Annotated in this window: 51 protein-coding genes and 5 pseudogenes (1 of these 56 cut by a window edge); 33 read left to right on the plus strand and 23 right to left on the minus strand. The window is 70.6% G+C overall.

The window, feature by feature from the left end; genetic code table 11:
* Positions 1 to 205: 205 nt before the first annotated feature.
* The 3 genes from ABD350_RS32720 to ABD350_RS32730 all read right to left on the minus strand — a co-directional run bounded on the left by ABD350_RS32720 (position 206) and on the right by ABD350_RS32730 (position 2870).
* Positions 206 to 484: a non-oxidative hydroxyarylic acid decarboxylases subunit D gene (locus ABD350_RS32720; RefSeq protein WP_344352572.1), complete on the minus strand. Its 279-nt coding sequence runs from the start codon at positions 482 to 484 to the stop codon at positions 206 to 208.
* 52 nt (positions 485 to 536) lie between these two features.
* Entirely contained in the window at positions 537 to 1967 is a 1431-nt protein-coding gene (locus ABD350_RS32725) for a non-oxidative hydroxyarylic acid decarboxylases subunit C (protein ID WP_344352574.1), read from the minus strand.
* A 312-nt stretch (positions 1968 to 2279) separates the two neighbouring features.
* Positions 2280 to 2870, minus strand: a complete 591-nt coding sequence (locus ABD350_RS32730; protein WP_344352576.1) for a non-oxidative hydroxyarylic acid decarboxylases subunit B — start codon at positions 2868 to 2870, stop codon at positions 2280 to 2282.
* A gap of 97 nt (positions 2871 to 2967) precedes the next feature.
* Here ABD350_RS32730 and ABD350_RS32735 point away from each other — a divergent pair, with 97 nt between their 5' ends.
* From ABD350_RS32735 to ABD350_RS32745, 3 genes are all read left to right on the plus strand, one after another.
* On the plus strand, positions 2968 to 3867 hold the full coding sequence (locus ABD350_RS32735; RefSeq protein WP_382466873.1) for a helix-turn-helix domain-containing protein: 900 nt from the start codon (positions 2968 to 2970) through the stop codon (positions 3865 to 3867).
* Positions 3868 to 4276: 409 nt separating this feature from the next.
* Positions 4277 to 5287 carry a methyltransferase gene (locus ABD350_RS32740; protein WP_344352580.1) on the plus strand — a complete coding sequence of 337 codons (1011 nt, stop codon included), beginning with the start codon at positions 4277 to 4279 and terminating at the stop codon, positions 5285 to 5287.
* 134 nt (positions 5288 to 5421) lie between these two features.
* Complete coding sequence (locus ABD350_RS32745) at positions 5422 to 6120, plus strand: hypothetical protein (protein ID WP_344352582.1); 699 nt, start codon at positions 5422 to 5424, stop codon at positions 6118 to 6120.
* 39 nt (positions 6121 to 6159) lie between these two features.
* Here the strand turns inward: ABD350_RS32745 and ABD350_RS32750 are convergent, their stop codons facing one another.
* Positions 6160 to 6498 (minus strand): SAV_915 family protein, encoded by a 339-nt coding sequence (locus ABD350_RS32750; RefSeq protein WP_344352584.1) that lies wholly within the window; start codon positions 6496 to 6498, stop codon positions 6160 to 6162.
* A gap of 276 nt (positions 6499 to 6774) precedes the next feature.
* On the opposite strand from ABD350_RS32750, the gene ABD350_RS32755 reads away from it, so the two are divergent.
* Positions 6775 to 7356 (plus strand): universal stress protein, encoded by a 582-nt coding sequence (locus ABD350_RS32755; RefSeq protein WP_344352586.1) that lies wholly within the window; start codon positions 6775 to 6777, stop codon positions 7354 to 7356.
* 31 nt (positions 7357 to 7387) lie between these two features.
* Here the strand turns inward: ABD350_RS32755 and ABD350_RS32760 are convergent, their stop codons facing one another.
* The 4 genes from ABD350_RS32760 to ABD350_RS32775 are packed head-to-tail and all read right to left on the minus strand — an operon-like array spanning position 7388 to position 11459.
* Positions 7388 to 8404 carry a DMT family transporter gene (locus ABD350_RS32760; RefSeq protein ID WP_344352587.1) on the minus strand — a complete coding sequence of 339 codons (1017 nt, stop codon included), beginning with the start codon at positions 8402 to 8404 and terminating at the stop codon, positions 7388 to 7390.
* Between the two features lie 36 nt (positions 8405 to 8440).
* Positions 8441 to 9580, minus strand: coding sequence for a hypothetical protein (locus ABD350_RS32765; protein WP_344352589.1), 1140 nt, complete (start codon positions 9578 to 9580; stop codon positions 8441 to 8443).
* Positions 9581 to 9624: 44 nt separating this feature from the next.
* Positions 9625 to 10377: an HAD family hydrolase gene (locus ABD350_RS32770; protein ID WP_344352591.1), complete on the minus strand. Its 753-nt coding sequence runs from the start codon at positions 10375 to 10377 to the stop codon at positions 9625 to 9627.
* Positions 10374 to 11459: a class I SAM-dependent methyltransferase gene (locus ABD350_RS32775; RefSeq protein WP_344352592.1), complete on the minus strand. Its 1086-nt coding sequence runs from the start codon at positions 11457 to 11459 to the stop codon at positions 10374 to 10376. Before ABD350_RS32775 ends, ABD350_RS32770 begins: the two co-directional genes overlap by 4 nt.
* Positions 11460 to 11896: 437 nt before the next feature.
* On the opposite strand from ABD350_RS32775, the gene ABD350_RS32780 reads away from it, so the two are divergent.
* Positions 11897 to 12706 carry a hypothetical protein gene (locus ABD350_RS32780; protein WP_344352593.1) on the plus strand — a complete coding sequence of 270 codons (810 nt, stop codon included), beginning with the start codon at positions 11897 to 11899 and terminating at the stop codon, positions 12704 to 12706.
* A 146-nt stretch (positions 12707 to 12852) separates the two neighbouring features.
* Here ABD350_RS32780 and ABD350_RS32785 read toward each other — a convergent pair whose 3' ends face one another.
* Complete coding sequence (locus ABD350_RS32785; protein WP_344352595.1) at positions 12853 to 13419, minus strand: hypothetical protein; 567 nt, start codon at positions 13417 to 13419, stop codon at positions 12853 to 12855.
* A gap of 361 nt (positions 13420 to 13780) precedes the next feature.
* Complete coding sequence (locus tag ABD350_RS32790) at positions 13781 to 14047, minus strand: hypothetical protein (RefSeq protein ID WP_344352597.1); 267 nt, start codon at positions 14045 to 14047, stop codon at positions 13781 to 13783.
* Positions 14048 to 14298: 251 nt separating this feature from the next.
* On the opposite strand from ABD350_RS32790, the pseudogene ABD350_RS32795 reads away from it, so the two are divergent.
* Together ABD350_RS32795 and ABD350_RS32800 are read left to right on the plus strand one after the other, a co-directional pair.
* Positions 14299 to 14511 (plus strand): annotated as a pseudogene (locus ABD350_RS32795) (IS630 family transposase); the annotation flags it as partial.
* An 80-nt stretch (positions 14512 to 14591) separates the two neighbouring features.
* On the plus strand, positions 14592 to 14894 hold the full coding sequence (locus tag ABD350_RS32800; protein ID WP_344352600.1) for a hypothetical protein: 303 nt from the start codon (positions 14592 to 14594) through the stop codon (positions 14892 to 14894).
* Positions 14895 to 15809: 915 nt separating this feature from the next.
* On the opposite strand, the gene ABD350_RS32805 is transcribed toward ABD350_RS32800, so the two are convergent.
* Positions 15810 to 16337: a hypothetical protein gene (locus ABD350_RS32805; protein ID WP_344352602.1), complete on the minus strand. Its 528-nt coding sequence runs from the start codon at positions 16335 to 16337 to the stop codon at positions 15810 to 15812.
* A gap of 409 nt (positions 16338 to 16746) precedes the next feature.
* Here ABD350_RS32805 and ABD350_RS32810 point away from each other — a divergent pair, with 409 nt between their 5' ends.
* The 3 genes and pseudogenes from ABD350_RS32810 to ABD350_RS32820 form a co-directional block, all read left to right on the plus strand.
* Positions 16747 to 17970, plus strand: coding sequence for a sensor histidine kinase (locus ABD350_RS32810; RefSeq protein ID WP_344352604.1), 1224 nt, complete (start codon positions 16747 to 16749; stop codon positions 17968 to 17970).
* A gap of 38 nt (positions 17971 to 18008) precedes the next feature.
* Positions 18009 to 18725 (plus strand): response regulator, encoded by a 717-nt coding sequence (locus tag ABD350_RS32815; RefSeq protein ID WP_344352605.1) that lies wholly within the window; start codon positions 18009 to 18011, stop codon positions 18723 to 18725.
* Positions 18726 to 18769: 44 nt separating this feature from the next.
* A pseudogene (locus ABD350_RS32820) lies at positions 18770 to 18877 on the plus strand (IS5/IS1182 family transposase); the annotation flags it as partial.
* Here ABD350_RS32820 and ABD350_RS32825 read toward each other — a convergent pair.
* Complete coding sequence (locus ABD350_RS32825; protein WP_344352607.1) at positions 18826 to 19383, minus strand: RICIN domain-containing protein; 558 nt, start codon at positions 19381 to 19383, stop codon at positions 18826 to 18828. The pseudogene ABD350_RS32820 and the gene ABD350_RS32825 sit on opposite strands and share 52 nt — an antisense overlap.
* A gap of 351 nt (positions 19384 to 19734) precedes the next feature.
* On the minus strand, positions 19735 to 21279 hold the full coding sequence (locus ABD350_RS32830) for a class I adenylate-forming enzyme family protein (protein WP_344352609.1): 1545 nt from the start codon (positions 21277 to 21279) through the stop codon (positions 19735 to 19737).
* A gap of 233 nt (positions 21280 to 21512) precedes the next feature.
* Between ABD350_RS32830 and ABD350_RS32835 the strand changes: the two genes are divergently transcribed.
* From ABD350_RS32835 to ABD350_RS32865, 7 genes are all read left to right on the plus strand, one after another.
* On the plus strand, positions 21513 to 23141 hold the full coding sequence (locus tag ABD350_RS32835) for an NAD(P)-binding domain-containing protein (RefSeq protein ID WP_344352610.1): 1629 nt from the start codon (positions 21513 to 21515) through the stop codon (positions 23139 to 23141).
* Positions 23138 to 24250 carry an alpha-hydroxy acid oxidase gene (locus ABD350_RS32840; protein ID WP_344352612.1) on the plus strand — a complete coding sequence of 371 codons (1113 nt, stop codon included), beginning with the start codon at positions 23138 to 23140 and terminating at the stop codon, positions 24248 to 24250. Before ABD350_RS32835 ends, ABD350_RS32840 begins: the two co-directional genes overlap by 4 nt.
* Entirely contained in the window at positions 24244 to 25704 is a 1461-nt protein-coding gene (locus ABD350_RS32845) for a cytochrome P450 (RefSeq protein ID WP_344352614.1), read from the plus strand. Before ABD350_RS32840 ends, ABD350_RS32845 begins: the two co-directional genes overlap by 7 nt.
* 46 nt (positions 25705 to 25750) lie before the next feature.
* Entirely contained in the window at positions 25751 to 27028 is a 1278-nt protein-coding gene (locus ABD350_RS32850) for a cation:proton antiporter (protein WP_344352615.1), read from the plus strand.
* A 142-nt stretch (positions 27029 to 27170) separates the two neighbouring features.
* Positions 27171 to 28043 carry a PaaX family transcriptional regulator gene (locus ABD350_RS32855; protein ID WP_344352617.1) on the plus strand — a complete coding sequence of 291 codons (873 nt, stop codon included), beginning with the start codon at positions 27171 to 27173 and terminating at the stop codon, positions 28041 to 28043.
* A gap of 410 nt (positions 28044 to 28453) precedes the next feature.
* Positions 28454 to 29836 carry an alpha/beta hydrolase gene (locus tag ABD350_RS32860; protein ID WP_344352619.1) on the plus strand — a complete coding sequence of 461 codons (1383 nt, stop codon included), beginning with the start codon at positions 28454 to 28456 and terminating at the stop codon, positions 29834 to 29836.
* A gap of 79 nt (positions 29837 to 29915) precedes the next feature.
* Positions 29916 to 31523 carry an MFS transporter gene (locus tag ABD350_RS32865; protein WP_344352621.1) on the plus strand — a complete coding sequence of 536 codons (1608 nt, stop codon included), beginning with the start codon at positions 29916 to 29918 and terminating at the stop codon, positions 31521 to 31523.
* A 126-nt stretch (positions 31524 to 31649) separates the two neighbouring features.
* Here ABD350_RS32865 and ABD350_RS38090 read toward each other — a convergent pair.
* Positions 31650 to 31838, minus strand: a pseudogene (locus ABD350_RS38090) (alkyl sulfatase C-terminal domain-containing protein); the annotation flags it as partial.
* 25 nt (positions 31839 to 31863) lie between these two features.
* Positions 31864 to 32343, minus strand: coding sequence for a hypothetical protein (locus ABD350_RS32870; protein WP_344352622.1), 480 nt, complete (start codon positions 32341 to 32343; stop codon positions 31864 to 31866).
* A 287-nt stretch (positions 32344 to 32630) separates the two neighbouring features.
* Between ABD350_RS32870 and ABD350_RS32875 the strand changes: the two genes are divergently transcribed.
* Positions 32631 to 33590: a D-2-hydroxyacid dehydrogenase family protein gene (locus ABD350_RS32875; protein WP_344352623.1), complete on the plus strand. Its 960-nt coding sequence runs from the start codon at positions 32631 to 32633 to the stop codon at positions 33588 to 33590.
* A 422-nt stretch (positions 33591 to 34012) separates the two neighbouring features.
* Here ABD350_RS32875 and ABD350_RS32880 read toward each other — a convergent pair whose 3' ends face one another.
* The gene (locus ABD350_RS32880; RefSeq protein WP_344352625.1) at positions 34013 to 35434 is read right to left on the minus strand and encodes an FAD/NAD(P)-binding protein; all 1422 of its coding nucleotides are present in this window, start codon (positions 35432 to 35434) and stop codon (positions 34013 to 34015) included.
* 16 nt (positions 35435 to 35450) lie between these two features.
* Entirely contained in the window at positions 35451 to 36674 is a 1224-nt protein-coding gene (locus ABD350_RS32885) for an ATP-grasp domain-containing protein (protein WP_344352626.1), read from the minus strand.
* A gap of 272 nt (positions 36675 to 36946) precedes the next feature.
* On the opposite strand from ABD350_RS32885, the gene ABD350_RS32890 reads away from it, so the two are divergent.
* Together ABD350_RS32890 and ABD350_RS32895 are read left to right on the plus strand one after the other, a co-directional pair.
* Positions 36947 to 37924: a phenylacetaldoxime dehydratase family protein gene (locus ABD350_RS32890; RefSeq protein WP_344352627.1), complete on the plus strand. Its 978-nt coding sequence runs from the start codon at positions 36947 to 36949 to the stop codon at positions 37922 to 37924.
* A complete protein-coding gene (locus ABD350_RS32895) occupies positions 37917 to 38789 on the plus strand; it encodes a class II aldolase/adducin family protein (RefSeq protein WP_344352629.1) in 873 nt (290 codons plus the stop codon). The genes ABD350_RS32890 and ABD350_RS32895 overlap by 8 nt, the downstream gene beginning before the upstream one ends.
* 96 nt (positions 38790 to 38885) lie before the next feature.
* Here the strand turns inward: ABD350_RS32895 and ABD350_RS32900 are convergent.
* Positions 38886 to 39055 (minus strand): annotated as a pseudogene (locus tag ABD350_RS32900) (transposase family protein); the annotation flags it as partial.
* 763 nt (positions 39056 to 39818) lie between these two features.
* On the opposite strand from ABD350_RS32900, the gene ABD350_RS32905 reads away from it, so the two are divergent.
* The 3 genes from ABD350_RS32905 (at position 39819) to ABD350_RS32915 (ending at position 43304) form a co-directional block, all read left to right on the plus strand.
* On the plus strand, positions 39819 to 41381 hold the full coding sequence (locus tag ABD350_RS32905; protein WP_344352631.1) for an MFS transporter: 1563 nt from the start codon (positions 39819 to 39821) through the stop codon (positions 41379 to 41381).
* 129 nt (positions 41382 to 41510) lie between these two features.
* Positions 41511 to 42335, plus strand: coding sequence for a phytanoyl-CoA dioxygenase family protein (locus tag ABD350_RS32910; protein ID WP_344352632.1), 825 nt, complete (start codon positions 41511 to 41513; stop codon positions 42333 to 42335).
* Positions 42336 to 42437: 102 nt separating this feature from the next.
* Complete coding sequence (locus tag ABD350_RS32915) at positions 42438 to 43304, plus strand: AraC family transcriptional regulator (protein WP_344352634.1); 867 nt, start codon at positions 42438 to 42440, stop codon at positions 43302 to 43304.
* Between the two features lie 253 nt (positions 43305 to 43557).
* On the opposite strand, the pseudogene ABD350_RS38095 reads toward ABD350_RS32915, so the two are convergent.
* The 3 genes and pseudogenes from ABD350_RS38095 to ABD350_RS32925 form a co-directional block, all read right to left on the minus strand.
* Positions 43558 to 43687 (minus strand): annotated as a pseudogene (locus tag ABD350_RS38095) (MFS transporter); the annotation flags it as partial.
* A 97-nt stretch (positions 43688 to 43784) separates the two neighbouring features.
* Positions 43785 to 43976 carry a cyclophilin-like fold protein gene (locus tag ABD350_RS32920; protein ID WP_344352636.1) on the minus strand — a complete coding sequence of 64 codons (192 nt, stop codon included), beginning with the start codon at positions 43974 to 43976 and terminating at the stop codon, positions 43785 to 43787.
* Positions 43977 to 43993: 17 nt separating this feature from the next.
* Complete coding sequence (locus ABD350_RS32925; RefSeq protein WP_344352638.1) at positions 43994 to 44707, minus strand: SDR family NAD(P)-dependent oxidoreductase; 714 nt, start codon at positions 44705 to 44707, stop codon at positions 43994 to 43996.
* A gap of 437 nt (positions 44708 to 45144) precedes the next feature.
* Between ABD350_RS32925 and ABD350_RS32930 the strand changes: the two genes are divergently transcribed.
* From ABD350_RS32930 to ABD350_RS32975, 10 genes are all read left to right on the plus strand, one after another.
* A complete protein-coding gene (locus ABD350_RS32930; protein WP_344352660.1) occupies positions 45145 to 45756 on the plus strand; it encodes a flavodoxin family protein in 612 nt (203 codons plus the stop codon).
* A 45-nt stretch (positions 45757 to 45801) separates the two neighbouring features.
* Positions 45802 to 47256, plus strand: coding sequence for an amidase (locus ABD350_RS32935; RefSeq protein ID WP_344352639.1), 1455 nt, complete (start codon positions 45802 to 45804; stop codon positions 47254 to 47256).
* Between the two features lie 291 nt (positions 47257 to 47547).
* On the plus strand, positions 47548 to 48552 hold the full coding sequence (locus ABD350_RS32940; protein ID WP_344352641.1) for a methyltransferase: 1005 nt from the start codon (positions 47548 to 47550) through the stop codon (positions 48550 to 48552).
* Between the two features lie 31 nt (positions 48553 to 48583).
* Positions 48584 to 49231 (plus strand): thermostable hemolysin, encoded by a 648-nt coding sequence (locus tag ABD350_RS32945; RefSeq protein ID WP_344352643.1) that lies wholly within the window; start codon positions 48584 to 48586, stop codon positions 49229 to 49231.
* Positions 49218 to 50813: an AMP-binding protein gene (locus ABD350_RS32950; protein WP_344352644.1), complete on the plus strand. Its 1596-nt coding sequence runs from the start codon at positions 49218 to 49220 to the stop codon at positions 50811 to 50813. Before ABD350_RS32945 ends, ABD350_RS32950 begins: the two co-directional genes overlap by 14 nt.
* Positions 50810 to 51748, plus strand: coding sequence for a TauD/TfdA family dioxygenase (locus ABD350_RS32955; RefSeq protein ID WP_344352645.1), 939 nt, complete (start codon positions 50810 to 50812; stop codon positions 51746 to 51748). The genes ABD350_RS32950 and ABD350_RS32955 overlap by 4 nt, the downstream gene beginning before the upstream one ends.
* The gene (locus ABD350_RS32960) at positions 51748 to 52440 is read left to right on the plus strand and encodes an O-methyltransferase (RefSeq protein WP_344352646.1); all 693 of its coding nucleotides are present in this window, start codon (positions 51748 to 51750) and stop codon (positions 52438 to 52440) included. The genes ABD350_RS32955 and ABD350_RS32960 overlap by 1 nt, the downstream gene beginning before the upstream one ends.
* A 4-nt stretch (positions 52441 to 52444) precedes the next feature.
* Positions 52445 to 52720, plus strand: a complete 276-nt coding sequence (locus tag ABD350_RS32965) for a hypothetical protein (protein WP_344352647.1) — start codon at positions 52445 to 52447, stop codon at positions 52718 to 52720.
* Positions 52717 to 53235, plus strand: coding sequence for a nuclear transport factor 2 family protein (locus ABD350_RS32970; protein ID WP_344352648.1), 519 nt, complete (start codon positions 52717 to 52719; stop codon positions 53233 to 53235). The genes ABD350_RS32965 and ABD350_RS32970 overlap by 4 nt, the downstream gene beginning before the upstream one ends.
* Positions 53232 to 54521, plus strand: a complete 1290-nt coding sequence (locus ABD350_RS32975) for an amidohydrolase family protein (RefSeq protein WP_344352649.1) — start codon at positions 53232 to 53234, stop codon at positions 54519 to 54521. The genes ABD350_RS32970 and ABD350_RS32975 overlap by 4 nt, the downstream gene beginning before the upstream one ends.
* A gap of 55 nt (positions 54522 to 54576) precedes the next feature.
* Here the strand turns inward: ABD350_RS32975 and ABD350_RS32980 are convergent, their stop codons facing one another.
* Together ABD350_RS32980 and ABD350_RS32985 are read right to left on the minus strand one after the other, a co-directional pair.
* Positions 54577 to 55086 (minus strand): MarR family winged helix-turn-helix transcriptional regulator, encoded by a 510-nt coding sequence (locus tag ABD350_RS32980; protein ID WP_344352650.1) that lies wholly within the window; start codon positions 55084 to 55086, stop codon positions 54577 to 54579.
* 635 nt (positions 55087 to 55721) lie between these two features.
* On the minus strand, positions 55722 to 56671 hold the 3' portion of the coding sequence (locus tag ABD350_RS32985) for an ABC transporter ATP-binding protein (RefSeq protein WP_344352651.1). It continues 1084 nt past the right edge of the window; 950 of the gene's 2034 nt are visible here — the last part of the coding sequence; the start codon falls outside the window, past its right edge; the stop codon is at positions 55722 to 55724.

The following is a 56671-nucleotide window of genomic DNA, read 5'->3' on the forward strand; positions in this document are numbered from 1 at the left end:
CTGGGCGTCAGTCAACGACACACCCAGACCAACGATCCGATGATCTGAAAGAAACGGCCTAGCCGGTAACTCGAAACGGCGGCCGGCGGGACGGGTGCGTCCGCGGAGCGACGCACGCTGCGGCATCGCGGAAGTCCGGCGGACGGTGCGGTCGCGGACGGACGGCGGACACTGGCCCGCGCCCGGTCTACCGCGGCCCGGCCGCCTACGCCTCCGACGGGCCGGACGCCTGTCCGGTCTGGTGGCGGGGGTCGTCGGTACGCAAGGGCGGGACGGTCGGTACCTCGGCGGCGTTCGCCAGGTCCTCTACGGTCAGCCGGAACGCCTGCGGGTAGGCGGCGCGCCGTGTGCGCCGGTCCGGTTCGCTGGTCCGCCACGTGTAGAGGCAGCGCGCGCACTGCACGACGTCCCAGACACCGGGGACGGGCGAGGAGTGCAGGACCCTGACGCTCTCGTGGGCACAGCGGGGGCAACAGTCGGTCATGGGGGGAGTGCCTTCCTTGGTACGGGGCCGGGTGGGCGTCTGAAGACGGGTGTCAGGCGCGGGCCTGGGACAGCAGGTGCTGGAGTTTTGCCGTCCAGTCCTTCGTCTCGGGGAGGTCCTTGGTCGGGGTCGAGAAGTTGCCGCGCGCGTCGGGATGCACGGGCGTGGTGGCGTCGATGATCATCTTGCTGGTCAGGCCCGCCGGCTGGGCGGCCGGTGCCAGCTCCACCACGGAGAGGTTGGGCAGGACCACGACATCGTCGGCCGGGTTGACCTTCGACGACATCGCCCACATGACCTGCGGCAGGTCGAAGGGGTCCACGTCCTCGTCGACGACGATGACGGTGGTGATGTAGCCGAGGCCGTGCGGGGTCGTCATGGCGCGCATGGCCACGGCCTTGGCGAATCCGCCGTACCGCTTCCTGGTGGAGATCACGGCCAGCAGCCCGTGCGTGTACATGGCGTTGACGGCCTGGACCTCGGGGAACTCGGCGCGCAGTTGCTTGAGCAGCGGGACACAGGTGTTGGGGCCCACGAGGTAGTCGCACTCGGTCCACGGCATGCCCAGGTACAGGGATTCGAAGACCGGGTTCGTGCGGTAGGAGATTCGGTCGATGCGGACGACGGGCATGCGGCGGCCGCCGGAGTAGTGCCCGGTGAACTCGCCGAAGGGGCCCTCGATCTGCCGCTTGCGGCCCTCGATGACGCCTTCGATGACGACCTCCGAGCCCCAGGGCACGTCGAAGCCGGTGAGAGGGGCGGTGGCGATCGGGGCGGGCGCGCCGCGCAGGGCGCCGGCCATCTCGTACTCGCTCTGGTCGTATCCCATGGGCATCCCGGCCACAATCGCCATCACCGGGTCGTTGCCGAGGGTGATGGCGATGGGGAGGTCCTCGCCGTTCTCCTCCGCCGTGCGCAGGTGGAGCGCGATGTCGTGCACGGGGACGGGCTGTATCGCGAGCCGGTTCTTGTCGACGACCTGCAGACGGTAGGTCCCGACGTTCTGCTTGCCGAAGTGGCCGGGGTCCGCCGGGTCGCGGGAGACGACGGCTGCCTTGTCGAGGTAGAAGCCGCCGTCGCCGTCGTTGAGACGGAACAGGGGAAGGATCGAGAACAGGTCGACGTCGTCGCCTTCCTGTGTGTTCTCCCGCCACGGGGCGTCCTCGCGCCGCTCGGGAGTGACGGGGAAGGCGTCCCAGCGCCGGGCGAACTCCTCCACCTGCTCCTTGACCGGGGTGTGCTTGGGCAGGCCGAGGGCGAGGGCGTGGTTGGCCCAGGAGCCGTGGACGTTCAGGGCGATGCGGGCGTCGGTGAAGCCCTTGACGTCGTCGAACCACAGGGCGGGTGCGCCTTCGCCGATACGGCCGGCGGCGTTGGCCGCCGCGGCCAGGTCCGGCTCGGGAAGGACTTCCTCGGTGATGCGCAGCAGCTGGCCTTCCTTCTCCAGCGTGCTGAGGAAACTGCGCAGGTCGTCATAAGCCATGGGTGCTCCGTGGAAACCGAAAAGGGGGTGGGTGGGGGGATGAAGGGCCGCCTGGGTGCAAGGGCCCCGGGACGAGGGGCAGGGAGCCGGCCGCGGTGGGCCGGGCCAGGAAGCCGACTGGAACCGGGGAGGGTCAGAGAGGCCGGCCACACCAGGCCAGGGGCAGGGAGCCCGACACAGCAGGCGGGGCCAGGGAGCCGTCGGCCGCGGCGACCGGTGGGTCAGGACGCCGTCGGCCGCGGCGACCGGGGTCGGGACGCCGTCAGCCGCAGCAGGCGGCGGTCAAGACGCCGTCAGCCGCAGCAGGCGGCGTCAGGAGGCCGGCCGTACCGTACGGGCGGCGCGCATGCCCTCCCATCTCTTGGCGGCGGGGGCGGGCAGGTCGAACTGGTCGAGGGTCCGGGCCACGATGTGGTCGACGATGTCGTCCACCGACTGCGGGTGGTTGTAGAAGGCGGGCATGGGCGGTACCAACCGCACCCCCATCCGGCAGAGCGCGAGCATGTTCTCCAGATGGATTTCGCTCAGCGGTGTCTCGCGCGGAACGAGGACGAGCCTGCGGCGCTCCTTGAGGATCACGTCGGCGGCGCGAGTGACCAGGCTGTCGGCGTATCCGGCGCGGATGGCGGCGAGGGTCTTCATCGAGCACGGCATGATCACCATGCCGTCGGTACGAAACGACCCGGAGGAGATGGCGGCGCCCTGGTCCTCCGGCCGGTGCACGACGTCGGCCAGGTCACCGACCTCGCTCACGGACAGGCCCGTCTCCAGCTCGATCGTCGTACGCGCCCACCGGCTGAGGACCAGATGCGTCTCCACGTCCGGCAGCCGGGCCAGCACCTGGAGGAACCGGACACCGAACACGGCTCCGGTGGCTCCGGTCATCCCCACGACCAGTCTCATACCGGCCTCCTTTCCGCACGTACCCGCGCTGATCTGCCCTTACGTCCTCACGCTAGGAGCCCGGTGACAGGTGCCGACGGTAGACTCGGGACTCACCATGGGGAAAAACGGACAGGATGCGCAGCGGTCGGTCATCCGGGACCTCACCCTGCGGCGTACGGCCGGTTCCCCGCCGGGACTGGAGCTGGTCGAGTTGGCGGGACTGGCCGAGCGCGCCCGCCGGCACGGCAACGATCCGTACGCGTCGCTGCGCCCGGCCTTCCACCAGCTCGTCGCCGTGCGGCCGGGCAGCCGCCTGACGGTCTCGGTGGACTTCACCCGCTACGAGCTGTCCGGCGGCGCCTGGCTGTGGATCCGCCCTGGGCAGGTACAGCGCTGGGGCACGGACCTCACACAGGCCGAGGGCTTGGTGATCGCCTTCCCCCCGGGTTTCCCTGACACCGAGACGGCCGCCGCCTCGGTCGCCGGCCTGGCGACGGCCCAAGCGCCCCTCCGACCGGACGCCCCACACGCGGAAGGCCTGCGCCGGGCACTGGAGCACCTACGATACGAGTACCAGGCCATGACGGAGCTGCCCCTGGAATCCCACCTGCAGGTCCTGCGTCATCTGCTGGCGGTCCTGCTGGTGCGCCTGGCCAGGGCGTACGGGCCCGAGCCCGGCAGGCCGGCCGCGAACGAGACGTTCCGCCGTTTCCACGCGGCCGTGGAACGCGACTTCGCGGTCACCCGCAGGGTGGAGGACTACGCGGCGGCACTGGGTTACAGTCGCCGCACGCTCACCCGGGCCACGCAAACCGCCATCGGCATGCCGGCCAAACGCTATATCGACGAACGCGTGGTACTGGAAGCCAAACGGGAACTCGCCCACGGCTCGCTGACCGTCAGCGCCCTCGCCACACGCCTCGGCTTCGCCGACGCCAGCGACTTCACCACGTTCTTCCGGCAGCGGACGGGCACCACACCGACAGCCTTCCGGGCAACAGCCCGCGGTACATAACGGCATGGCGCAATACGGCGGCTGCACTACGGCATGACCGCACGACCGCACGGCTGCGGCCGCATGACCCACGGCCCGCGGCGTCCCGGGCCGCGCCCCGACAGGGCGACAGGGCCGACAGGGCCGAGCGGGTAAGACCTGACCACGTCCGGGTGAAGACGGCCGGAAGCCCTCTGTCGGCGCCGCGCCCGAAGGGATGCACTGGTACCAGCAGCCTCACCCAACCCACCGCCCCGTCAACCCCCCACCGCCCACCGCACAACCCCCTGCCGGCGACCACCGCCCTGCGCCATCCTGGGCCACCCGCCCTCGCCCGTCCCCGCACTCGCGGTCCGGCCGCCACGGGGCTGCCGCCGCGGGGACCGGCCGCCGCGGGGACCAGGACCGGTCAAGAAGAGGTGACGCAGTAATGAACACGGCACGGCAATCCGCCGCCCGGTTGATCGACGAAAGTCTGGGCTTCCTGTTCCCCGCGGCGCTGCGCGCTGCCGCCGCCGTGAGGGTGGCCGACCACATGACGGACGGAGACGAGAGCGTCGAGCGGCTCGCCGAAGCGACCGGGACCGACGCCCGCAACCTCGGGCGAGTCCTGCGGCTGCTCGCCACGCGCGACGTGGTCGAGGAAACGACCACGGGACGTTTCCGGCTGACCGACACCGGTCAGGCGCTGCGCTCGGACGCCCCTCATTCCGCCCGTGCCGCGATCCTGATGCTCACCGACGCCACCATGTGGCGCCCCGCCGGGGAGATGCACCGCTGCCTGACCGACGGCGGATCCGCCTTCCCGGGCATCTTCGAAACGACGTTCTTCGACTACTTCGCGCGCGACGCGGAAACCGCCGCCGTCTTCCACGTCGGCATGGCCGCCATGTCGGATTACGAAAACGAACCCATCGCCCAGGCCTACGACTTTCCCCCCACGGGCACCGTCGTCGACGTCGGCGGCGGCCACGGCGGCCTGCTCCTCGAAGTGCTCCGCCGACAGCCCGGCCTGCACGGAGTCCTCCACGACCAGGCCCACGTCCTGGCCGACCACCGGCTGGGCGACCACGACGGCATCGCCGGCCGATGGTCCACGGCCGACGGCGACTTCTTCTCCGCCATCCCGCCGGGGGACGTCTACCTCATCAAGCGCATCCTCCACGACTGGAACGACGAGCAGTCCGCCGCCATCCTGCGCAACTGCCGGCAGGCCATGGCACCCGGCGGCCGCATCCTCGTCATCGACGCCGTCGTGCCGCCCGGCAACCTGCCCCACCAGTCCAAAACCCTCGACCTGATGATGATGTCCTCCCTCGTGGGACGCGAACGCACCGAAGGGGACTTCGTCCAGCTCTTCAAAGACGCAGGGCTGCGCCTACAGCGGATCGTGCCGACACCGACCGTGCTGTCCATCGTCGAGGCCGTAAGCGCTGACTAGGAGGAACGGAGAGCGGAGACGCCCCGTCGCACGAACGCCGGGGACTTGTCACCGTGCTGCCGACATCCGGCGGTGCTGTGCGTGACTGGGTAAATGACGGCGATGGTGGCTTGAAGTAGAGCATGATCTGCCGGGTGAAGAGGGACGCGGGTACGGACGTGAGCGTGGATGGCGCCGATGTGTGGCACGAGCGGCTGGGGTGGGCGTTCGGGCTGATAGCAAGCGATCCGGCGGAACGTGCTGCGGCGCTTGTCCGTCTGGCTGACGCCGAGAGGAACACCCAGGAGGCTCTGGAGCGGTACAACAGGGCATGGCGTCGCAGGTATTCGCTGGGGCGGCAGGCGGCGCACAGGAACTACCTGAAGGCCCTGAGGTGTTCGCTGCCAGGTGGGTTGTTGGACCGGCCGGCCGGTCCCGGCATCAGCACATGGCCGGGTCTTCCCTACGTGCTGTGCTTCCTGGAGTGGGAGGCGAGGTATCCGCAGGAGTGGACACGGTATGCCAAGTCATGGGGCACGAAGGAGCGCCTCATTCGGGACATGGCTGCCGCTCACCACGATGAGACGGTCAGAAGCAAGCTTGTGGAACTGGTCGAGACCGTCGTCCAGCGGCCCTACCGCTGCAAGGACCGCGAGTACGTGCGCGTGGCCCGGGCCGTGGACGGTGAGGACCTGCGCGGCAGGCTGGAAAGAGTCGCCTGTTCGGACAACCCATGGGCGCGGCGTCATGCCGGATACGTTCTCTGGCTCCTCGACCGCCCCGAGCTGCCCAACACGCGTCACGTCTGGCGGACCTGGCTGGACCGGTCACGGTGGGCGTCGCCTCCGCGGTGACGGCGGAGTCGTGAAGCGTGGTCATCGTTGCTGCCGCTCTCACGCGGTCCGCACTGCGCGGAAATCTGCGGTGACCGGTGTGGCCGGCAGGGGAACCGGTGCGGTGAACTGCGGGTCCACGGTGACGGTGGTGACGCCGAGCGGGGCGGTCAGCGCGCGCAGTGCGGGCTCGGCGAGGCGGATCCACGCCTGGCCGGGGCCGAGGGCGGCCGTCAGCCGGCGCTCGGCGGTGAAACCGACGGCGGTGCGGTCGCCGAGCGGGGTGCGGAAGAGGCGGGCCGCGTACCCGGAGGGTCCCGGCCGGACCGGAACGTACAGAGGTCCGGCCGGGGACCGATCGCAGGGTTCGGGGTCGTCGCCGTAGCGCGGGTGTGTCATGAGACCTCCCGAAGGACGGTGCGGGAAAGCGAGCCGGGGCGCCCCGGCGGCGGGGAGACGGGCCGGGGCTCGCTGTCGACGGTATGCCCCGGCTTCCCGACGCGTGGACGTGCCCTGACGGGACGCTGACGGTGATCCGCGCGATCTTGACGGCATGCTGACGCGCCTGCCCGAAGGGCATGGAGAGGGCCGTCAGGGGGCCGTCAGGAAAACGACCCGCACACTGTTCGGCGATCCGGGAAGGCGGTGTGATGGAGGCGTTCCCAGGAGGATCGGATGTCTGAGCACCAGAAGTCTTCGGCCGCTCGCGTCGTGGTGGGCGTGAGCGGCTCGCCGGGCAGTCTCACCGCCCTGGCACGCGCGGCCGAGGAGGCGCGGCGTCGCGGAGCGCAGCTCTGGCCGGTGCTGGCCTGGGAGCCGCCCGGCGGTGAGCTCGGCTCGCGCAGGGCGCCGGTCGCGGCCGACATGGTTCCGCAATGGGAGCTGCTGGCGCGGGAGCGGCTGCTCAAGGCGCTGCGTGACGTGTTCGGCAGCACCGACACCGGGGTGCCTGGTACCGCGCTCACGGTCCGGGGTGCCGCCGGACCGGCCCTGGTGCGGATCGCCGAGCGGGAGGACGACGTCATCGTGGTCGGCGCCGGACGGCGGAACCGGCTGCTGCGCGCGCTCTCACCATCGGTCGGCCGGTACTGCCTCGCTCACGCCGGCTGCCCCGTACTGGCGGTGCCGCCCTCTCCGCTACAGGACACGCTGGCCACGATGCGCCGCCGGAACATGCTCCGGCTACGCCTGGACACCGAGAGCCTGCTACGGGAATCAGAGCCCGCACCGACCGGTCGCGCTCGGCACGAACCCTGACATACAGAGCGGGCCAGCGGCGGAAAGCTGCCTAGGAGTCCTTCTTCCGTTCGCCGGAGGGTACGGTGCGGTGGCTTTGCCAGCCCGTGCCCGGAGGATCCTCCCCGGTGGAGGAGGCGACCGGGACGTCGGGTGTCCGTGGTGGGTCCGAGGCGGCGGCATCCGGTGGTTCGGCCCGGTTGACGAGCAGTACGGCGATCAGGCCCACGCCGAAGCCGGCCATGGCCAGGGGCCCCATCGGCTCGCCGAACATCAGGAACGCCCAGAACGCCGTGGTGGACGGGCAGAGGTAGATGAGGCTGTTGACCCGGGTCACCGTGTAGTGCTTGAGGTTGAGCCAGTAGAGGCCGTAGCCGCCGAAGGTCGCGAGGACCACCATCCACACCAGCGCCAGCCAGAAGTCACCGTCCCGCGGCGGCCGGGCGTGGCCGGTGGCGACGCCCAGGATCACGAACAGGACGGCGCTGGTGCAGCACTGGATGGTCAGCGAGTCCGTCAGCGCCACGGTCCTGGCCTTCCCCCGCTGCAGGAGCGTCGCGGCGGTCAGCGTGATCATGCCGACGAACGGTACGGCGTAGACCCATCCCGGCCGCCCGCTCGCCAGACTCAGCCCGTCACCGATGACCATGGCCACGCTGACGAGGCCGAGCACGAGCCCGGCCCACTGCAGGACGGACACCCGCTCCTTGAGCAGGGGGCCGACCAGGACGCCCGCGAACAGCGGCTGGAGAGATTCGATCAGGGCGGTCGTCCCCGTTGGAACGCCCAGTTCGATGGCCTTGACGGAACTGATCAGATAGATGCTCTGCGCGAGCAGGCCGACCAGCGCCTGGATCACGACATCACGGCCGGTGAGGCGGTGCCGACGGCGGCGTACGAGCAGCCACCACGGCACCACCAGCGCGGTCACCAGGAGGAACCGCCACATCAGGACGGTGAGCGTGTCTGCGGTGTCGGTGGCCAGCCGCGCCCCGATGAATCCCGAACTCCACATGACGATGAGCGCGACCGCGGGCAGCGGCCCGCTGGTCCAGGAGAGGGAACGCATCGAGGGCGGCTCCTTGCCGTGGGGAGGGATCGGCGGTCAGTGCGGGGCGACGAGCGGCGCGGCCCGTTCCGCCTCGGCGATCACGCGGGTGAGGTCGATGCCGGTGCGGGCGCAGTAGCCGAGGGGATCGCTCTGGGCCTTGCGGAGTTTGGCGAAGCCGGAGAGGGCTTCGACGATGCCGTCTTCGGCGGCCAGGTGCCAGAACGGGTTGCTGTCGTGCCGCTCCATGGGGGCGAAGAAGGAGAGGATGATGCTCAGCCGCGCGCCGGACGACACCGGCTGCACCGCGTGCCAGAGCGAGCTGCCCAGGGTGTAGACGGTGTCCCCGGCCCGCTCCAACGGCGGCTCGAAGACCTTCGGATGGCTGCTGCCCTGCTCGGCGACCGCCTCCCGGTCCCGGTCGAAGTCCGCCCGGGTACCGCGGTAGAGCATCAGCCTGCCGTTCGCGAACTCCGTCCGGTCGGCCAGCTGCATCACGAAGACGTAGGTCATGCCGTCGTAGTGCCAGCGGGCGGTCTGCGGCTCCTTGCGGTCGCCGACGCGCACCTCCTGGGTGTCGAAGTAGTTGGCACAGATCGCCGGCGTGGTCAGCGGGTGCGGGATGAGGGGCTGCCCCGCGATGGCGGACACCCGGCCCAGGAACGCGGGGTCGCTGACCATGGCGCGTACGAAGCGGGAGGCACCGAAGACGTTGCGCACCCGGCGGCTGACGATGTAGTCGTCGTCCGGCGCACGGTCGGCGAGGTTCTCGCAGACGCGGCGCAACCGGGCCACGCCCTCGTCGGTCAGCAGCCGGTGCGGTCCGGAGTACGCGGTCTGCTCCGGCGCGGGTGCGCTGCGGGCGGCCGGTCCGCGCCGGGCCCGTTGGTAGCCGAAGTCGGCCGCGGTCAGCCGCGTCACCGCCGGGTCGGGGTCGCGGCGGACGAGGGAGGTCTGCCAGGCCATGTCCCGGGCAGGGGGCAGCGGGCCCTTGTTCCACGCCGACCGGCGCATCGAGCGGCGTAACCGTCCCAGGCTGTCGTTGAAGGCGGTCACCTTGCCGCCGGCCGGCTTGTCGCCGGCAGACTTGTCGCCGGCCGGCTGGGTGGCCGCTCCCGCGAAGGCACCGTCAGCTTCCGTGACGCCCGTCGCCTCCGCAGAGGGGGCCGTTCGAGCGGTTCGTGCCGTGCCTGTCATGCCTGTCGCTCCTGTCGTGGGGGACGTGGGACGAGGTGCTGTACTCATCTCCGGTTTCCACCTCCGGTGGGGACGGGTCCCGAGAACCGCGGGGTTTTCTGTTTCCTGGCGTACGTCCGTGTGTCGGTGTCCTGGTCGAGCAGTTCCCAGATGCGCGTGAGGTCGTTCCGGGGCAGGAGGAGTTCGGCCGAGGCGAACGCGGAGGGGGCGTGGACCGTCGCGGGATCGGGTATGGCCACGCACCGCATTCCCGCCCGGGCCGCGGCCTCCACCCCGGGCACCGAGTCCTCGATGACGAGACAGCGCTCGGGGGCGACCCCCAGTGAACGGGCCGCGTGCAGGAAGAGATCCGGCGCGGGCTTTCCCGCGCCTGCGTCCTCGGCGGCCGCCCGGGCGTCGACGGCATGGCTCAGCCCGTGCCCTTCGAGCACCGCCGCGACGATCAGGGCGGGTGACCCCGAGGCGACGGCGGTGGGCACCCCGCCGGCGTGGGCCCGCAGCAGCAGTGCGGCGGCCACGGGAAAGAGCGGCACCTGGTCGGGCAGCCCCGCCCGGTACACCCGGACGATCTCATCCATGAGCGCGTCGACGGGAGCGCGCACACGATAGTGGCGACACAACAGAACGAGCATGTCGTGGGTGCTCAGCCCGGTGCAACGGTCATAGACGTCCCGCTCGACCCGTTGGACCCCGTATGCCGTGAAGACGGCCCGCACCGTCGCCAGGTAGTGCGCCCCGCTGTCGACGAGCGTGCCGTCGAGATCGGCGATCAGCGCGTCGGCGGCCCCACCGGTCATCGCGTGTTCCGGGCCGGTTCCCTGCCGTCGAGATGGACGAGCGCCGTCAGCGAATGCCCCACACCGAGCCCCGGGGCCATGCTGTGTTCGAGGCGGCGCAGCCCACAGGCCAGCATCGAAGCGGCTATCCCTTCGGGAAGCCGGCCGAAGTCGGTCTCCAGCAGTGCCTGCCACTGCTCCTGGAAGGCGTCGAAGAAGTTGAGGACGCGATCGGGAGCCGTCCCTGTCGGCAGATACGGGAAACGCAGGTCCATGGGCTCGACCGTGTCGTCCCCGCGCTCCAGGCGGTTGACCAGCAACCGGTAGGGCGGGATGTCGGGGTTGAACTCCCTGGTTTGCGTGTGCCGGCCGACCATGATCGAACGGTCGTGGAAGGACACCTCTTCGTAGGGCCGGCCGGCCTGCGCACAGGCCTCGTCGATGACCCTGCGCAACCCCCACGCGTCCCAGAACGTCATCGGTACCGTGGGCGCAGGCGCCTCCTCCTTCGGACCCCCCTGGAAGAAGCTCATCGTGTAGTCCCAGCGCTGCCGGTCCCACCGGTCGGCCCACTCGATCGAGTACCGGCCCAGCACGTCCACGACCACCACGGAGCGGGTGCGGTTGCGCCGCACCGCGGTGAAGATCCTGCTCAGGACGTCCGTCAGCTCACGGGGTGTCAGGTGCGAGTACGGCACCCCGCTGGAGAAGTAGAGGTCGTAGGGCTCATCGGGGATGTACTCCCGCATGTCGGCCTGGACGAAGCTCACTTCGGGGCGCCGGCGATGGAGCACCCGGGCGGTGTCCAGCAGCGACTCGTCCAGGTCGAGGCCGCAGTAGCGATACCGGCCCTCCACGCTGTGCCAGGACTGGTTCTCCTCCATCGCGAGCAGGAAGTTGACCCCCTCCCCCGCGCCGCTGCCCACGTCGAGGATCCTGATCGTCTCCAGCGGCCCCACGTAGCGTAACGCCTTGGACAGTAACCCCCGGGTGACGGGTTCCTCCCACAGACGCTTGACGGGGTCCCGCCGCTTCGACGAGGTGTAGTGGCCGACTGCTCCGCTGTACGGAGCCAGGGTGGCGTTCGGCGTACGACTGCTCATCCCGCGGTGTCCTTTCGGTCGGATCACCGCTGGGTGCCCTCGTGGTATCGGCGCACACAGCGCCGCCCGCCGTTTGCGCGGAACCGGCCATGCCGGGTACAGACCCGAACGAGGCGGGTCCGGGGGCCCCGCAGGGGGCCACCAGCGAGTCTGGCCGGGCGCGCTGCCCGCCCCCGGGCACGGAAACATGACCGGATACCGGCACCCCGAGAGTGGCCATGCCGTGTACTCCGGGTTACCCCCGTGGGCCGATCCACGCCTCGTACGGGCCGATCCGCCCTGTCGACACCATCCAAGCCGTTGGCCGCGCCCTGTGCCGACATCCCGGCGCCGGCGGAGAAGGGACCACTGCCGCGTCCACTGGGCCGGGCGTCGGTCCGATCCCGATTAGGCTGTGCCGACTTCGGGGTGGGCCTGTCGAGGGGGGAGACACGGAAATGCCGAACACGGCTGCCGAGTTGGTTCTGCGAGGAAAGAGACGTACGGCGCTCCGCCTGGAGGGTGAGGTGGTGGTGCTGCGCAGACCCGCCGAGGAGCTCCGGATACCGGTGGAAGCGATGGCGGAGGTACGGGCAGAGGGACGGTCCGTCGAGATCGAACTGCTGGGTGGGGCCGCGCCGGTGGTCTACCGCGTCGAGGGAGTCTCCGCGGCGGGCGCTGCCGCGTTCGCGCAGGCGGTCGATCAGCTGCTGCCGCCGTCCGACGGTGAGGCCGGTCCCGTGGACGGTCTGGCGCTGGTGGATGTGCGTCCGCTGTCCAGTCGGAACATGGGGTGGCTCTCCGGGCAGAGACCTGTCGCCGTGGCGGGCGCCCTGCTCTATGCCGGGCTGGCGGCAGTCGTGGGCGTGGCCGGGAGCTGGGGGCGGATGGCCGCACTGCTCGGCGGGTCGTTCGCCCTGTACGCCGGCGGTTTCCTCATCTACTCCGGGGTCCGGACGCAAGTGGAGCAGTGGCGGCTGAAACGGCGTGGCATCACCGTCATGGCCCAGTTCTCGCACTACACCAACAAGCGGCTGGTGTACACGTACACGACGGCCACCGGCCAGAGCTACACGTACCGGACAACCGGCACCGGCACGGACCCGATCGAGGTCACCTACGACCCCGCGCGGCCCGGCGACGCACGACAAGTCGACGGCCTCGTGGGCATGCTCGTCATCGCCCTCTTCCTGGCGATAGCGGGCTTCGTGGCAGCGCTGGGCACTGTCCTCATCGGACACGCGATCGCCGCGCTGTGGAGCGGCTGAGCAGCGGGCGGTAGCGCTCTGGGCCGATCATGCGCGTGGTCACCTCGCGGAACCAGGCCGACCGACATGCCGGGGCTGGGCATGGACGACGACCTCACGCCGAAGCCGGCCGCCAGGACATCCGTGACCCAGCGCGTGGTGGGGGTCTACGACACGGCGGAGCTCCAGGCGAGCATCTGCCTGTGCGCGGCGAAGGCCCCGGAGCGCTGCGTCGGCGGATCACCCTGCTGTACGCCACGAGCGTCCATCCGTGGCCGGGTGCACCAGCGCGGTGCCGGGACCGGCCGGGCGGGCGGCGGCCCTGCGGTGGGGTGCGGTGTCCCCGGGGCAGCTGGTCCACTCCTCCGCGTCACCGTCGACACCGTGCCGCAGTGTGAACGGACGGCCGTCGCCCGCTCCCGCCCGCACCCAGCGGGTACGGCCCGCATGGCGCTCGGCGTCCACCATGTGCCCGCCGGGGCGAGCAGCCCGGCGACGAGGAGGTCCGGCCAGTCGTCGGGCACCGCGGGGAACACCTCCACGGCGTCGCCGCCGGCACCGACGAGGAGTTCCACAAGCGCCTGTCCCACCGGGAAGGGGGCGGCTGCGCGCGGTGAGACGGCGTACCGGTAAAGGGAGTTCAGTGCCAGGACGTCCCTCCCGTCGCCGCTCGCGGTGGTCAGGTGGCGCAGCAGTTCCAGGGCGAGGGGCGCATCGCGCAGGGCTGCCGCCATGGCCGCCGGCCGTGGCGTACGAACCGGCGGACGGGGGTCCCACTCACGGAGCCTGCGCGTGGCCGTGACGAGGGTCGTGACCGCCCAGCGCAGGAGCGACAGAATCGTGGGCGCAGTCGCTGACGTCGGCCTGGCCGGGCGAGTGCGTGACGGGCAGGTGCACCCGTCCGTCGACGCCCTCCATGAGGAAGCCCGCTACGTCTGGGCCCGTTGGAACGGCTGCGGGGTCCGCTCGGGCAGCGACACGGGACGGGCAGACCGGTCCCGTCCCTCCTCTCCCGCAGCTGCCACGAAGTGTCAGGTAACTCAGCGCGTCGTCGGGACCTTGGCCTCCGTGCGGGGTTCAGGAACCCCCCTCCCCCTACACGGTCGGACTGGCGTCCCGCCCCGGCTCGATCTCGGCCGGAGTTCCCTCGGCCTCCAACTCGGCGATCCTGCGGTCCATCTTCTTGTCCTCGGCGTACTTGCGGTACTTGTTCAGCCCGTACGCCACCCCCGAGGCCGCAGCGAAGCAGGCCATGTACGTGACCGCCGACTTCTGCCCCTGCGCCCGGTAGAACGCCCTCAGTGCGTCGGGACCACCGCGTTCTCCTGCTTCCTGAGTAAGCCTCGTCCAGGCGTTGCCCATGCGTCCATTCCCCTCTCCGAGATAGCCATTGGCTTCGCGCCGTTTCGGTGCCGCGGCGTCAGCCTTCGGCTGGATGTTACTGGCCTCCGGTGCCCACGAATCCCGAAGTCCGAGAAGTTCCCATGCCACTGAGCTTGATTGGGTGATGTCGGTGCCGTTCGCCTGACAGTCGGCCGTTGGCACCGGGACCTGGGGCGTGAGGCATGCACAGGGCCGTGGGCTGACCGAGGCGGGGGGAGGGCCGCATGGGAGCGGTCGCCGAGTGGCTCACCGTGTTCCAGCTGCCGGCCCACGCTCCAGACCTGCCTCCGCAGGAGGGCATTCGGTCGCTGGCCAAGCGTGACATCGGCAACCTCGCAGCGGCCGGTCTCGACCAGATCACCCGCGCCGTGAAACACCGGCTCAAGCAGATCCAGTACCGCCCTGATGCGGTCGATGGCTGTCTCGCCGACACCGGCCCCTGAGCTTGGACCCAGCCCGTTGACGGACGCAGTGATATCAATGCCCGACCGCTGACGGCGGCAGGTATGGCAGCATCGCCATCATGTCTTTGCTGACCTGGGACTACGACGGTGATCTGTACTGCGCTCTCACCACCGAGACAGGTGCGAGCGAGAGCCGGACCACTCATTTCGAGCTCAGCGAGGCCCGCATGGTTCCAGGCGGAGCCCCTTCCATGCCTGCTTCACCGGCCCCAGGGCCGACAGCCGTGACAGTGGTTGTCTATGCGCCCGAGAAGGAGAAACCGGCAGAGGTTTTCTTCGACAAGACGCAAACGCTGCCGTTCGCCGTCTTGCAGCACTTCGTGGCGATCGTCGCCTCACGGTTGGCAAGCGCGGGATCGTAGAGCAGCCGCCCCGGCGGCACGGCGGGACTTTGAGCCGGCCGCGCGAGGGTGGGTGCTGCTGCCGGGGGGCGAGAACCGCCTGGCCCGGCTGGTGGGCGCGGTGCGCGGCGGACGTGTCGCAGATCCCGCCGTGGCGGCTGGTGGAACCGTCACGGTACGGCGTGGACGGCATCGTGAACGGGCGCCGGCGGGCCGTGCTGCGACGAGAGGGGGGACGAACCGGAACGCCTGGCCGCGACCTACGTGACGTCCCAAGGGAACGGAACGCGTTCGGCGGGCCCAGGGCTACGACGCCGAGGTGGTGCGGGTCTCGGCCCATGACCGAGCCGAGACCCGCGCTGACCCGGGACCCGGGACCTTACAGCTGCACGATCCGGCCGGAGTTCGCCTTGTAGTTGGAGCCTACGCTCGCGCAGTAAGCGTACGACCAGGAGCCGTTGCTGGCAGTTGCCCCTCGTACCTTACTGCCGTTGGTACACGTCGCTTCGGCGTAGTACGTACCGCTGGAGCACTTGCCGCCGAAGGTGCGGGCATCGTTCCAGGTCTGACAGGTGGCAGACGGTGCTGCGCTGGCTGCTCCGGCCCCTGCCACGAGACCTGACCCAGCCAGCAGCGCCGCGGCGAATCCTGAGACGAGTGCGCGCCTCATCTTCCCTCCCGTTTGCTCACGTAACGGTCAGTTCTGCAAGTGAACACACTGTGGGGTATTCGAGAGCGGGGCCAGTAAATATCCAGTCAGGCTGGATTCCAAGGGACGGCTGGCGTTCACGTGCCCCGGACGAGGACTACGACTTCCGCTGACGGCCGTATCCACCCTCGCTGCAAGCGCCGGCCGGAACACCGTGGCCTTCACCCTCATCGCCCCGACGCGCGTCTCTCTCCCCCCCCCGCCGCCTCACCAACTGACGACACGGCTTACAGCTGGTCGCCCACGCCGGCCGGCTCCGGAGGGTGCGCCCCGCCCCCGTCCTTGATGTCCTGCTCGCATGTTCGCCTGTCGTAGGACTGGTCATTGGGAATCAGAAGCACTCCGGCCACCTGTTCGGGGTGCTCGACGGCGAGCCAGTGGTCGCCCGTGTGGTCTCCGCCTGGCCCGAACGCCTCGGAGGAATAGATCCTCTGGCAGATCAACGCCACGCGTTCCTTGTCCACCGCGCAGGCGTCGACCGCGGGGCCGTCTGTCTCGTCGGCGCCGTTGAAGCGGTAGTGGAAGTGAACTTGGTCGCCGTTGGCGGGGACCTGCGGGTGGGGCTCAAGGCGCCAGTCGAGGACCTCGGCGGTGACGCCGACAGGCCGTCCTGACGTGTCGACGACCTGCACCCTGACACCGGCCTGACCGCGCTCTGCCGTCGTGTCGGTGCAGCCCCAGTGGGAGGAGCAGCCGGATAGCGAGAGGAGCGCCAGGGCCAGCGGCGCAGCGGTCGGTACTCGTGCGGGGAACACTCGGACGGCCTCCGGTCAGGGGGATCGCCGAAGCGTACCCCGGGGCGTGGAACCCTCGATGGGCAGCCGCGAACGCCCATGGCGGCGAACGTTCCCGCTCGGTCCCGGCCGTCAGGGGAGGCTCTGTCCTCCTCGCAGAGCAGCTTTCCGGTACCCGGGGGCGGGCGGGCCCGCCTCACGCGACGGCAGCAGACGCCAACAGACGCCGACAGGGGGACCGGCGCGTCATGTCATACCCACGGTGTACGTCCGATGCCTGCCGGGCGGGCGCGTCCGTCCGTCCGTCCATGAGCGGGCGTGGAGCGCCGTCTCGCACGATATGCCTTGCGCGCCGAAGTAGTCGCCCGGCTCTTCGAGGTCAACCCGGGGGTGGACGACACCCTGGGCGAGGCACCTCTACCCTGCGGGGATGCAGGATGGCAGAAGGCGGATGCCGGTCGGTCCGCTGGTGATCGACACCGCCCTGGCGTGTGTCATGGCCGTAGTGACGATCGTCTACGCACGGCAGGGCTATGCGGACCGGTACCGGTCCGAGGGCTGGCCTTCCTTCGACTGCCTCGCCGTCGCGCTGAGCCTCGCGGCGAACCTTCCGCTGGCGGTACGGCGCCCGGCCCCGGCGACGGCCTTCTGCGTCTCCTGCGGGGCGCTCGTGGCGTACACCGCGGCCGGTTTCCAGCCGTCGACGAATCTGTGGGCGCCGCTGCTGGCCTGTTACACGGTGATCGTGCGCCATCCCATGCGCCGGGCCGCATGGGTGGCGGTGGCGACGGCGGCGGCGTGGGGGGCGAGCGGCCTGGCGGCCCGTGTGTCGGTCGAGCTGGCGGTGGCACAGGCCGTGATCGCTGTCGGGGTCGTTGGTCTGTGGGCCGCCGGCAGCCGCCGCCTGGCGCAACGCAACGCCCAGCTCGCCGAGTTGACCGAGCGTCTGCGGCGCGAGCAGGAACTGCGCGCCCGGCACGCCATCGTGGAGGAACGGCTGCGTATAGCCCGCGAACTTCACGACGTCGTCGCCCACCACCTTTCCGCGCTCGCCGTGCAGGCGGGGCTGGCCGAGTTCGTGTTCGCCTCCGACCCGGCGGCCGCGCGCGAGGCGGTGGGGGCCGTCGGCAGCAGCAGCCGGCAGGTTCTGGAGGAGATGCGCGGCCTGCTCGGCGTCCTGCGTACCGGCGCGGACACCCATGACAAGGACGGGCTGTACCGGTCGGCGCCCGGCCTGAGCGGCTTGGACGAGTTGGTGGAGCGGACCCGCGCAGCCGGTCTGGAGGTGAGCTGGTCGGTCTCCGGGCATCAGCGACCGCTGCCGTCGGGGCTGGACGTGGGCGTGTACCGCATCGTTCAGGAGGCGCTGACCAACGCCGTCAAGTACGCGGGACGGGGAGCGCGCGTCACCGTCACTCTGGCGTTCGGCACCGACCGGCTGACGGGCGAGATACGCGACCGGGGCGGCTGTCGCGACCAGGGTGGCAGTGCGGTGGTGCCCGCATGGCCCTCAAGCGGGCTCGGCTTGCTCGGAATGCGTGAACGGGCGAGACTCTACGGCGGGTCGCTGCGGGCCGGGCCGAGAGCCGAGGGGGGGTTCGAGGTCGTCTTCACCATCCCGCTGGCGCCGCAGGACACCAACGGGGGCGTCTGACCATTCTCCCCCCGCACACACGGGGGGAGACGGCGGCGATGATACGGCTGCTGATCGTGGACGACCAGGTCCTCATCCGGGCGGGGCTGGCAGCCCTGGCCGCGGCCGCACCCGGTTTCGACGTCGTCGGTCAGGCGGCCACCGGAGAGGAAGCGGTCGAACTCGCCGCCGCGCTGCGGCCCGACGTGATCCTCATGGACATCCGTCTGCCCGGCATGAGCGGCATCACCGCCCTGGAATACATCCTCCACCAGGCCGCCGAGCCGAAGCCGAAAATCGTCATGCTGACCGTCTTCGACCTCGACGAGTACGTGTACGCCGCGCTGCGGGCCGGCGCCAGTGGTTTCCTCCTCAAGGACACCCCGCCCGAGCGGCTCCTGGCCGCGATCGGCCTGATCGCCGACGGCGAGATGCTCTTCGCCCCGACTGTGACGCGCCGGCTCGTCGAGACGTTCGCCCCACGGCCGGAGGCGGCAGGGGAGCAACCAGCCTCTCTGACGGAACTCACCGAACGGGAAACCGACGTCCTGCGGCTGGTCGGCCGGGGGCTGACCAACGAACAGATAGCACGCCAGCTGATCGTCACCGTCGCCACCGTCAAAACCCATCTCAACCGCGTGATGTCCAAACTCCGCCTGGGCAGCCGCGCGCAGGCCGTCGTCGTCGCCTACGAGAGCGGCCTAATCTCCCCTGGCCGGACCGGCTCGGACGGAACGGGTCACGAGGGCGGTGCGTCCGGGAGGTGGCCTTCCTGATCGGGCCTGCCGGCGCGAAGGTCACTTCCCTGCCGCCACGCGCCGCCCGGATGAAGAGTTGGACGATCCTCCGTGACTGCCGACCGAAGAGCGACGGTGTTCACCACGCCATGCGCGGCAGGGCCCGTCTGCACCACCTCTGCCTCGCCGGGTGGCCGGCTTCGCAGGGCACGAGGACCAGGGAGATCCTTACGGAACAGCACGTGGCGTGCGAAGGCTTGAACGCGACATAGCCGGTGAGTCGGGGAGCACGGGTGGTTTTGTTCCCGCGCCCGTTGCAGTCCCACTGGATCATCTTCGTGCCCTTGCCGCCACTGCCCCCTTGCCTGACCAGGCACTTGCCGCCGCGCTCAGCGCGGAGGTAGGCGGTCCCGTCGGTACCGGTGTAGAGAACCTGCCATCGCTGGTTGGCATGCCTTACGCAGTCGTACTGGCCGGCCACCGCGCCTTCGTACCGGCCGGCGCCGTTGGCCGTGAGGCACTTGCCGCCGTGCTTGGTCACGAGATACCAGGTGCCGCCGTCACGCGCGGCCCGGCCATCGCCGGCCGATGCGGCCGGCGTTCCCGCCCCCGTCGGGTGCGCCTCGGCCGGCGGCGCTGGTGACGAGGCGCCCGCTCCGGTGGTCGACCCCGCCGCCAAGGCCACGGCGGCAGCCATGACAGCCAGTCTTCCGCGTGTTTTCAACGTCGTCTCCCCGTGTGGCGGTTCCGTGCGCTGTGCGGGCCCGGAACCGGTGGTTCTCCTTCCTCGGGGTACGGCGTGCCGGTCGGAGAACGGACGGGGGCCAGGGCTGCCGGCTGATGCGCGTAACGCGCCCCTCGCCCCGTACTCTTCCGTCCGTCTGGTGGCGTGATACTGCCGTCCCCCTCGGTGCCGGTGGTCGACCGGCCTCGGAAGCCCGAAGGTAGCGGCTCTTGCGATGTCTTCACGTCAGCCGTCGGTTTGACTACCGCCCTCAACCCACCGGTGCAGGCGAGGTAAACCCTGGCTGTACGTTCCGCACGTCCCTCACGGAGCTGCCCGGTTCCGGTCAGGGGTCTCCAGCAAGGCGCGCAACGCCGCCTTGTCCGGCTTGCCGCTCGGCGCCACGGGCACCTCGGCGAGGCTGACGACACCGACCGGGGCGTCGGCCTCCCCGAGTTCCCGGGCCACCAGCGCGCGCAGCGCGTCCGCGGCCGGTACGGCTCCGGGTCGCGGGACCACGAAGGCGTGGATCGCCTCGCCGGTCCGGTCGTCCGGGACTCCGACGACGTACGCCTGGTCGACGTCGGGATGGGACGCCAGGACCCGCTCGATGGGGTCCGCGTAGTGGATGACGGCGTTGACGATGACGATGTCGCGCGTGCGCCCGGACAGCCGCAGATACCCCCGCGCGTCGAGCCGGCCGAGATCCCGGGTGCGGATCCAGCCGTCCCGCAGGACCTCCGCGGTCTCCCGGCGGTCCTCCCAGTAGCCGCAGAACGCGTCCGCCAGCCGGACCCACACCTCGCCCGTCCTGCCCGTGGGGAGGTCCCGGCCACCGGGGTCCCGCACGGTCATCTCGACGGTGTCGAGTGGGCGCCCGACGCTGTCGGCGAGGCCGGGTTCGGCTGCCAGTTCCGCGGGTTCCAGGACGGTCAGCATGCCCGTCTCCGTCTGGCCGTAGGCGTGGTGGACCACCGGTCCGAGCAGCCCGGCCGCCTCGGTGAGCCGGTGCGGGGCAAGCGGGGAGCCTGCCACGACGAGGGCGCGCAGGCTGCTCGTGTCCACGGCCCTGGCGCGGACGGCGTCGAGGATGCCGTACAGGCGCGGCACCGTCGTCATGCAGGCGGTGATGCGATGGTCGGCGAAGACCTCGGGGAACCGCAGCGGCTGCTCCGGGATGACGGCGGTGCCTCCGCCCAGCAGTGCCAGACACGTGTGTTCGAACATGACGGCGCTGCTGAGCGTGCCGAAGAGCAGGAAGCGCGCGTACCGTGCCGCGAGGCGCCGGGTGCGGTCGGTCCAGCGGGCGGGTTGCAGGGCCCAGTCCTCCGACAGGGCGCCGTAGGTCACCATCGTGCCCTTGGGCCGGCCGGTGCTGCCGCTGGTGAGGTGGATGACGCCGATGCCGTCGCGGTCGCCCCGGGCGGTGAGGTCGTCGGGGCCGGGCGTGACGGGTGCCGGGAGCCGTAACGCGCCGCCGGTTTCCAGCAGCGGGATGTCGCCCGCTGCGGCGGCCGGTTCCGGCCGGCCGGCGGCGTCGTCCGTCACCACGGCGCCGATGTCGCGGGCGAGGATGTCGCGCAGGTGCTCGCGGGTCAGCCCGGGGCGCAGCGGCACCACCTGGCAGCCGACGACATGGGCGGCGACGCGGACGGCGAACGCCTCGGGTGTGACGCCGGTGTCGAGGACGATGCGGGTTCCGGCGGTCAGGCCCGCACCGCGCAGGCCTCGCACGAACCCGGCGATCAGCCCGAGCACCTGCCCCCGGGTGACTTCGCGTCCCCCGTACTCGAAAGCGGGCCGGCCGGGAGCGTCGCGGAACGCGTCGACGAGGGCTTGCGGAAAGACTTCCCCGGGCTTTTCGTCCACTTCGTCTCCACTCTGGGCCAGTATTCGACGTAAAGACAGTTCGAATGACCGGAAAACGACCGTGGCGGGCACGCTCGGCGCTCCGGCCCGCCCTTCACTCCTTCACGTTAACCGAGGGGGTAAATCCGCCACCCCGAGCAGCATGTGACCTACCTCACATACCGCCGGGGTGGCTCCATGCTTTAACGGTCAAGTACCGTCTTTCCCGCCCCCACGGAAGGCAGGAGAAGGCCATGTCTGATTTAGGACAGGTTGACTATCTCGTCATCGGCGGCGGCCCTGCGGGCCTCCAGGCCGGGTACTTCCTCCAGAAAAGCGGCAGAGATTACCTCATCGTGGAAGAGAGCGACTCTCCGGGCGCTTTCTTCACCCGTTTCCCCAGACACCGGACGCTCATTTCCTCCAATAAGGTGCACACCGGTTGGAGCGACCCCGAGTTGCGTCTGCGCGTCGACTGGAACTCCTTGCTCTCGGACGAGGGCCCGCTGTTCACCGCGTACTCCCCGCGCTATTTCCCCCCGGCCGACGACATGGTCCGCTACCTGGGGGACTTCGCGCGGACGCACGAGTTGCGCATCCGCCTCAACACCCGTATCACCGGCATCTCCCGGACGGGTGGCGGCGGCCTCTTCGCGGCGACCGACGAGCATGGCAACGTTGTCCGGGCCCGGCGGGTCATCGTCGCCACCGGTGTCTCGCGGCCGTACGTGCCGCCCATCGAGGGCGCCGAGGAGGCCGAGCACTACGACCAGGTGTCCGTCGATCCGGCCGAATTCACCGACAAGCGGGTACTGATCATCGGGCGGGGTAATTCCGCCTTCGAGACCGCCGACCATCTCATCGAGACCGCCGCCGTCATCCACGTCGCCGGACCCGGCTCGCTCAAGCTCGCCTGGCGGACGCATTTCGTCGGGCATCTCCGGGCCGTGAACAACAACTTCCTGGACACCTACCAGCTCAAGTCCCAGAACGCCGTACTGGACGGCGACATTCTCCGCATAGCCCGGAAGCCCGACGGCACTTATGTCGTGAGTGTAAAATTCTCACGCGTCGCGGAAGTGGTGAAGGACATCCCGTACGACCGGGTCATCCTGGCCACCGGATTCCGCTTCGACGCCTCCATCTTCGACGACGACTGCCGTCCCGACCTCGTCATCAAGGACCGATTCCCGCGGCTCACCGACGCCTGGGAATCCGTGAACGTGCCCGATCTGTACTTCGCCGGCACCATCACCCAGTCCCTGGACTTCAAGAAGTCGACCAGCGGCTTCATCCACGGTTTCCGGTACGGCGTGAAGGCGTTGCACCGCATCCTCGAACACCGCTACCACGGCCGGGAATGGCCGCACACCGTCCTGCCCGCCGCCGCCGGTCCCGTGACCGACGCGGTCATCGAGCGGGTCAACCGCACCTCCGCCCTGTGGCAGCTGTTCGGGTTCCTCGGCGACGCGGTGCTGGTCGGCACCGACGGCCGGGTGCGCCACTGCGAGGAGATCCCGGTGGCACACCTCCACCGGGCCGCCGCCGAGGGCCGGTTCGGCGATCTGTCCTCCTACTTCACCGTCACGCTGGAGTACGGCGCCGACCACGACCGGGTCGACCCCTTCGACATCACGGTCGGCAGGACGCCCCAGCAGGACACCAGCGGCCTCGACGCGCGCTACCTGCACCCCGTGGTACGGCAGTTCCTGCCCGACGGCACCGGCAAGCCGGTCGCCGAGCACCATGTCACGGAGAACCTGGAGAACGAGTGGGACAACCCCGACGTCCACGTCGGCCCGCTGCGCTCCTTCCTCGCCTCCCGGCTGTCCGCCGGGGACGGTCTCCCGGCCGGCGGGGACATCGCCGCGCCCCGGGCATGACCGGCTCGCACGCCGGCCCGCCGCACGAGCCGGCCGCGGCGGCACGCGAGAGACTCGGCCCCGAGCACTACGACTACTTCGCCGGCGGCGCGGGCGAGGAGACGGCGCTCAGGGAGAACGAGGAGGCCTTCGGCCGGCTGGCCCTGCTTCCCCGGGTGCTGCGCGGCGGTACCGTCCGCGACACCCGGGTGAGCGTGCTGGGCCGGGACTGGCCGGCGCCGCTGTTCGTCTCGCCCACCGCCTTCCACCGCCTCGCCCACCCCGACGGCGAACGGGCCACCGCCCGCGCCGCCGCCGCGACCGGCATCCCGCTGGTCACCGGCGTGGCCGCCACCACCGCCGTCGCGGACGTCGCCGCCGCGGCCCGGGAGGCGGACCCGGAGGCCGTGGTCTGGTTCCAGCTGTATCCGCAACCGGAGCACGAGGTCAGCGCCGAGCTGGTGCTCCGGGCCGAGCGGGCGGGCTGCTCCGCCCTCGTCGTCACCGTCGACTCCCCCGTCTTCGGCACACGCACCCGGGACCTGCGCAACGGTTTCCACGACCTGCCGCCCGGTCTCGCGGCCGAGAACATGCGGGACCTGCCCGGTGCGGCACCCGGCGCCACCCGCGACATCGCCATGTGCCCGGCCGGCTGGGACGACCTGGCGCGGCTGCGCGAACTGACCGATCTGCCGCTCGTCCTCAAGGGCGTGCTGCACCCCGAGGACGCGCGGATCGCCGTCGAGCGGGGCGTGGACGCGCTGATCGTGTCCAACCACGGGGGACGGCAGCTCGACGCCGCTGCGGCATCGGTCGAGGCGCTGCCGGCCGTGGCCGAGGCCGTCGCCGGGCGGGTGCCCGTCCTCATGGACGGAGGAGTGCGCCGGGGCGGCGACATCGCCGTGGCCCTCGCCCTCGGAGCGCGGGCCGTCGGTGTGGGCCGGCCCGTGCTGTGGGCGCTGGCCACGGGCGGCGAGGACGGCGTACGGGAGGCGCTGACGGCCCTGCGCGAGGACTTCGACCAGGTGCTCGCCCTCTGCGGCGGGCACCGGCCCCGGGACCTCACGGCCGACCAGGTGACACCGCGCGGTCTTCCGTACCGGCCCATGAGAGGAGAACGCGCATGGTGAGCAGGACAACGGCGGTGACACTCGCGGCGGGCGGCGCGCTGCTGCTGTCGTCCCCGGCCTGGCTGCCCGGCAAGGTCGTCGCCCTGCGCACGAAGGTCTTCGCCCGCGTCAACGGCGACGAGGGCATGCTCCTGCCCAACGCCACGTTCGGCCCCGACCGTTTCGAGGAGATCTACGGCCATCCGGCCGCCGGGGGCCGCAGCAAAGGCGCGGCGCTGTCCGACCTGTTCTGGTACTGGCTCGCGCCCGGCGCCGACGTCCACCAGGAGCACCTGGAGGCCGGGCCCCGTTACGACGAGGTCGCCCGCCGGACGCTCGCCCTCCTGTCCGGGCCGTCGGCGGAGCTGTACGAAGCCGCCGCACGGCACACCCGGCGGGCCCTGGAGGCGGCGGCCACCGGTGGCGTGCGCGCGGTACGGCTGCGCGATCTGATGATGCCGGTGTGGGCCGAGTTCTTCTACGGCCTGGTCTTCCAGGAGCCCTGCCCGGCCGAGGCCCGGCGGCTGATCGTCGCCCACGCCGAGGATGTCGTCAACGCCCTCAAATGCACCCGCCCACGCCACATGCGCCGCAGAAACCGGCTCACCCGCTACCTTCTGCGCCGCCTGGCGGCCGGGGACGTGCCGCACGCGCTGCCCGCCGGCCTGACCCGCCGTCAGCAGGCGTACTACCTCCAGGGCACCTTCTTCAACACCGCCGTCGTGCAGATGTCGGAGGCGATGGCCCACCTCCTGCTGGCCCTGGCCCGGCATCCGCAGGTGCAGGAACGGGTGGCGGCCACCCCCGACGACGACCGCTACCTGACCCAGGTCATGAACGAGACCTTCCGTCTCTACCCGCTGTTCGGGGTGGCCCACCGGATCACCACCGCGGACATCGCCCTCGACGGCCTGCCCACGATCCCGGCGGGCTCCGTCCTGACCTTCAGCTACCCCGACTACCACGCCACCGGCTATTCCCACCCCGAACGCTTCGACCCCGGGCGCTGGGCGACGCTCTCCGCGAAGAACGCCCACCACATCCCCTTCGGCGTCGCCGCCAACCGGCCCTGCCCCGCCTGGCGCCTCGCACCCGTCGTCATGCGGGCCGCGACCCGCGAGGTGCTGGCCCGGTACGTGCTCGACTCCCCCGTCAGCCACACCCGCTCCATCCCGCACCGCGCTCCTTGTCTGTTGCTGCCCCGGGACCGGCCGGTCCCGGACCGTCTGCGACGCCTCCTGCGCACGGCACTGGCCGTCCGCGACCGCGCCGAGGACGTCGGACGCAGCCTGCTGCAACTGCTCTTCGGCACCTGGATGGTGCTCGACGCCCGCCGCACCAGGCCCGCCGCGACGTACTTCGCCCGGCACGACACCGAGGGCCGCCCACTGGACGGGACGCACGTCTCGCCCGGCCGCACAGCGGGACCCGAAGGGACCACGGGCACCTGCCCGCGCACCGGCCACAGCTCCTGACAGGGGCAACACCCCCCACACACGTCTCCTCACCAAGGAGTCACCGTTGTCGACCACCGAGATGGGCCCGGCTTTCTTCCTCGCCGTGGCCGTCATCCTCACCGCATGCCGCCTCGTCAGCCGGCTCCTGCGCCCGCTCGGCCAGCCACCCGTCGTCGGCGAGATGGTCGCCGGCGTGGCCCTCGGCCCCTCCGTGCTCGGCCTCCTCTCGCCCGGCCTGGAGAAGGCCGTGTTCCCGGACGAGATACGTCCCGTGCTGTACGTGGCGGGGCAGGTCGGCCTCGTCGTGTTCATGTTCCTGTCGGGATACGAGTTCCGTACCGACCGGCTGCGGTCGGTGGGCCGTACGGCGGTGCCCGTCTCGGCGGCCGGCATCGTCGTGCCGCTCCTGCTGGGCACCGCACTGGCCTGGTCGGCGCACGACGCGGTGGACCTCTACCCGGACGGGATCCCGCCCTCGGTGGGCGCGCTGTTCGTCGGTGTCACCGTGGCGATCACGGCCTTCCCGATGATGGCCCGGATCATCACCGAACGGGGCCTGACCAACACCCGCTTCGGCGCGGTCTCCCTGGCCGCGGGCGCGCTGGACGACGCCGTGGCGTGGGTCCTGCTGGCCGGGGTGCTCAGCATGGCGGGCAGCGGTGCGGACACCTTCCTGCGCGCGGTCGTCGGCACGGCCGGGCTCGCCGTGTTCCTCGGGTTCTTCGTCCGCGTGCGGCCCGGCGCCCTCGAACGGGCCCGGCGGCTGACCGGGGAACAGATGCTGCTGATCACCGTGCTGCTGCTGTTCCTCGCCGCGTGGTACACCGACCGCATCGGCCTGTACGCCGTGTTCGGCGCCTTCAGCCTCGGTGTCGCCTTCCCCCGTGACCCGGTGGTGACCCGGGCGGTGGAGGCCGTCGCGCCGGTGAGCCGGATCGTGTTCCTGCCCCTGTTCTTCGCCTACTCCGGCCTCAACACGGACTTCACGCTGCTGTCCGACGGCCGGCTGCTGCTGTTCACGGTGGCCTGTGTGGTGGTGGCGATCATCAGCAAGTTCGGTGCCTGCTGGGCCACGGCGCGTCTGCTGGGCGAGCCGCAGACCGTCGCCGTCCGCGTCGGCACGCTGATGAACGCACGCGGCCTGATGCAGCTCATCGCCATCAACGTGGGCCTGTCCGCGGGCATCGCCTCCCCCGCGCTCTTCGGCGTCCTCGTGATCGTCGCCCTGGTGACCACGGTGATGACGGCCCCGCTGCTGGCCCTACTGGACCACCGGGACCGGAACCGGCGCCCCGAGGAGGCTCCCTTGGCCGGGACGACGCCGGCTCCCGGAGAACCATGAGGTCGTCCGCGGCCATACGGCCTCGGTGTTCTCCTTCACCGTGCGCCCGACGGCTCGGCCTCCACGTCACACTCGGACGGTAGGCGTTTCGATAACTGCCGTCAATACTGTGCCGAACTCCCCGCCCCCTACACTGACCCGCGTGACCGGGACAGACACCACGCCTTCGACGGGCCGGGAGGAAGCAGCCGCTGCGGCCGCGCGGCCGCAGACGCTGATGCTGAGCTTCCTGGGCCTGTACGTCCTGGAGCACGGCGGGGCCGTCTACTCGGGCAGCGTCATCGACGTGTTCGCGCGCGTCGGGGTCTCCGAGGACGCGGTGCGCTCCACGCTGACCCGGATGGTCAAACGCGATCTGCTGGCCCGTCACCGCCGCGGCCGCAAGATGTACTTCGGGCTCACCGCGCGCTCCACCGAGGTGCTGCGCGACGGTCACGACCGCATCTGGGGCGCGGGCGCCGTCAATCGCGACTGGGACGGCACCTGGACCCTGGTCGGCTTCTCGCTGCCCGAGGCCTGGCGCAGCCGGCGCCACGAGCTGCGCTCACGCCTGGTGTGGGCCGGCTTCGGCCCCCTGCAGAACGGCCTGTGGATCGCACCGGGCGACCCGGACGTCCCCGCCGTCGTCGCCGGACTCGGCCTGGAGGACCACCTCAACGTGCTGCGCGGACACGCGGCCGAACCGACCGAGGCCGCCCAGCTGCTGCACCGGGCCTTCGACACGGCCGGCATCGCCGGGCGCTACCGCGCCTTCCTCGACCAGTGGGACCGCCCCGACCCCCTGCCGTCCGCCCCGGACGACCTCGCCCGGCAGCTCCTGCTGCACACCGACTGGCTGCAGGCCGTCCGCTCCGATCCGCGCCTGCCCGCGGAGCACCTTCCCGCGGACTGGCCCGCCATCCGCGCCGAGCACGTCTTCCGCACCCTGTCCGCCCGGTACGACGCCCCGGCCAGGCAACTGGCCGACACGGTACTGGACACCATCCCGGCGGAGCCGACGGCCGAGCAGGACTGAGCGGGACGGGTCACGGCACGAGACGCCCACGGGTCGCCGCGACGCGGCCACGGGCGGTCGTACGTCCGGAGCAGGCAAACGTTCGTCACTTCATTGACCGCCGTCCGCAATCAGCCCTATATTCGGCGCACCCGCCGCCGGCACCGGGGCGCGTGGAACTCTTCCGCCACGCCGTCCGCCTGCCCGGTCGGCGGCTCACGGACAACCAGCACGGCCGGTACAGCCCGCCGAACAGCACGCCGAGGCACCCTTCGGCGGGTCGCTCTCTCGCCCCGCATGTCCTTCGTACGCCTTCACCGCACAGACACGCCCCTTCCGTTCGGCAACGCCTTCCGCGCAGACACGCCCCCTCCGCCGTACAGCCCCCTCCGCCGTACAGCTCCATTCGCCGTACAGAGATGAGCCCGCACATGTCCAAGTTCGCGCTCGGCGCGGCCGCGCTGGCCGCCACCCTCGCTCTCGCCACAGCAGCTCCCGCCGCCGCGCAGAGCGGCACCCCGCGGACCATCGCACCGGCCGCCGCCACCACGCGCCACCTGAGCGGGCGCCTCCCGGACGGCGCGAGCTGGATCGCCGACCTGCCCGCCCACTGGAACGGCACCCTGCTGCTGTTCAGCCACGGCTACGGCCCCACCACCGCCCAGGACGCCCCCTCCCCCGCCGCCGGCCAGGCCCTCCTGGCCGAGGGCTACGCGCTGGCCGGCTCCTCCTACGACCCGAACGGCCCCTGGTGGGCGCTGGAGAGCGCCGAACGCGACCAGCTCGCCACCCTGGAGGCGTTCGCCGCCGCCGCGGGCCGCCCCGCCCGCACCCTGTCCGTCGGTCAGTCCATGGGCGGTCTGGTCAACGCCCAGCTCGCGCGGGACGCGGGCGGCCGCATCGACGGCGCCCTGGGACTGTGCGGACTGGTCGCCGGCGCCGTCGACCTGGACAACTACCAGCTGGACGCCGAGTACACCATCGCCTCCCTGCTCGCCCCGGACGAACACCTGAAGCTGGTGGACTTCGCCAGTCAGGACGCGGCCGCCGCGACCGCGGCCCGGCTCACCGCCGCCGTGGAACGTGCCCAGGCCACGCCCGCGGGCCGGGCGCGGATCGCGCTCGCCGCCGCGTACCTCAACCTGCCCGACTGGGCCCCGGGACAGAATCCGCCCGCGCCCGGCGACGCCGAAGGACAGCAGGCCCAGCAGTACGCCTGGTTCGCCCAGGGCGTGCTGTCCTTCATCGGGTCCGCGCGCTACTCCGTCGAGCAGTCGGCGGGCGGCAACACCTCCTGGAACGCGGGCGTCGACTACGCCGGCCTGCTGCGCTCCTCCGAGCACGCCGACCAGGTCCGGGCGCTGTACCGGACGGCGGGCCTGGACCTGCGCGCCGACCTCGCCACCCTGACCCACGGCGCCCGGGTGCACGCCGACCCACGGGCGGTGCGCCGCCTTCAGCGCACCTCCACCGCCGGGCAGGGCCTGGCCATGCCGCTGCTGAACCTGCACACCACCGCCGACCAGCTGGTCCCCGTGCAGCAGGAGAACGCGTTCGCCTCCCGGGTCCGGGCCGCCGGTGACGGCGCCCTGCTGCGCCAGGCCTATGTAGCCCGCCAGGGTCACTGCGACTTCACCGCGGCCGAGATCGTCGCGGGCGTGCACGCCCTGGAGCACCGGGTGGCCACCGGCCACTGGGACGGCGGCACCACTCCGGCGGCCCTGCAGCGCGCCGCGCAGGCGCTCGACCTCGGCGGCGCGGCCTTCGTCCCCTACCGGCCCACGCGCCTCGTCGTCGGCCGCCGCCACGCCTGATCCGACGTTCCCCTCCCACCGCCACGCCTGATCAGACGTTCCCCCCTCCCTCCGCCGGACTCCCACCCCTGGACCCGCCATGTCGCCGACCGACCCTCTCCCCTCCGCGCACCCCGTCGGCACCGCGCCGAGTCGGCTGCCGCTCGGCACCCTCGTCGCCGGCTGTCTCGCGGTCTGCCTCGCCCAGGTCGCCCTCGCCGTGCCCGCCACCCTCAACGGCCTCTTCCAGGAGGATCTGCGTCCGGTCGGCTCCCAACTGACCTGGATCTCCGACGCGTTCCTGCTTCCGGTGACCGTGCTGGAACTCACCTTCGGTGTCCTGGGCGACCTGTTCGGACGCAAGCGGCTGCTCGTGGGCGGCTCCGTCCTGGTCGCCGTGGGCGAGGCCGTCTCCGCCGTGAGCGACGGCGTCCACCTGCTGTGGGCCGGGCAGGTGGTCTCCGGCCTCGGTGCGGCGGCGCTCTTCCCGACCTCGCTGGCGATGATCGCGGCGGGCACGCACAGCCACCGGGACCGGGCGCGTGGCATCACCGTGTGGGCGGCCGCCCTGTCCACCGGCGGGTTCGTCGCCCCCGTCATCGGCGGCGTCACGGGCAGCCACGGCTCCTGGCGTACGGCGCTCGTGGTGGTCGTGGTGATCGCCGTGGCCGGCACCGTGGTCAGCCTGCTGGGCGCCGAGGACTCCCGGGCGCCCGAGGGCCGCTCGCTGGACCTGGGCGGGCAGCTCACCGTCGGGATCGGCCTGTTCGCCCTGTTGTACGCGGTCATCCAGGGCCCCACGGACGGCTGGGGCTCGACCCCGGTCGTCGTCGCCTTCGTGGTCGCCGCGGTGTTCGTCGTGCTCTTCGTCATCGCCGAGCGGCGCGCCCGTTCCCCGCTGCTGCGCCTGGACCTGTTCGCCAACCGGGCGTTCGCGGTCGCCTCGGTCGTCGCGGTCGTCGGCATGTTCAGCTTCCTGGGCACCGCCTACGCCACCAGCATCCGGCTGGGACCCGTGCAGCACCAGAGTCCACTGCGTACCTCCGTGGCCTTCCTGCTGCTCAACGGTCTGACCCTGGTCCTGGCCCCGCTCACCTCGCGGCTGCTGGAGCGGGTCAGCGGGCGGTGGATCCTCACCGGGGGCCTGGCGCTGATGGCCGCGGGTGACTTCCTCGCCGCGGCCCTCCCGGTGGAGAACCGGGCGCTGACAGCCCTGGTGCTGCCGCTCGGGCTGGTCGGTGCCGGGTTCGCGTTCACCGTCTCCTCGATCACCGCGACCGCCGTGAACACGGTCCCGGTGCACTACGCCGGCATGGCGAGTGCCTCCACCAGTCTGCTGCGCGACTTCGGGTTCACCCTGGGCCCGGCGGTCATCGGCGCCGCCGCCCTCAGCCGCGCGGGTTCGCTGTTCGGCTCCGACCTGCGCCACTCCGCGCTGAGCCCGCAGGTGAAGGCGGCCGCCGCCGAGGTCGCCGCGGAAGGCGGCCCGCTGGCCGTCAACTCCGTCCCGGCCACCTCACCTGCGGGCGGCGCCGCGCCGCTGGCGCTGCAAGCGCTCGGCCAGGGGTACGCGCTGGGCTTCACGATCTGCGGGGCGGCGGCGCTGGTCTCCTGCCTGCTGGCCCTGACGGCCCTGCGTCGTACGGGCAACACCCCGCACACCGGCACGGCCGCGCCCACGACCCCCCAGACGGCGACGACCGCCTGAGCACGTCGGACCGTGGACCGTCGGGGTGGGGCACGGAGGAACCGATGCTCGCCGCCGGCTTCTCCGGGGCGGGGAGCAGGCGCCGCCTCGTCGTCCGGCCCTTCGCCTCGGCGGCCCGTCCGTGGCTCACGGTGTGACGATGGCGAAGTCCGGGCCGGGGGCGGCGAGGTGGCCGAGCAGGTCGGTCAGCCGGCCGATGTCCCCGGTGACCGTGACGGTGTCCCGGGCCGCCAGTTCGGCCGGGGTGAGGGTGCCGAGCAGGACGGCCCACAGGTCGCTCTCGGTGAGGGCGATCTCGGTGTCCGGTTCGGCCGCGTCCGGGCTCGTGCCCCTGACTGCCCTACGGCTGCCGGCCGGCCTCCTCGGGTCTCTCCCCGCGGTTCAGCTTCCGCAGCGTCTCCCTGCTCCAGCCGGAGATGCGGGCCAGGTCCGACTGACGGACGCCACCTATGGCCGCGTCGCGCAGTGAGGACTGGAGTGCCTCCGTCGCCTCCTCCAGGCGGGCCAGGGCCTCGCGACGGCGGCCGGCGTCCCTGCGCACCTTCTGTTCCAGGACGCTGCGCAGGGAGAACACCGCGGGCCGGCCGCCGGCTCCCTGCACCCGGACGAGGACGCGCAGGCCGGGGGCGTCCGGGGCGACCAGGGCCGCCACCGTCTGCCGGTGATGGGCCATGTAGCGGTCGAAGGCCTGCACGGCGGCGTCGGCGGCGTGGTACCCGTAGAACCAGCTTGGAGTGACGGCCTGCGTGCACCAGTCGTCGGCGCCCCCACGCTGCACCTCGACGGCGAACACCATCCGTTGCGGACGCGCCTCTTCCATGGCTCCCCCTCCGGAAGTCACCTTGTCCCACCATGGATCACGAGCTACCGCCCGACCAGCGACCGCCCGGCCCGGAGAACAGACCGGGCCGCCCAGTGTTTCCGCTGGTCAGCAGGGGCCTTACCAGGATCCCTCACTTCAGCGAAACGTGCTACTGTCCGAACATCAACAAGCGTCCGTGGCAGTGGAGTTGACGACCGGGCCCGCGCGCCGGCGAAGGGGCCCCACGGCACGGGTGTTCCGGTGATCGCTAGAGTCGGCGGCAGGAGAGAAGGGGAGGACACGCCGTGCGGCTTCGTTGCCTGGTGCTGGACGACTTCCAGGGGGTGGCCACCGAGGTGGCCGACTGGTCGGTGCTCGGGAGCCGGGTAGAGGTCGTCGCGCTGCGCGAGCACCTCCACGACGAGGACGCCCTCGCCGCCGCCCTCGCCGACTACGACATCGTCGTCACCCTGCGCGAACGCGTCCCTTTCCCCGGCTCCCTGATCTCCCGCCTCCCCCGGCTGAAGCTCCTCATCGCCTCCGGGATGCGCAACAGCGTCATCGACTACGCCGCGGCCGAGGCGCACGGCGTCACCGTGTGCGGTACGGAGAGTTCGGGCACCCCGCCGGTCGAGCTGACCTGGGCGCTTCTGCTCGGTCTCGCCCGGGGCATCGTCCAGGAGAACAATGCCCTGCGCACGGGCGGCCCCTGGCAATCAACCGTCGGCGCCGATCTGCACGGCCGCCGGCTGGGGCTGCTCGGGCTGGGCAGGATCGGCAGCCGGGTGGCACGGGTCGGCCTCGCCTTCGGGATGCGGGTCTGCGCGTGGAGCCGGAACCTCACCGAGGAGCGAGCCGGGGAGGTGGGCGTGGAACTGGCCGGTTCCAAGGAGGAACTGCTCGCCGAGAGCGACTTCGTCTCCGTTCACCTGGCTCTCGGGGAGCGCACCCGCGGCCTCGTCGGGGCCGCCGAACTCGCCCTGATGAAGCCGACCGCCTATCTGGTCAACACCTCCCGCGCGGCCATCGTCGACCAGGACGCGCTGCTGGCCGCGCTGCACGAGGGCCGGATCGCCGGTGCCGGCGTCGATGTCTTCGGCATCGAGCCGCTGCCCGCCGGCCACCCGATGCGCACCGCGCCCCGCCTCCTGGCCACACCCCACCTCGGCTACGTCTCCCGGGCCAACTACGCGACGTACTACGGCCAGGCCGTGGAGAACATCCAGGCCTACCTCGCGGGCTCCCCGATACGACGCCTGCCCTGAAACCCGCTTAGCCGTTTGGGCAAGGTATCCGCAGGGTGGTGGGCTGACGCCTGAACGGCAGGCGTTTGGTGATGCCTCGCCGGAACCGGCCTCACCTTGGCGACATCACACCAACAAGCTCAGTAACCCATGGGTACGGCTGTAAGAGAGTGGCCCGTCTCCTCCTGTTACGGGCGGGGGAGACGGGTCACTCGACGTACCGGTTCCAGGTCGGAGAAGGCCGGTCTCATTCCTCACGGCCACGATGAACTCGCTGAACACATCGGCGGTGAACAACGGCGCGGGTCCTTCAGGGTTCTTGGATTGCCTTGCGCTGACAGGACCGCGAGGCTCTGGCGTCCCTTGCACCACAGCGCCCTGGGCAGGCCACAGGTACCAGCGCCGACTGACCCCCTGCAGCGGCTGCCCGTCGACCGGCGGCCTCATGCCGGGAACGCCCGCAACTGGCGCACCACACGGGAGATCTGAGGGACGACGGCGACCACCCCGTGCACGAGTGGCACCCGGGTCGCGGAGCACTGTCCTACCGCGAACACGCGCTCGTCCGCGTCCCGACCGAGGTCCACACGCAGATCGGCTGACACTGCGGTCGGCGTTCCCCGTCGGCGTTCTCCCAGGAGGAGTCTGCCGCCCGAACACCGCATGGAGGGCGGACGGTAACCGGTGGCATAGACGACGGCGTCGAAGTGATCACATGAGCCGTCCTGCCACTTCATGGCCCACCGGTCACCCCTTCGGGTCAGCTCGGATGGCCGCCGCCCGCGCACCTCAAGGCGCCCGGCGTCCGCCAGAGACAGGAGCTTTTTCGCGTTGTCCACCGGCATGGCCGAGATGTACCGGTCGAGGACGCCTTCCACGATGGCCCAGAAGTCCTGCCACACCGCCGGTGGCTGCCGGCGCAACCACTCATTGGTCAGCGCGATGAATTCGACGGTCAGTTCCTGCCAGAGGTTGTGCCCTTCCTCCGCGATGGTGATCTCCGCACGCAGGCGTTCCACCGGGTCATCCGCCAGGGACAGCTGGTCACGCAGGTGGGGACGGCCGTGACCGGCCAGGCAACGGACCAGGCCGGCGACGAACCGGTCGGCCTGTGCCGCGTCCGTCGTCTCCACCCAGGGGTGTCCCGCCAGAGCCGCGAGTGATCCGCAGTCCGAGGGGTCCGGGTACATCCGGGTCCTCACGGAGGGCAGAGTGCCCGACGGTGAGGCTACCTGGACACGGCAGCCGGAACGGCCGAGCATGATCACCGCGTCGACCGCGGACAGCCTGCTTCCCAGGACCAGGACACATGCGTCGCGGGACAAGGCGGCCGCCGAACCCAGGGCCGAGGCCGGCACCACCCCCGAGTAACACCGGAACGGCCGGACGACCGGTGGGGTCCACGCGTCCACTCCCATGCAGAGCATCACGGCGTCGGCCGGCCATTCGGCCCCGCTCTCGGTACGCAGGGTGTAACCCGGCCCCGCGCCCGCCACGGAGACCACCTTGTCCCGGTGGTGCCGGAGCCGTACGCCGAGTGCCGATGCTTCCGAGCGTATGCCCAGGTACCGGTCCCGGCAGTACTGTGCGAACAGGTACCGCGGTACGCAGTCACTCGGCGCGACGGGCATGCCGAGTCCGTGCAGATAGTCGACGAAGTCATCGGGGCATTCGGTGATCAGCGACATGCTGTCGGCCGAGGTGTTGCACAAGAGCGCCGGGTCCGTCGAGGAGAAGGCGTCCCCGTGACCGATCGCGCCTGGTTGGAAGACGTCGATGCGCTGGGCGACGCCGGACCGGACCAGGTTGACCACAGCTGATGTACCGGTCGCACCGGCTCCCACCACGGCGACATTGCGGAGCACAGCCGGTGCCTGCGGATCACACCGCGGCGATGTCGAAAAGCGCGCCCGCGTCCTCCATGCTCACCAGAACGGCGAGGGACTTCCGGACCACGGGCTCGTCCTCGTGGACGAAGTACACGATACCCGTGCTTCCCGTGGTGAGAGCGTGGTCCTTGATGGTGGTCCCGACTTCGGGCAGGGACGTGACGCTGTGAAAACCCGGCAGGCGGCGGACGGCTTCCAGCCCCGGGATGCCACGCAGAACACCGGAACCGAAACTGCGCAGGAACGCCTTCCCCATCACGTTCGGCGGGGTGTACCCCACAGGCAGACGCCGCCGGAAGTCGGCGGGAGCGAGCAGGCTCTCGACCAGGAGGTGCTGCTGGCTCGATCCGAAAGCCTTGAAGTAGGGATCCGGGTCAAGAGTCGGCCCGAGGATCCGGGCGTTCACCTCGATGATCCGGGGCCCGGCCTGCGTGAGACGCACGTCCGTGTTGGCCGCGCCGCGCCGGATCCCGAGAGCGTCCAAGCACGCGTATACGTAGGCGAGGACACGGTGTTCCTCGGGCCCGAGACGGTGGCAACTGATCGTGTAGCGCCGGGTCGGCGTGCCGCCGCGTTCGTCGACACAGCTGCGCGACAGCTCGTAGAGACAGTGCTGTCCGTCCAAGCTCACTGTGGCGACGAGGTACTGGGAACCGGGAAGATACTCCTGCACGAGCACTGCCTCGTTGACCGTGCCGAGCAGGTTGGAGCGATGGTGGATGGCCCTGAAATGCTCGGCGGCCTCCTGTTCCGTACGGCAGATCCTGCACCCGTCGCTCCCGGAACTGCCGGGGGGCTTGGCGACAACCGGCAGTCCCACGTGATCGAGGGCGCCAGGCAGGTCTTCCCTGGCGGTTACGAGGGCCTGACGTGGCACCTCGATGCCGGCGTCATCCAGAGCTTTCACCATCCGCGCCTTGTCACACCGTGCCGAGGCCGTCGCATCGTCGTTGCGTGGAAGGTCCAGGTGCTCGGCGAGACGGTGGGCGAGGTCGACGCCGGCCTCGCTCCCGGGAACGACGTGTCGTACACGCAGGTCGCGCAACAGGCGGGCGGTGCTGTGCACGTCCCGGTGGATCACACGCCGACCGGGGCCTCCGTCCTCGGCCGCCGCGGCGAAGTGCCCGTCGTAGACGAGCAGACACTCCTCGCCGCGCTCCCGGAAGGCCGCCGACAGGAAAACGCCGCTCGACACAGGGTTCACGAGGGCAATCATCAGCGTGCCTCCTCCCATCGATGTCCGCCTGAACCAGCTGCCCGCACCCGAGTCGGAGTCCGGCCCGACGAGCGCACCCCCCTCAGACTATTCCCGCACCCGGTAAGACGCGATCGGGAAAAGATCGATAAAACCGTCTGGACCGACGCCGGCCCAGAAAATGCAGGATCATTAAAACGAACTAGAATGGATCGTCGAGATCCTTCCAGTTCCTCGATCCCTCCCGCTCCTGGTTGAATTTCTTACGAAGTCCCGCGCAAAGTGATGCAGTCATGGCGAAACGTTCCTCTGTCCCCGCCCGGCACGCTCCTCGCTTTCCCGCGTTCACCGGGGTTTTTCCGCCGGGATGCACGGCCTACGTGATGGGTCAGTACGGTGTGCAGTCCGCTGCTGATGCGACGCATGAGACGGCAGCGGCGGAAATGCGTGAGAGGTTCCGGTCCGCCAGCCGACCGGATGTCGTCGATCGGGGTTCGTTCACGGATTCTTCGGGACTGACGAACACCGTGTGGTTCGCCTACTGGCTTGAGCCGGCCCGTCACCGCTCGTGGGTCGCCGAGGGACAACGCTCGGCTCCCTTCCAGGAAGCAGGCTGGTGGTGGGAAGAGGCACTGATTCCCGTCGAAGCCACCGAAACCCTGCACACCCACCGGCAGGATCAGTACCCCACGAGCGGCCTGGCGGAAATCCTCGACCAGGAACCGACCGAACTGCACGACTACTGGGGATCCGCGCGCGACCGCATGCGGAACTCCTCCGCTCCGCCGACCCGTGGTGCCGCGCTCGAGATCCACGACAGCACCGTGGATGTGGTCGTGGAAGGCGGCATCTGCCTGATCCGTACTGCCCAGGACTGGTCAGGAAGCAGTGTTTTCCGCCTGCCTTTCCTGCAAAAGGTTCAGCCGGTCAAAAAAAGAGGTGTCGCCTACCTCGGCGAGCACCCGGAAACCGGTTGCATATGCACGCGAGAGATATCCGAGCAGGATATGGATGGGCGTCTGCTGGACAGAGCGTGCACCGTGGCCTGGTTCGTATCGCTCGATCATCTTCTGTCGTGGACCCATTTTCACGAAACGCACCTGAGGATATACCGATCGTTCTTCTCCATGCTTCATGAGGAACAGAGTCCCCTGGACGTCGCTCTGTGGCACGAGGTCAGCGTGCTCCCACCAGGTTCCGTACGGGCCCGCTATGTCGGATGCCATCCGGACACCGGATTGCTGCCACTCGGCCTCTCCCGCCATGAATGAGACGGCCAGGTCCGCCGCCGCTTCATCTCCCGGGTCCTTGTCCAGCACCTGCCCCGCCCCGTCCAGTGAAAGGACCCAGCACGTGACGCGCCATGAATCCGACACCGGCCTGCCCATCCCCGACCCACCCGTCTTCGCCTCCCCCGCCAACGAACGCCGCCACCGCAAACAGCGTCTGACCGCGGCCCTGCGCCTCTTCGGCAAGTACGGGTACGGTGAAGGCATCTCCGGCCACATCTCCGTGCGTGATCCCGAACACCTTGATCACTTCTGGGTCAACCCCTTCGGTCTCTCCTTCAACCGCCTCCGCGTCGCCGACCTGATCTGCGTCGATGGCACCGGGACCGTGGTGGAGGGCCATCACCGCCTCAACACCAGCGCCTTCGTCGTCCACTCACCCATCCACGAACTGCGCCCCGATGTCACCGCCGCCGCCCACGGCCACACCGTGCACACCCGCGCATTGGGTTCCCTCGGCCAGCTCCTGACCCCCCTGGACCAGGAATCAGCCGCCTTCTACCAGCAGCAGGTCCTCTACGAGGACTACGAAGGCCCTTCCGTCACCGTGGCCCAGGGCCGTGACATGGCGCACAAGCTCGGCGACCACCGGGCCCTCCTCCTCAAGCACCATGGTCTCGTCACCGTCGGTGAATCGCTCGAAGAGGCCGTGCACTGGTTCTTCACCTACGAGACCTGTGCCCACATCCAACTCCTCGCATCGGCAGCCGGAACCCCTCAAACCCTCACCCACGAACAGGCCCTCGCCGCAGCGGAAGGCTTCGGTGCCCCCGAACTCGCCCGCTTCAGTTTCGAGCTCCTGTGGGAAGAAATCACCCACGAACACCCGGAACTGCTCGACGAGTGACGCCCGTAACACCGGCAAAAAGAGGCCTGTGAAACGACCGCGTTCCTCCTTGTCGTAGCCCTTGGTCAGCCCTGTACCGGGGTGGCGGGGCTGATGGGTGATGACGGTGATGCGGTTGGGACTGATCCCGGGATCTGCGGAAGGTCTGCCAGGACTTCAGCCGTGCCATGCCGCGTTCGACCGGACCCTCGCCGCGGCCAGGGCCCGGTGGCGGTGCGTTGGGTGAGGGTGAGTTCACCGCCCGGTGGGCGTTTGAGTCCGATGGTGGCCAGTGTCGGGGCCGGCACCCTGCCCTGGGCGCGTCGGGGCGGGTTCGGCATGGGATGTGGGAGGGCGTGATGGGTGTGGGCGAGCGGGAGTCGTGGACGACGGAGGCGTTCGGTGCTTCGCACCAGGGCGCGGTTGGTGTGCTGCCGGCCGACGGCAGCGTGCCGGACCCTGTCTTCATCGACGTGACCTCTGCGGGCGGCGGGCGGGAAGTATCGCACTGGAGCGTCTACGACGGGAGCGAGGGTCTCGTGCGGGCACCGCGGGCCGCCGCGCTGCGGGCTGTGTGCTCCTGCGGCTGGACCAGTCCGCCCCACACCCCTGCAGTGGGAGGAGTTCGGTGAGCAGGACCTGGTCCGAGCGGCCGGGGACGTGGCGGACACCTGTGCTATGGCGGTGACCTCTGTCGTGCCGTCGGCTGCTCGTTCCACTGTTGTGCTGACATGGGTCACGGTGCTGTTCGGGTTGGTGTTCCAAAAGTATGTTTCCGACGTGACGGTGTTGGGCGGTGTCAGAGCGATGAGTGCCGCCGGGACCGACCGAGGGCATGAAATTCGCTCGGTCGCAACCCTCCCGAAGTCATGAAATTCTTCACCGCGCAAATCCGCCAGAGGCACAAAATTGTTCCTTCGGCAAATCCACCGGAGGGCATATATTCCGTTCGGCCGCAACAGCCTTGCCGGAAGATTCTGAGCTTGACGGCGTCCTGGAGCTTTCTTATAGTCCAGTCGTCCAGCTCCCCCCATATATCCGAAGGTGTTCATGACCGCGCCTCCAGCCTTGCCGAAGTCCAGGCAGCGTTTGATTCTTGCCGTTCTTATGCTGTGTTCGCTGTTGATTTGGATAGACAATACCGTCCTGAGTACTGCGCTGGAGACCCTTGCGGACCCGGCGCGCGGACTGGGGGCGAATCCCGGTCAGCTGCAGTGGGCGACCGGTTCGTACACTCTGGCCTTCGCCACATTGATGTTCACCGCGGGCGCCTTGGGCGATCGATTCGGTCACCGGACTGTGTTCTCCAGTGGGCTGGTGATCTTCGCCGGGTCCTCGCTGTGGGCGGCGTACGCAGGTGACGCGGGCCAGCTGATTGCCGCCAGGGCTGCGATGGGGGTGGGCAGCGCGCTCATCACGCCCGCCATGATGGCCATCCTCGTGTGGACCTTTACCGGCCCGGCGCGGGCTGGCGCGATCGGCGTTTTCTCGACGTCGGCCGGTGTCGGAATGGCTGCCGGCCCGGTGCTGGCGGGATTCCTGCTCGATCATTTCTGGTGGGGCTCGGTCTTTCTGATCAATGTCCCGGTCGCGGCATTGGCGCTGCTCGGGCTCGCCGTGTTGGTTCCGAATTTCCGCAGCCCTGCTCTGCGGCCACTGGACCCCGCTGGAATGCTGCTGTCGATCAGCGGGCTCGTGGCGCTGGCCTACGGGCTTATCCGGGCGGGGCAGGTGGCGGTGTGGAGCCGTACCGACGTCTGGGCGCCGATCGTCGCCGGTCTGGTTCTGCTGGCCGTTTTCGTACTCGTCGAACTGCGTGTCAAGGTGCCCAGCTTCGATCCGCGGCTGCTCGCGCACCGCACCTTCGGCGGCGGCAACGCGGCCCTCGGGCTGCTGCTCTTCGGCGTCGCCGCCATCACCTTCTATAACGCCTTCTATCTGCAAGGTGCTCTCGGGTTTTCGCCGATGAAGGCGGGTTTGGCCAATATTCCGACCGCATTCGGCGCGCTCGCCGGGGCGCCCCTTGCCACGCGCCTGGTACGCCGCCTGTCCCTACGTGCCGTCGCTGTGCCGGCCCTGACCGTGGCCGCGCTGACCATGGGCGGGTACGGGTTCCTCGGCCTCCAGACCCCACTCGTCTGGATCGAGATCCTGTTGCTGGTGCAGGGCCTCTCGGTCGGCATCGTGATCGGCCCCGTCACGGCCGCGTTGATCAGCAACCTGCCGCTGGAACAGGCCGGTGCGGGATCGGCCGTCACCAACACCGTGCGACAGACCGGCAGTGTGATCGGAATCGCGGTAGGCGGCACGATCATGTCGATCGTGTACCGCCGTGCGATCGAACCTTCGCTGGACGGCGCACCCGGTCCGGTGCGGGACCAGGCGCGAGTCTCCGCCGAACAGGCCCGCCACGTCGCCACCGCCGCCCACCGGCCGGCTCTTGCCCAAGCCGCCGATAACGCGTTCGTCCACGCCATGCACGTCGGCGCGGGCTGGATCGCGGCCATCGCCCTCCTCGGAGCGGCTGTGTTGCTGATCACCTTGCCTGCTGCCGGAAAGGAGAAGCGTCCGGTGCCCGAGCCGGACTGTGAAGAGGCCCGCAGCTCCGTCTGAGAGCGTGAGGGCAGAACCCTTCGGCTCAGGCCCGGCCGGTTCCAGGATCCTGCGGTGGCGGCCGCACCCGACAAAGACGGTGCGGAGAATGTCGGGTGGTCGGGGCCGGTGCCGCCGCACGATGGGGGCATGGATGACACGACTCTGGTATCCCGCTTCCTCCGCGACGGTTTCGTCAAGCTGAAGGGCGCCGTCGCGCAGCGTGTGGCCATGGACTGCGCGCGGCTGCTGTGGCGGGAGGCGGGCTGCGACCCGGACGACCCGGCAACGTGGACGCAGCCCGTGCACTGGGTGCCCGGCATGGCGCAAGGGCCGTTCGCCGCCGCGCCCAACTCCCCCGCCCTGCACCGCGCGTACGACCTGCTCGTCGGCGCGGGACGCTGGGAGCCGCGCTACTCGCTGGGCACGTTCCCGCTGCGGTTCCCGCACGAGGAGGAGCCAGACGACGCGGGCTGGCACATCGAGGGGAGCTATCTGCCGGAGGGTGAGAGGTGGTACTTCACCAATCTGCGGTCCCGGGGCCGGGCGCTGCTGATGCTGTTCCTGTTCAGCGAGGTCGGTGAGGACGACGCCCCGACCCGGATCCGGGTCGGCTCCCACCTCGATGTGCCGAAAGTGCTGGAGAAGTACGGCGAAGAGGGGGCGAGCGGGCTGACACTCGCCCCCGATCTGGTGGCAGCGTCCGAGCACCGGCCAGTCGCCCTCGCCACCGGGTCCCCGGGTGACGTCTTCCTGTGCCATCCGTTCCTGGTGCACGCGGCGCAATCACACCATGGGGTCCGGCCGCGTTTCATGGCCCAGCCGCCGCTGATGCCGGCCGCTCCGTACGAACTTAAGCGGGCCGACGGCGCGTACTCGCCCGTGGAGATCGCGATCCGTCGGGGCCTGGGGCTCGCCACCCCGGGTCCGGACGGGGACGGCACCGGCCGTGGGCCGAGCGGCCAAGCCTCATGACACCATGCGGGACGAGATCACGGAAGCACCAGCGGCCCAGGTCAGGATGCGCCCCTCGGCATCGGGTACGGCGTGGTGGACGCCGGAGGAAGGAGACCGGGCATGCTGGAGCGGCTGAATCTTGCTCTGGAGCACATCGAGCGCCATCTCGACCGCGAGATCGAGGTGGAAGAGCTGGCACGCGTCGCGGCCACCTCGGAGTACCATCTGCGCCGGATCTTCTCCGCGCTCGCGGGCATACCGCTGTCGGAGTACATCCGGTGCCGCCGGCTCACCCTCGCGGCGGCCGAAGTCCTCGCGGGACGTGAGACGTTGCTGACGATCGCGGTGCGCTACGGCTACGGCTCCGGGGAGGCGTTCGCGCGGGCGTTCCGCGCCATGCACGGCATCGGGCCGGGCGAGGCACGCCGTACCGGCGCCGCGCTCGTCTCCCAGCCCAGGATGGCCTTCCGCCTCGCCATCGAGGGGCGCAGCACGATGCGCTACCGCGTCGTGGACAAGGCGGACTTCACCGTCGTCGGACTCAAGACCCGGGTACCGCTGGTGCACACCGGGCCCAACCGGGCGATCTCGGACTTCGTCCGGGGAATCGCCCCGCGGACCCTGACGCTCCTGGAGGAACTGTCGGACCAGGAGCCGCACGGCATCATCGCGGTCTGCGACGACCTGAGCCCCCACCGGGCCGAGAACACCGAACTCGACTACTACCACGGCGTGATCACCTCCGCGGCCGCGCCCGCGGGTACGACCACGCTCGACGTGCCGGCCGGCAGCTGGGCCGTCTTCACGGCCTCCGGACCGGTCCCACAGGCCATCCAAGAGCTGTGGCGGGACGTGTTCACCGAGTGGTTCCCGTCGAATCCGTACCGTAGCCGCCCCGGCCCCGAGATCCTGCGCACCCGCCTGTCGCCGGAGCGGACCGAGGCCGACGCCGAACTGTGGCTCCCGGTGGAACCCGAGCGCCGCTGACCGAAGCGGGCACTCCTCGGTGGACCTCCGCCTGCGCCGTACGGCCGCTGCTCTTAGGCACCTGCTCCCATGGTGATGTGGTGGCCGACGCGGCCTTCGCGTCCGGAGTGACAGCCGGCCCGCCTACCGCAGGGAGTGGAACCAGCGGACCACGGCGGCGGTTCCCGCCTGTTGGGAGCCCAGGTGCCGGGAGCCGCCGTAGTCGGGTGGCGACGACGAAGCCGACGGCCCAGAACATGCCGGTGGCCAGGGGTATGACGGGGCCGCCGACGATCATGCCGATCGCGAACGGTGATAAGCAGACCGGCATGGGAGACGCCGACGCCGAGGCCGGAGGCGATCTCCGGGAGGAGTCCGGCGATGACGAACTCGGTGGTTCCCATCAGGAACGTGCCGGCGGCGAGCACCCAGACGACGAAGGGCAGCTTGCCGGGGTTCCGAGGCGGTGGGCATGCGGGGGTCCTTGCCGGGTTTCGGGTTTCAGGCGGGTCGGTGCGCGGCGGTACGGGCCGGTCGGCGGACGGCTTCGATGGTCACCTCGGAGGAAGCGGCCAGCCGGTCGATGTCCCGGTCGTCGGCGAGGTGGCCGAGGATGACGATGCCGTCGGCGCAGGGGACATCGCGGTAGTACAGGACCAGTTGGCCCCCAGGGCGCGTAGGAGCCGAGGTCACCGTCTCGCGGGAACCGCTCAGCCGAGCGGAACGCCCGTGTGGCGCTCCAGAGCGGCGATGAGCCGGACCTGGAAACCCTCGTCGGCCGCTGCGGGGCGCGGGGGTTGTGGCTGCTGGTGGTACCGGTAGCCGCCGGTGTGCGGGGATACGTCGTGGTGCGTGGCGAGCCAGACCTGTGTGCGGTGACCGGCGGCCAGATCGTCCGGTGCGCCGGCACCGCCCATGCGGGTGGGGACCCACCCCGGATCGACTGCGTGACTGGCGGTCGCTTCCCAGCGGGAAGCGAAGGCGAGGGCGAGAGCGGTGACCCACAGCTTGCTGTCGTCGTGGGAAGCGGTGCCGCCGGTCAGCCCCCGCAGGTCGGTCGTGCCCGTCCGGTGCATGGAGCTGCTGAGGTAGACGAGGGTGCCCGGTTTCTCCATCAGGGCTTTGAGCACGTAGGGCGCGATGGTGTTGACGGTGACCGCTTCGGGCGGGCGCAGGACGCCGGCGTTGTGGATGACGGCATCGAAACGGCCGAACTCACCGGCCTGCCGGGCGACGCCGCGCATCTCCTCCGGGTCGGCCAGGTCCCCGGTGACGACGCCTTTCCACCGGGCGGTGCCGTCCGGGTCACGGAGACGGGCCGGGGCGCGGACGTGCACGACCACGTCGTGTCCCGCGTCGGCCAGCGCCCGCGCTGTGTTGCGCCCGAGCCCGCTGGATGCCCCGGTCACCAGGACCAATGCCATGTCAGTCGTCTCTCGTTCAGATGAGGGGGCACTGTGAAGCCCCGAAACGGCCGTCGCGACCGGCCCACGTCGGCCACTCCACAGGGATGTACGGCGAGTACACCCCTACCACGGCGGCCACCCCGCCTCCCTTTTTCGCACGGATCAGGAAAGGCCGCTTCCACCGGACCCGTCACGGCCCGTCCTCCCTCGCGCTGGCTGGAGGGAGGCGGGGTGTGAAGTCCCTTTGTCGAGCGCCTGCACCCCGCGGCCGGCCGTATCGCTTCTCGCGGAGAAACGTAGGAGAGGACCGGGTGCGGGGCACGGCGTGTCGACTGTCCGAAGCTGCTTGCCTTCCGGCTCGGCGCCTGGGTAGAGTTTCTGCCGTCAAAGCTTTCCAAGATGCTTTATAGGCAAGTAACTTGCCGCTCCAGGCGCTGCCGCACAAGGGGGACTTCATGCAGGCCAAGGTGGCTGTGGCGTACCACAGCGGTTACGGGCACACAGCGAAGCAGGCAGCTGCCGTTGCGGCCGGGGCGGAGAAGGTCCCGGACACCCAGGTCACGCTCGTCTCGCTCGCGGAGCTGACCGACGAGCTGTGGCAGACGTTGCAGGAGTCCGACGCGATCATCTTCGGGACGCCCACCTACATGGGCGGCAGCAGTGCCGTCTTCCGCGCCTTCATCGAGGCCACGAGCAAGGTCTGGGGAGACAACCTCCGCTGGAAGAACAAGATCGCCGGCGGCTTCACCAACAGCGGCAACATGTCCGGCGACAAGCTCAACACGCTGTTCGACATCGCTCTGTTCGCCGCCCAGCACGGCATGATCTGGGTCGGCCTCGCCGAGTACGGCGGCTGGAACACCTCGACGGGCAGTCCGGAGGACATCAACCGGCTCGGCAGCTGGCTCGGCGCCATGTCGCAGGCCAACAACGACGAGGGACCCGACGTCACGCCGGGCGCCGGCGACCTGCGGACCGCCGAGGCCCTGGGCCGTCGCATCGCCGAAACCACGCACGTCTTCCTGACCGGACGTCAGGCCGTGGCCTTCGAGGGCGCGTCCACCTGATCACCGGGCACGACACCGCAGTCAAGCATGTGGGGGGACATGGCGATGACTGACTGGCAGGAACTGGCATGGCTCGACGCGCACGCCCAAGCCGATCTGGTCCGCACGGGGCAGATCGGTGTGGAGGAACTGGTCGAGGCTGCGATCGGACGGATCGAGGCGGCGAACGCCACGGTCGGCGCGGTGGCCATCACCGACTACGAACGGGCCCGCAAGCAAGCCGGTGACCCGGAGTTCCGCAGAGCGCTCACCGGATCGGAGGCAACGGGGCCACTGGCCGGCGTGCCCTTCCTGCTCAAGGACCTGGGGGCAGCCTGCGCCGGACTGGAGGCCACGCAAGGGTCCGGTCTGCTGGCGGGCTCCGTCCCCGACCAGGACAGCACGCTGGTCGAGCGGTTCAAGGCCGGCCAACTGCTCATCCTCGGCCGGAGCAACTCGGCCGAGTTCGGTGTCCTGCCCACGACCGAACCCCGTCAGCACGGTCCGACGCGCAACCCGTGGGACCTCGGCAGATCCTCCGGCGGGTCCAGCGGCGGCGCCGCGGCGGCCGTTGCGGCAGGCCTCGTACCGGTCGCCCACGCCAACGACGCCGGAGGTTCCATCCGTATCCCGGCCGCGTGCTGCGGAGTCTTCGGCCTCAAACCCACCCGGGCCCGCACCCCGCTGGGCCCGCAGGTGGGAGACCTCATGAACGGGCTCGCCGCCGAGCATGTGGTCAGCCGCTCCGTACGGGACAGCGCGGCGGCCCTGGACCTGATCGCGGGTCCCGCCCCTGGCGATCCCTACCCGGCGCCACCGCCGCCCGGCCCGTTCCGCGACGCCGTCACCGAGCCCCCGCGCCGGCTGCGCATCGCCTTCACCACACGTGCCGGCACCGCCACCCTGCACGCCGCGTGTGCCGAGGCCGTCCTGGAGGCCGCCCGGCTCTGCGCGGACCTCGGACACACGGTCACCGAGGACGCGCCGGCCCCGGCGATGCCCGATGTCGCCGACGCGTTCCTCGACGTCTGGGCGGCCGGGGTATCCTCCGCGGTCACCGCCCAGAGCGCTGTGGCCGGACGTACCCCCACACCGGAAGCCGTCGAGGAACTCACCTGGTGGCTCTACGAGCGGGGCCGCTCCCTGTCGGGCGCGCACTACCTGCTCCAGATCGGCCATCTCCAGCGCACCGCGAGAGCCCTCGCCGCCTTCCACGACTCCTACGACGTGCTGATCTCGGCCGTCACGGCGTCCCCGCCACCGCCCCTCGGCTTCTGCGCGCACGGAAACCCCGAGCAGCAGCTCGCCCGGGCGCTGGCCTTCGCCCACGAAACACCACTGGCCAATCTGACCGGCCAGCCGGCCATGTCCGTACCGCTGCACCACGACGCGGCGGGGCTGCCCGTCGGCGTGCAGTTCACCGGCCGGTACGGGGACGAGCACACCCTGCTCGCCCTCGCGGCCCAGCTGGAACAGGCCCGGCCCTGGGCCCGGCGGAGGCCACCTCTCACCCACCGCTGACGGGTCTCTGCGCAAACGCCCCGTGCCCTGAGCCGGGCCGCGCGCCCTCGCACACACCGTGCTCCGACCGGCGACGGTGACCCACGCCGGCATGCTCCGTGTCGACATCAGTCTCGTGAGAGCTGCTCGCGCCCCTCACGGGTGCGGTACAGCCGTTCGCCGCCCCAACACGCACAGCGGCCAGAGGCATGCCACCCGCGCCCGCACCACCGAGCATCCGCGTACCGCCACGCCGACGACCGTGTGCCCTCGCACGCGGCGACCACCCTGCCCGCAACAGGAGGTTCCCTCATGTTCCAGACCACCACTGACGAACAGTTGACCGGCAACCCGATCGACGAGGTGATCGGCGGCACCATCCACTACGCAGCGCTGACCACCGCGGCCAAGCTCGGCCTCTTCACCATCCTGGAGGAGCGAGGTCCGCTCGGTGCCGAGGAACTCGCCGAGGCGGCCGGCGCCACGGCCGACGGCATCCGCGCCGTGGCCGACGTGGTCACCGTACTCGGCTGGCTCGCCCTGGAGGACGGGCGCTACCGCAACGGTCCGCTCGCCGAGCGCTGGCTGGGAGGACAGGGCGAGTACGACTTCACCCCCGCGCTGCTGTGGGCGTACGAGCTGATCAACGTCATGTGGGAGCTGCCGCAGGCCGTCCGGGACGGCAAGCCCGCCCAGTCGCTGTGGGAGCGCTGGGAGAACAACCCCGACGCCGGGCGGGACTTCTCCGAGTACATGAAGATCAAGTCACGGCTGACGGTGGACTCCATCGTGGACGCCGTCGAGCTGCCCGAGGGCGCCCGCAGGCTGCTCGACCTCGGCGGCTCGCACGGCTTGCACTCCATGGCCATGTGCCGGCGACACCCTCGGCTCACGGCGACGATCATGGACCTGGACGAGGCACTCGCCAATACCGGATCGGCCATCGAGAAGGCCGGTCTCGCCGACCGCGTCTCCCTGCGCCGGGGCAGCTTCCTCAGCGGCGACCTCGGCTCTGACTACGACGTCGTGTTCCTCTTCGAGATCGTGCACAACCACACCGACGAGGAGAACCGCGACCTGATCGCCCGCGCCGCCAAGGCGCTGCGCCCCGGCGGCAGGATCGTCATCCTGGAAGACGTGCGCGGTGCGGAACTCGACGCCCACAACGCGGCGTTCAGCCTCGCGATGTTCGCCTGCTCGGGCGACCGCACCTACAGCTTCCCCGAGATCTCCGGCTGGCTCACGGACGCCGGGCTCGGCGGCGTCGAGCAGATCCGGCTGCCGTCCTCCGTGTCCCTGGTCATAGGCACCAAGTGACGGTGTCCGGCCGAGGGAGAGGAGAAACAGCGTGCAGATCGCCCTTGCCCGCCGGTCGACCCGGCAGTGGCAGACCGCAGCGGAGCTTGCGCACCAGGTGTACGCCACGTCGTACGAGGCGGACGTGGTCCCGAACCCCGACCTTTTCATCGTTGCCGGACCGAGCGGGGACACCGGCTCAGACGGCGAGGTCGTGGCCTGTGCCGGGCTGACCTTCGGCACCGACCGTCCCCTGTTCTCCGAGCGGTACCTCGATACCGACATCGAGGGTGCCATCAAGGCGGCCCTCGGCACCTCGGCCGACCGCAGCCGGGTCGTCGAGGTCGGCGCGCTGGCCAGCGCGCGGCGCACCATCGGCCGGGAACTCATCCGCGTCACACCCATCATGTCCTGGTGCCTGGGGATGGAGTACATCCTGTGCACCGCTACGCGCAGCCTGGTCACCACGCTGCACCGCGTCGGGATCGCGTTCGTGCCGATCGGGCCGGCGGACCCCGGCCGGATCGAGCCGGAGGAACTGGGCCGCTGGGGCACGTACTACGCCCACGAACCCACCGTCGGGGTCATCCCGCTCAACTCCCTGCACCGGCTGTTCGCCGACGCCACCGGCCGTTACACCGTCACCGAACTGCAATTCCGTGTCCCCGAGTTCGAGGAAGCCGAGCATGCGACTCGTTGAAGAGGCACTCGTCCGGACAGCGGAGTCGGACCGCCCGCTGGTCGAAGTGCAGGGCCCCGGCGGCACAACGGTCAGAAGCCTGAGCTACCGCGAGGTGAGCCGGCGCGCCCAGGCCCTCGCCGGATGGCTCCGCCCCGTCGACGGGCGGGCCCCACGGGTCGGCGTGGTCTGTGGGAACACCCCGGAGTTCGTGGTCGCCGACCTCGCGCTGATCGCCCAGCGGGCGGTCGAGGTGCCGGTCCCGCTGGCCTTCTCCGCCGAGCAGGCCGCGGGACTGCTGGACGGTGTGGACCTCTGCCTGGTGGACCGGGCCGGGCAGGAACGGCTGGAGCAGTGGGGCAGGCGGCGGGTCCTCGGCGTCGACTGCCCCCTGGTGACGGTGACCGCCGAGGGGCCGGTGCCCGACGCGCCCCTGCGCCTCTCGGCCCTCGGAGATCCGGAAATCGCGGCCGACTGGGAGTGCAAGGTCATCCACACGTCGGGCACCACCTCGCGTCCCAAGGGCGTACGCATCCGGGCCCACGGCCTGGAGGCTCTGCTGACCTCGCTGCGTACCGTGATGCCCGAGGGAGCGTTCACCCGCTATCTGTCGGTCGTGCCGTTCAGCCTGCTGATCGAGCAGGTCACCGGTCTGTACCTGGTCCTCCTCGACGGTGGCACCCTGGTGCTGCTGCCCGAGGACATGCCGCTGGTCGGCACCGCGGCGGCGGCACCGGCCGACGTCCTGCCCCACGTGGCGGCGGCCCGGCCCACCGCGATGGTCGCCACCCCGGCGCTGGTCGAGGCGTTCGCCGTCCGGGCGGACACGGCGCTCGGCGGAGGCGAGAACGTCGTCACGGCCCTGTTCGGGACCGGCCAGGCACCGCTGGTCTGTTGCGGCGGCGCACCTGTCCACCCGGATCTGCTGCGCCGCCTGGAGGGGTACGGGCTTCCCGTCCACGAGGGCTACGGACTGTCCGAGAACAGTTCCGTGGTCAGCTGGAACACCCCCTCCGCCCGCCGGACCGGAACGGTGGGGCGCCCTCTGCCGCACGTCACCGTCCGTATCGCGGACGACGGCGAACTGCTGGTCAACAGCACCTCGCTGTTCGCCGGATACACCCGCGACGACCCCTCCAGCCTCGTTCTCGATGCCGACGGCTGGTTGCACACGGGCGATCTGGCGGACATCGACGAGGACGGCTTCATCAGCATCACCGGACGCAAGAAGAACGTCATCGTGACGGCGGCGGGCCGCAACGTCGCCCCGGAGTGGGTCGAGGCCCAGTACGCGCGGCTGCCGTTCGTCCGGGCGGTGGCCGTGGTCGGCGACGGCCTGACCGCCCTGCACGGCCTGTTCCTGGTCGACGGCTCGGTCGATCCCGCCGAGGCCGAGAAGGCCGTACGCGCCTTCGGCGAGGAGCACCTGTCGCAGGTGGAACGGGTGGCGCGGCCGCACATCGTCGCCGCCTCCGAGACGCTGTACCGCCGGTACTTCACCGTCACCGGCAGGCCCATGAGGAAGACCGTCCAGTACGACCTTGTCAACGGAACGCTGCACGCCGGCGAAGCCGACGGAGCCATCGAAGGAGCAGAAGCATGACCAGCAGCGCCGAGGTCCGCCCCTACGGCACGGCGGCCGGGAAGCTTGTTCTCGCGGGCGGAACGGACTCGCTCGGCGCCCTCGACCCCTCCTGGGTCACCGGGTTGCTCGCGGACTCCGGATTCCTGCTGTTCCGTGGGTTCCGCACGGACCTGGAGGAGTTCTCGGTGTTCGTCAAGGCACACTCCGCACGGATCACGCTCGACCCGGCCCGCAGCTTCCACGGCGGCGAGGTGGCCCAGAAGGTCGACGCGGGCACCGCGGCCGTCGGCCTGCACCTGGAGAACGGCAACAGCCCTTTTGGCCCGGACTTGACCTGGTTCTTCTGTGAGAAGGCCGCCTCCGCGGGCTCGCAGACCACCGTCTGCGACGGCTACCGGGTGTGGGACGCGTCGAGCCCGCGCGCCCGTGAGGTGTTCGGCAGCAGCCCGATCACCTACACGCGGCGTGTCGAGGAGGCCAAGTGGAAGGCGTTCGTCGCCCACCAGCTGGAGGGCCGCAAGGATCCGGTCGACATCACCTTCGCCGACATGGAGGCCCTGGTCGGCGCGGACCCGCACACGCGCCTGGCCCTGGAGGAGGACGGTGCGATCCGGTACGCGTACACCACCGGTGCCGCCCACAGCACCCTGTTCGGCACCCGGCTCGCCTGGGCCAACAGCATCTTCGGACCGTCGTACAACTACGAGATGCCCCGGATCACTTTGCAGGACGGCGAGGAGATCCCCGCCGATCTGCGGGCCGAGCTGAAGGCCCTCACCGATGAACTGACCGAGGACATCGACTGGCAGGACGGCGACATCGCGCTCATCGACAACACCCGCGTGATGCACGGCCGACGGGAGATCCTCGACACCGACCGCACCATCTACAACGCCCAGAGCTACATCCGCCGCGAGCTGGTCGACGGTGTCACCGCGGGAGGCGAGGGCTGATGACCCAGGCGGTTTTCCACGCGTTCACCGACCCCCGGATCACGGCCGTACTGGACGACATCGCCCGGGACGCCCGGCATGACGACGACGTCATGCGCCGTGCCTACGAAACGGCCGCCGCCTGGCCGGCGCCGCCCACCCCCGAGGAGGCGGCCGAACTGTGCGCCGAGGCCGCCCTGCCGGTCCATCCGCAGGTCGGCACGCTGCTCTACCAACTGGTCCGTGGCGCGCGCCCACAGCTCGTGGTCGAGTTCGGAACGTCCTTCGGCGCCTCGACGCTGTACCTGGCCGCCGCGGTGCGCGACAACGGCACCGGCCGGGTCGTCGGCTCCGAACTCCACCGCGGCAAGGCCCGACGGGCCGGCGCCCACCTGGAGAGGGCGGGCCTGCTGGACGTCGTCGAGATCCGCACCGGCGACGCCCGCGAGGAGTTGTCCGACCTGCCAGGCCCGATCGGCCTGCTGCTCCTGGACGGCTGGAAGGAGTTGTACCTGCCGGTTCTGCGGGTTGTCGAACCGGCCCTGGCGGACGGCGCACTGATCGTCTCCGACAATCTGCCGATGCTTCCGGAGGAGTTCGTCGCGTACGTCCGCGAGCCCGCGAACGGCTATCTGTCCCAGCGGCTTCCGCTGGGCGACGGCATCGAACTGAGCGTACGCACCCGCCCTCGCCCGACCGGCGAAGGAGCGTGAGGAGATGCCCGCATCATCACGCGACCGGCTGCGACCGGCGGTCTTCTGGAGAACGGCGGCGGTGGCCGTGACATCACCGTCGCGTCGGCCCTACGGCCCCCCGGGCCCGTTGTGCGACACCGCCGTACGCCTGTGCGCGCGGCTGCTGGACGAGGGCGTTCCGGCCCTTCACTTCTCCCTGAACACCACGGCGGCCACCCGGCATGCCCTCGATGCCCCGGGCATCGGGACGCGTCCCGCGATGGCGTCGTCCCTCCGACTGGAAGCCGAGCTCGTATGACTCCCCGTCCCACCCGCCGTTCCCTGTTCCGCGCCGGGCAGGCGGTTGCCGCCCCGTCCGGCGAGCAGCCCCGGAGCCAGGCACTCACCCGCGCCTTCGTGTCCCGGTGGACCACCGCCTACCTGGAGGCGTGGCGTACCAAGGACGCCGCGGCCGCCGTACGTCTCTTCACCCCCGACGCCCTGTACGAGGTGGTGCCCGGAGACGCGTCCCAGACCTACCGGGGCCGGGATGCGATCGGACGCTACTGGCGTGATGTCACCTCGGGGCAGTCGGACATCGGCTACCGGCAGGGGACCCCCGTCGTCACCGGCGACCGGGCGGCCGTCGAAATGTGGGTCACCCTGCGTGCCCCGGCCGCCAATCCGGACGGGGACCACTGGATCACCCTGATCGAAACCAACATCCTCACCTTCGGCATCGTGCGATCCGAACGGCTGTGCACCCGCAACAGCGAGTACTGGATCCTGCGCACCGGCCGCCACGAACCTCCGCAGGGCTGGGGGCGGGCGTGAGCGGACGCCGTACCCTCATCGCCGGCGGGCATGTCCTGAGCATGGACCCGGCGATCGGGGAACTGCCGTGCGCCGACGTTCTGGTGGAGGACGACGTCATCCGGTCCGTCGGCCCGGACGCCGGTGCCGGTGCCGCGGACGTCGACGACCACATCGACGCCCGTGGCCGCCTGGTGCTCCCCGGTTTCGTCGACACGCACCGGCACATGTGGCAGGCGGTGCTGCGCGGCTGCGGAGCCGACCAGACGCTCGGGGAGTACTTCGAGACCGTCCTCGGGACCCTGGGCCCCCGGCTGACCCCGGACGACCTGTACGTCGGCAACGCGCTCAGTGCGTTGGCCGCCCTCGACGCCGGTGTGACCACCGTCCAGGACGTCTCGAGCGTCGGCAAGCCCACTCCCGAGCACACCGACGCCCTCCTCGACGCCTTGGAGTCCTCGGGGGTGCGCTGTGTCTTCGCCTACGGGATGGGCCCGGCGAAGGACGCCCGCCGTGTCCGCGAGACCCGTCTCGGCACGGACGACGCCCTGGTGACGATGGCCGTGAACGCCGACGGCGGTGGGGACGACGACAGCCGGCGGATCTGGTCCTTGGCCCGGGACCTGGCCATTCCGGCCGCCCTGCACGTGCGGGGCGGCCGGCCGGTCTCCCGGCTGCGCCGGCTGGGCGTACTCAGGCCCGGCACCGTCTTCATCCACGGCACGGGCCTGGAGGAGGGCGAGATGCGGCTGATGCGCGACAGCGGGGCGGCGCTCTCGATCGCGCCCGCGATCGAGATGACCATGGGCCACGGTCTGCCGCCCTTCGGGGCGGCGGCCGCGGCGGGCCTGCGGCCCGGTCTGAGCACGGACGTCGAGGTGGCCGCCGCGGCCGACCTGTTCGGCCCGATGCGCACGGGGTTTCAGGTGGCGCGCCTGTCGGCCCTACAAGGTCAGAGGGAGGGGCCGGACGGGCCGGCCGCCCTGCCCACGACCCGGGACCTGCTGGAGTTCGCCACGATCGCCGGTGCGGAAGTCCTGGGCCTCGGTCGTCAGACGGGGTCGCTCACCCCGGGCAAGCAGGCGGATGTGGTGGTGTTGCGGGCCGACCGGCCGGGGGTGGCGCCGGTGTACGACGCCGTGGGGACGGTGGTCTCGGCCATGGGCCCGGGCGACGTGGAGACGGTGCTCGTCGCCGGCCGTGTGATGAAACGCGACGGCAGGCTTGTCCACTCTGATCTGCCCCGCCTACTGGAGCGCGCGGCAGCGGTACGCGACCGACTGCGCGAACCGGCGCCGGGGAGGTGAGCACCGGCTGCGGCGGGCCCGGACGTGCCGAGGGCCGGGCCGACCACCGCTGGGCTCACCGGTGGATGAGCACGCCTTCCTCGACGGCGGCGAGGGCGACACGCAGGTGTTCGCTCAGGGCCCGGGCCGTGGCGTCGGGTATCCGGGAGACGAGGCGGGCGTGGGCCGCGGTGGTGGCCCGTACCGCCTCTTCGGCTGTCTCGACCCCCAGCGGGGTGAGTTCGACCCAGCTGCTCCGCCCGTCCTCGGCGTCGGCCTCCCGGCTCACGTACCCGGCGGCCACGAGCCGCTTGATCACGTTGCTGGTGCCTCCGGAGGACAACAGCAGTGCCTGCGTCAGATCGGTCGGTTTGAGCCGGTACGGCGCGCCGACCCGGCGCAGGGTCGCGAGCACGCCGTACTCGGCCTGAGTGAGGTGCAGCTTGTCCAGCGCGGAGGCGGCGGTCAGCTCGAAGGCCGACACCAGTAGGGCGGTGCGCTTGGCGAGTTCGAGGGGGAGGCCGGCGATCTCCGGCATCTCGACGCGCCAGGCCGAGATGATCTCGTCAACGTGGTCGGGCTCCACTGGCACCACCTTTCATGGGTTTACTCAAGATAAAGATACTGGGGGACCGGAATCGCTCGGACATCAGCAGCCACCTCACCTGCGGGGTCAGTCGCAGCACCCCCGATTTAGCTTTCCGTATAACTTTACGGAAAGCTTTTAGCGTGTTTCCCCCATGAGCCTCGACACGCGTGTCGCGTGCTGATGGCGACCGACGCGGCCTGATGCAGCACGCTCAGCGTCCCAGCAGCAGCGCGACCGCGTACAGGACGGGCACGGGCACCCCGCTCCAGGACCGCGACCACTGGGAGGGGGACACCGTGGGCCGATGTCCCCGCCAGGGTCACCGCCTCGCCGGCCCAGTACGCGCGGAACGACCGGTTGCCCCGCAGCGCGACGCCGGGTTCCGATGCGGCGATGAGTGTCCTGGTCTCGCCGCCGGCGCTGCCGGCCGTCACGATCGGCTCCCCGTCCGACGGGCCGGAGTGGGCCAGCCCAGCTCGGTGCTCGTCAGGGTGGCGGCCGAGATACGGCCTCGACGGTCTTGCGGATCTCACAGGGGTTGGGGGACATGAGCGTCGTCTCGCCTTCGACGTAGGGGGCGGGTGCTGCGCGGGCCGGGCTGTGTGGGCGGGCTGCGGGCAGGGCTTGGTGGGTCAGCTCGCTGTCTCGTGGTCGGGCGGCTGGGAGCCACGGGGGCCGGGAACCGTGCCGACCGCGGGCGCGAGCCCGTACTGGGCGGCCTGGGCGGTGAACATCCCTTGATACAGGCCGCCTTCGCGGGCCATCAGCTCCTCGTGCGTGCCGTCCTCGACCACACGCCCCTGGTCGAGGACGTAGATGTGGTCGGCGTTCATGGTCGCGGCCAGCCGGTGGGTGACGAGCACCACCGCGTGCCCCTCCTGGGCCAGCGACCACAGGCCCTGGAACGCGGCGATCTCCGCATGCGGATCGAGGGCGCTGGTGGGCTCGTCGACCAGCAGGAACGGCGCCTGCCGGTACCGACTTCGAGCGGTCCCCAGCTTCTGCCACTGACCGCCCGAGAGCTGGACACCGCGCTCGTACCCCTTGAACACGATGGAGTCCCAACCGTGCGGCAGGCCCTCGATCAGGTCCAGCACGTCGGCGTCCTGGGCGGCCTTGCGGACGCGGTCCATGTCCCTGGGGCGGTCACCGGCCCCGATGGCCACGTTCGCGGCCGCGGTCATCTCCCAGCGCGGGAAGTCCTGCGCCAGCAGCCCTACGGCGCCGAAGACCTGGGCGCGGTCGGCCTCCCGGACCTCGACCCGCTCACCCGACTCGCCCTCCCACCACACGTCTCCCCCGGTGGGCAGCAGCAGCCCGGCCAGCACCTTCGTCAGGGTGGTCTTGCCCGAACCGTTCGCACCGACCAAGGCCGTCACCTTGCCCCGGGGCACCCGCACGCTCACGCCCTTCAGCGAAGGGGAGGCGGCTCCCGGGTAGGTGAACGACACCCCCTCTGCCCGCACCTCCCGCACCGGTGCGGGCAGCGGCGTACCGGAGGACGGGATGGCGTTCTCGCCCGCCACCTTGATGGCATCCTCGGTGTCCGTGAGGAACAGCAACTCCTCATACAGCCGGTTGA

The sequence above is a fragment of the Streptomyces nogalater genome (assembly GCF_039532885.1).
Lineage (GTDB): Bacteria > Actinomycetota > Actinomycetes > Streptomycetales > Streptomycetaceae > Streptomyces > Streptomyces nogalater.

Coding starts and splice junctions, on each gene's coding strand:
- ABD350_RS32720 (WP_344352572.1), bottom strand. CDS start 484: ATGACCGACTGTTGCCCCCGCTGTGCCCACGAGAGCGTCAGGGTCCTG.
- ABD350_RS32725 (WP_344352574.1), bottom strand. CDS start 1,967: ATGGCTTATGACGACCTGCGCAGTTTCCTCAGCACGCTGGAGAAGGAA.
- ABD350_RS32730 (WP_344352576.1), bottom strand. CDS start 2,870: ATGAGACTGGTCGTGGGGATGACCGGAGCCACCGGAGCCGTGTTCGGT.
- ABD350_RS32735 (WP_382466873.1), top strand. CDS start 2,968: ATGGGGAAAAACGGACAGGATGCGCAGCGGTCGGTCATCCGGGACCTC.
- ABD350_RS32740 (WP_344352580.1), top strand. CDS start 4,277: ATGAACACGGCACGGCAATCCGCCGCCCGGTTGATCGACGAAAGTCTG.
- ABD350_RS32750 (WP_344352584.1), bottom strand. CDS start 6,498: ATGACACACCCGCGCTACGGCGACGACCCCGAACCCTGCGATCGGTCC.
- ABD350_RS32755 (WP_344352586.1), top strand. CDS start 6,775: ATGTCTGAGCACCAGAAGTCTTCGGCCGCTCGCGTCGTGGTGGGCGTG.
- ABD350_RS32760 (WP_344352587.1), bottom strand. CDS start 8,404: ATGCGTTCCCTCTCCTGGACCAGCGGGCCGCTGCCCGCGGTCGCGCTC.
- ABD350_RS32765 (WP_344352589.1), bottom strand. CDS start 9,580: ATGACAGGCACGGCACGAACCGCTCGAACGGCCCCCTCTGCGGAGGCG.
- ABD350_RS32770 (WP_344352591.1), bottom strand. CDS start 10,377: ATGACCGGTGGGGCCGCCGACGCGCTGATCGCCGATCTCGACGGCACG.
- ABD350_RS32775 (WP_344352592.1), bottom strand. CDS start 11,459: ATGAGCAGTCGTACGCCGAACGCCACCCTGGCTCCGTACAGCGGAGCA.
- ABD350_RS32780 (WP_344352593.1), top strand. CDS start 11,897: ATGCCGAACACGGCTGCCGAGTTGGTTCTGCGAGGAAAGAGACGTACG.
- ABD350_RS32785 (WP_344352595.1), bottom strand. CDS start 13,419: ATGGCGGCAGCCCTGCGCGATGCGCCCCTCGCCCTGGAACTGCTGCGC.
- ABD350_RS32790 (WP_344352597.1), bottom strand. CDS start 14,047: ATGGGCAACGCCTGGACGAGGCTTACTCAGGAAGCAGGAGAACGCGGT.
- ABD350_RS32800 (WP_344352600.1), top strand. CDS start 14,592: ATGTCTTTGCTGACCTGGGACTACGACGGTGATCTGTACTGCGCTCTC.
- ABD350_RS32810 (WP_344352604.1), top strand. CDS start 16,747: ATGCAGGATGGCAGAAGGCGGATGCCGGTCGGTCCGCTGGTGATCGAC.
- ABD350_RS32815 (WP_344352605.1), top strand. CDS start 18,009: ATGATACGGCTGCTGATCGTGGACGACCAGGTCCTCATCCGGGCGGGG.
- ABD350_RS32825 (WP_344352607.1), bottom strand. CDS start 19,383: ATGGCTGCCGCCGTGGCCTTGGCGGCGGGGTCGACCACCGGAGCGGGC.
- ABD350_RS32835 (WP_344352610.1), top strand. CDS start 21,513: ATGTCTGATTTAGGACAGGTTGACTATCTCGTCATCGGCGGCGGCCCT.
- ABD350_RS32840 (WP_344352612.1), top strand. CDS start 23,138: ATGACCGGCTCGCACGCCGGCCCGCCGCACGAGCCGGCCGCGGCGGCA.
- ABD350_RS32845 (WP_344352614.1), top strand. CDS start 24,244: ATGGTGAGCAGGACAACGGCGGTGACACTCGCGGCGGGCGGCGCGCTG.
- ABD350_RS32860 (WP_344352619.1), top strand. CDS start 28,454: ATGTCCAAGTTCGCGCTCGGCGCGGCCGCGCTGGCCGCCACCCTCGCT.
- ABD350_RS32865 (WP_344352621.1), top strand. CDS start 29,916: ATGTCGCCGACCGACCCTCTCCCCTCCGCGCACCCCGTCGGCACCGCG.
- ABD350_RS32870 (WP_344352622.1), bottom strand. CDS start 32,343: ATGGAAGAGGCGCGTCCGCAACGGATGGTGTTCGCCGTCGAGGTGCAG.
- ABD350_RS32885 (WP_344352626.1), bottom strand. CDS start 36,674: ATGATTGCCCTCGTGAACCCTGTGTCGAGCGGCGTTTTCCTGTCGGCG.
- ABD350_RS32890 (WP_344352627.1), top strand. CDS start 36,947: ATGGCGAAACGTTCCTCTGTCCCCGCCCGGCACGCTCCTCGCTTTCCC.
- ABD350_RS32895 (WP_344352629.1), top strand. CDS start 37,917: ATGAATGAGACGGCCAGGTCCGCCGCCGCTTCATCTCCCGGGTCCTTG.
- ABD350_RS32905 (WP_344352631.1), top strand. CDS start 39,819: ATGACCGCGCCTCCAGCCTTGCCGAAGTCCAGGCAGCGTTTGATTCTT.
- ABD350_RS32910 (WP_344352632.1), top strand. CDS start 41,511: ATGGATGACACGACTCTGGTATCCCGCTTCCTCCGCGACGGTTTCGTC.
- ABD350_RS32915 (WP_344352634.1), top strand. CDS start 42,438: ATGCTGGAGCGGCTGAATCTTGCTCTGGAGCACATCGAGCGCCATCTC.
- ABD350_RS32925 (WP_344352638.1), bottom strand. CDS start 44,707: ATGGCATTGGTCCTGGTGACCGGGGCATCCAGCGGGCTCGGGCGCAAC.
- ABD350_RS32930 (WP_344352660.1), top strand. CDS start 45,145: ATGCAGGCCAAGGTGGCTGTGGCGTACCACAGCGGTTACGGGCACACA.
- ABD350_RS32935 (WP_344352639.1), top strand. CDS start 45,802: ATGACTGACTGGCAGGAACTGGCATGGCTCGACGCGCACGCCCAAGCC.
- ABD350_RS32940 (WP_344352641.1), top strand. CDS start 47,548: ATGTTCCAGACCACCACTGACGAACAGTTGACCGGCAACCCGATCGAC.
- ABD350_RS32950 (WP_344352644.1), top strand. CDS start 49,218: ATGCGACTCGTTGAAGAGGCACTCGTCCGGACAGCGGAGTCGGACCGC.
- ABD350_RS32955 (WP_344352645.1), top strand. CDS start 50,810: ATGACCAGCAGCGCCGAGGTCCGCCCCTACGGCACGGCGGCCGGGAAG.
- ABD350_RS32960 (WP_344352646.1), top strand. CDS start 51,748: ATGACCCAGGCGGTTTTCCACGCGTTCACCGACCCCCGGATCACGGCC.
- ABD350_RS32965 (WP_344352647.1), top strand. CDS start 52,445: ATGCCCGCATCATCACGCGACCGGCTGCGACCGGCGGTCTTCTGGAGA.
- ABD350_RS32970 (WP_344352648.1), top strand. CDS start 52,717: ATGACTCCCCGTCCCACCCGCCGTTCCCTGTTCCGCGCCGGGCAGGCG.